Origin of the sequence: Pseudomonas sp. LW8 (assembly GCF_041956865.1) — a bacterium.
Taxonomy (GTDB): domain Bacteria; phylum Pseudomonadota; class Gammaproteobacteria; order Pseudomonadales; family Pseudomonadaceae; genus Aquipseudomonas; species Aquipseudomonas siliginis.
Genome location: NZ_CP168138.1, coordinates 2164393 through 2219563 on the forward strand (window position 1 = coordinate 2164393; position 55171 = coordinate 2219563).

At 60.1% G+C, this 55171-nt stretch carries 56 protein-coding genes (2 of these 56 running past the window's edge); 26 read left to right on the plus strand and 30 right to left on the minus strand.

Annotated elements, in window-relative coordinates:
* From AB9L16_RS09725 to AB9L16_RS09735, 3 genes are all read left to right on the plus strand, one after another.
* Positions 1-65: the 3' end of a Gfo/Idh/MocA family protein gene (locus tag AB9L16_RS09725; RefSeq protein ID WP_375123448.1), read on the plus strand. Its footprint begins 862 nt before the window's first position; 65 of the gene's 927 nt are visible here — the last part of the coding sequence; its start codon lies off the left edge, out of view; the stop codon is at positions 63-65.
* 129 nt (positions 66-194) lie between these two features.
* A complete protein-coding gene (gene ycaC / locus AB9L16_RS09730; protein WP_217863713.1) occupies positions 195-824 on the plus strand; it encodes an isochorismate family cysteine hydrolase YcaC in 630 nt (209 codons plus the stop codon).
* 154 nt (positions 825-978) lie between these two features.
* A complete protein-coding gene (locus AB9L16_RS09735; protein WP_016774226.1) occupies positions 979-1179 on the plus strand; it encodes a hypothetical protein in 201 nt (66 codons plus the stop codon).
* Between the two features lie 34 nt (positions 1180-1213).
* Here AB9L16_RS09735 and AB9L16_RS09740 read toward each other — a convergent pair whose 3' ends face one another.
* The 3 genes from AB9L16_RS09740 to AB9L16_RS09750 form a co-directional block, all read right to left on the minus strand.
* Positions 1214-1630 carry a hypothetical protein gene (locus AB9L16_RS09740; protein WP_375123449.1) on the minus strand — a complete coding sequence of 139 codons (417 nt, stop codon included), beginning with the start codon at positions 1628-1630 and terminating at the stop codon, positions 1214-1216.
* Between the two features lie 62 nt (positions 1631-1692).
* Positions 1693-2430, minus strand: coding sequence for an SDR family oxidoreductase (locus AB9L16_RS09745; RefSeq protein WP_122699046.1), 738 nt, complete (start codon positions 2428-2430; stop codon positions 1693-1695).
* Positions 2431-2556: 126 nt separating this feature from the next.
* A complete protein-coding gene (locus AB9L16_RS09750) occupies positions 2557-3438 on the minus strand; it encodes an AraC family transcriptional regulator (protein WP_083386949.1) in 882 nt (293 codons plus the stop codon).
* Between the two features lie 258 nt (positions 3439-3696).
* Here AB9L16_RS09750 and AB9L16_RS09755 point away from each other — a divergent pair, with 258 nt between their 5' ends.
* Both AB9L16_RS09755 and AB9L16_RS09760 read left to right on the plus strand, forming a co-directional pair.
* On the plus strand, positions 3697-4461 hold the full coding sequence (locus AB9L16_RS09755) for an SDR family NAD(P)-dependent oxidoreductase (RefSeq protein WP_150635675.1): 765 nt from the start codon (positions 3697-3699) through the stop codon (positions 4459-4461).
* Between the two features lie 173 nt (positions 4462-4634).
* A complete protein-coding gene (locus AB9L16_RS09760; RefSeq protein WP_217850036.1) occupies positions 4635-5552 on the plus strand; it encodes an AraC family transcriptional regulator in 918 nt (305 codons plus the stop codon).
* Here AB9L16_RS09760 and AB9L16_RS09765 read toward each other — a convergent pair whose 3' ends face one another.
* On the minus strand, positions 5553-6482 hold the full coding sequence (locus AB9L16_RS09765) for a LysR family transcriptional regulator (protein ID WP_056784720.1): 930 nt from the start codon (positions 6480-6482) through the stop codon (positions 5553-5555).
* Between the two features lie 94 nt (positions 6483-6576).
* A complete protein-coding gene (locus AB9L16_RS09770; protein ID WP_041480604.1) occupies positions 6577-7287 on the minus strand; it encodes an SDR family NAD(P)-dependent oxidoreductase in 711 nt (236 codons plus the stop codon).
* Between the two features lie 287 nt (positions 7288-7574).
* Here AB9L16_RS09770 and ycaC (AB9L16_RS09775) point away from each other — a divergent pair, with 287 nt between their 5' ends.
* The gene (ycaC, locus tag AB9L16_RS09775; protein WP_016774235.1) at positions 7575-8204 is read left to right on the plus strand and encodes an isochorismate family cysteine hydrolase YcaC; all 630 of its coding nucleotides are present in this window, start codon (positions 7575-7577) and stop codon (positions 8202-8204) included.
* 193 nt (positions 8205-8397) lie between these two features.
* Here the strand turns inward: ycaC (AB9L16_RS09775) and AB9L16_RS09780 are convergent, their stop codons facing one another.
* The 3 genes from AB9L16_RS09780 to AB9L16_RS09790 form a co-directional block, all read right to left on the minus strand.
* Entirely contained in the window at positions 8398-9096 is a 699-nt protein-coding gene (locus tag AB9L16_RS09780; protein WP_375123450.1) for a tRNA (adenine(22)-N(1))-methyltransferase TrmK, read from the minus strand.
* A gap of 129 nt (positions 9097-9225) precedes the next feature.
* The gene (locus AB9L16_RS09785; protein WP_375123451.1) at positions 9226-10275 is read right to left on the minus strand and encodes an NAD(P)-dependent alcohol dehydrogenase; all 1050 of its coding nucleotides are present in this window, start codon (positions 10273-10275) and stop codon (positions 9226-9228) included.
* Positions 10276-10421: 146 nt separating this feature from the next.
* Positions 10422-10649, minus strand: a complete 228-nt coding sequence (locus tag AB9L16_RS09790) for a hypothetical protein (RefSeq protein ID WP_056784730.1) — start codon at positions 10647-10649, stop codon at positions 10422-10424.
* A 164-nt stretch (positions 10650-10813) separates the two neighbouring features.
* Here AB9L16_RS09790 and AB9L16_RS09795 point away from each other — a divergent pair, with 164 nt between their 5' ends.
* A complete protein-coding gene (locus AB9L16_RS09795) occupies positions 10814-11023 on the plus strand; it encodes a DUF2945 domain-containing protein (protein ID WP_051600414.1) in 210 nt (69 codons plus the stop codon).
* Here the strand turns inward: AB9L16_RS09795 and AB9L16_RS09800 are convergent.
* The 5 genes from AB9L16_RS09800 to AB9L16_RS09820 all read right to left on the minus strand — a co-directional run bounded on the left by AB9L16_RS09800 (position 11020) and on the right by AB9L16_RS09820 (position 17495).
* The gene (locus AB9L16_RS09800) at positions 11020-12273 is read right to left on the minus strand and encodes an NAD(P)/FAD-dependent oxidoreductase (RefSeq protein ID WP_375123452.1); all 1254 of its coding nucleotides are present in this window, start codon (positions 12271-12273) and stop codon (positions 11020-11022) included. The genes AB9L16_RS09795 and AB9L16_RS09800 overlap by 4 nt on opposite strands.
* On the minus strand, positions 12263-13855 hold the full coding sequence (locus AB9L16_RS09805) for an aldehyde dehydrogenase (NADP(+)) (protein ID WP_375123453.1): 1593 nt from the start codon (positions 13853-13855) through the stop codon (positions 12263-12265). Before AB9L16_RS09805 ends, AB9L16_RS09800 begins: the two co-directional genes overlap by 11 nt.
* Before the next feature lie 63 nt (positions 13856-13918).
* Positions 13919-14866: a dihydrodipicolinate synthase family protein gene (locus AB9L16_RS09810; protein WP_056784739.1), complete on the minus strand. Its 948-nt coding sequence runs from the start codon at positions 14864-14866 to the stop codon at positions 13919-13921.
* Between the two features lie 54 nt (positions 14867-14920).
* Positions 14921-15847 (minus strand): 4-hydroxyproline epimerase, encoded by a 927-nt coding sequence (locus AB9L16_RS09815; RefSeq protein ID WP_375123454.1) that lies wholly within the window; start codon positions 15845-15847, stop codon positions 14921-14923.
* 22 nt (positions 15848-15869) lie between these two features.
* On the minus strand, positions 15870-17495 hold the full coding sequence (locus AB9L16_RS09820) for an APC family permease (protein ID WP_375123455.1): 1626 nt from the start codon (positions 17493-17495) through the stop codon (positions 15870-15872).
* Between the two features lie 221 nt (positions 17496-17716).
* On the opposite strand from AB9L16_RS09820, the gene AB9L16_RS09825 reads away from it, so the two are divergent.
* A complete protein-coding gene (locus AB9L16_RS09825; protein ID WP_252885778.1) occupies positions 17717-18487 on the plus strand; it encodes an AraC family transcriptional regulator in 771 nt (256 codons plus the stop codon).
* Here the strand turns inward: AB9L16_RS09825 and AB9L16_RS09830 are convergent.
* Together AB9L16_RS09830 and AB9L16_RS09835 are read right to left on the minus strand one after the other, a co-directional pair.
* Positions 18484-19077, minus strand: coding sequence for a LysE family translocator (locus AB9L16_RS09830; RefSeq protein ID WP_375123456.1), 594 nt, complete (start codon positions 19075-19077; stop codon positions 18484-18486). The two genes, AB9L16_RS09825 and AB9L16_RS09830, sit on opposite strands and share 4 nt — an antisense overlap.
* A gap of 54 nt (positions 19078-19131) precedes the next feature.
* Positions 19132-19968, minus strand: a complete 837-nt coding sequence (locus AB9L16_RS09835) for an AraC family transcriptional regulator (RefSeq protein WP_122506934.1) — start codon at positions 19966-19968, stop codon at positions 19132-19134.
* A gap of 1029 nt (positions 19969-20997) precedes the next feature.
* Here AB9L16_RS09835 and AB9L16_RS09840 point away from each other — a divergent pair.
* Positions 20998-21297 carry a hypothetical protein gene (locus AB9L16_RS09840; protein ID WP_375123457.1) on the plus strand — a complete coding sequence of 100 codons (300 nt, stop codon included), beginning with the start codon at positions 20998-21000 and terminating at the stop codon, positions 21295-21297.
* 79 nt (positions 21298-21376) lie between these two features.
* Here the strand turns inward: AB9L16_RS09840 and AB9L16_RS09845 are convergent, their stop codons facing one another.
* The 3 genes from AB9L16_RS09845 to AB9L16_RS09855 are packed head-to-tail and all read right to left on the minus strand — an operon-like array spanning position 21377 to position 24893.
* Positions 21377-22615 (minus strand): nucleoside permease, encoded by a 1239-nt coding sequence (locus tag AB9L16_RS09845; protein WP_122691999.1) that lies wholly within the window; start codon positions 22613-22615, stop codon positions 21377-21379.
* 42 nt (positions 22616-22657) lie between these two features.
* Positions 22658-23740: a sugar phosphate isomerase/epimerase gene (locus AB9L16_RS09850; protein WP_122692000.1), complete on the minus strand. Its 1083-nt coding sequence runs from the start codon at positions 23738-23740 to the stop codon at positions 22658-22660.
* Entirely contained in the window at positions 23730-24893 is a 1164-nt protein-coding gene (locus AB9L16_RS09855) for a Gfo/Idh/MocA family protein (RefSeq protein WP_375123458.1), read from the minus strand. The genes AB9L16_RS09850 and AB9L16_RS09855 overlap by 11 nt, the downstream gene beginning before the upstream one ends.
* Positions 24894-25096: 203 nt before the next feature.
* Between AB9L16_RS09855 and AB9L16_RS09860 the strand changes: the two genes are divergently transcribed.
* Positions 25097-26110 carry a LacI family DNA-binding transcriptional regulator gene (locus AB9L16_RS09860; protein ID WP_375123459.1) on the plus strand — a complete coding sequence of 338 codons (1014 nt, stop codon included), beginning with the start codon at positions 25097-25099 and terminating at the stop codon, positions 26108-26110.
* A 5-nt stretch (positions 26111-26115) separates the two neighbouring features.
* Here AB9L16_RS09860 and AB9L16_RS09865 read toward each other — a convergent pair whose 3' ends face one another.
* On the minus strand, positions 26116-28497 hold the full coding sequence (locus AB9L16_RS09865; protein ID WP_375123460.1) for a DUF3772 domain-containing protein: 2382 nt from the start codon (positions 28495-28497) through the stop codon (positions 26116-26118).
* Positions 28498-28662: 165 nt separating this feature from the next.
* Here AB9L16_RS09865 and AB9L16_RS09870 point away from each other — a divergent pair, with 165 nt between their 5' ends.
* From AB9L16_RS09870 to AB9L16_RS09890, 5 genes are all read left to right on the plus strand, one after another.
* Positions 28663-29172: a CinA family protein gene (locus AB9L16_RS09870; RefSeq protein WP_375123461.1), complete on the plus strand. Its 510-nt coding sequence runs from the start codon at positions 28663-28665 to the stop codon at positions 29170-29172.
* Positions 29169-29687, plus strand: coding sequence for a hypothetical protein (locus AB9L16_RS09875; protein ID WP_323621039.1), 519 nt, complete (start codon positions 29169-29171; stop codon positions 29685-29687). Before AB9L16_RS09870 ends, AB9L16_RS09875 begins: the two co-directional genes overlap by 4 nt.
* A gap of 7 nt (positions 29688-29694) precedes the next feature.
* Positions 29695-30150 carry a DUF421 domain-containing protein gene (locus AB9L16_RS09880; RefSeq protein ID WP_236169562.1) on the plus strand — a complete coding sequence of 152 codons (456 nt, stop codon included), beginning with the start codon at positions 29695-29697 and terminating at the stop codon, positions 30148-30150.
* A gap of 86 nt (positions 30151-30236) precedes the next feature.
* Positions 30237-30464, plus strand: coding sequence for a PLD nuclease N-terminal domain-containing protein (locus tag AB9L16_RS09885; protein WP_024012535.1), 228 nt, complete (start codon positions 30237-30239; stop codon positions 30462-30464).
* Positions 30465-30572: 108 nt separating this feature from the next.
* Positions 30573-30719 (plus strand): hypothetical protein, encoded by a 147-nt coding sequence (locus tag AB9L16_RS09890; RefSeq protein WP_177434183.1) that lies wholly within the window; start codon positions 30573-30575, stop codon positions 30717-30719.
* A 112-nt stretch (positions 30720-30831) separates the two neighbouring features.
* On the opposite strand, the gene AB9L16_RS09895 is transcribed toward AB9L16_RS09890, so the two are convergent.
* Positions 30832-32058: an MFS transporter gene (locus tag AB9L16_RS09895; protein ID WP_315435620.1), complete on the minus strand. Its 1227-nt coding sequence runs from the start codon at positions 32056-32058 to the stop codon at positions 30832-30834.
* A gap of 108 nt (positions 32059-32166) precedes the next feature.
* On the opposite strand from AB9L16_RS09895, the gene AB9L16_RS09900 reads away from it, so the two are divergent.
* Positions 32167-32622 (plus strand): winged helix-turn-helix transcriptional regulator, encoded by a 456-nt coding sequence (locus AB9L16_RS09900; protein ID WP_375123462.1) that lies wholly within the window; start codon positions 32167-32169, stop codon positions 32620-32622.
* 164 nt (positions 32623-32786) lie between these two features.
* On the plus strand, positions 32787-33212 hold the full coding sequence (locus tag AB9L16_RS09905) for a VOC family protein (protein WP_073475213.1): 426 nt from the start codon (positions 32787-32789) through the stop codon (positions 33210-33212).
* Here AB9L16_RS09905 and AB9L16_RS09910 read toward each other — a convergent pair whose 3' ends face one another.
* Complete coding sequence (locus AB9L16_RS09910; protein WP_375123463.1) at positions 33213-34127, minus strand: LysR family transcriptional regulator; 915 nt, start codon at positions 34125-34127, stop codon at positions 33213-33215. It abuts the gene before it with no gap.
* A gap of 202 nt (positions 34128-34329) precedes the next feature.
* Between AB9L16_RS09910 and AB9L16_RS09915 the strand changes: the two genes are divergently transcribed.
* Both AB9L16_RS09915 and AB9L16_RS09920 read left to right on the plus strand, forming a co-directional pair.
* Entirely contained in the window at positions 34330-35670 is a 1341-nt protein-coding gene (locus AB9L16_RS09915) for a nucleobase:cation symporter-2 family protein (RefSeq protein ID WP_375123464.1), read from the plus strand.
* 33 nt (positions 35671-35703) lie between these two features.
* Positions 35704-36213 carry a nucleoside deaminase gene (locus tag AB9L16_RS09920; protein ID WP_095179608.1) on the plus strand — a complete coding sequence of 170 codons (510 nt, stop codon included), beginning with the start codon at positions 35704-35706 and terminating at the stop codon, positions 36211-36213.
* Between the two features lie 169 nt (positions 36214-36382).
* Here AB9L16_RS09920 and AB9L16_RS09925 read toward each other — a convergent pair whose 3' ends face one another.
* The 6 genes from AB9L16_RS09925 to AB9L16_RS09950 form a co-directional block, all read right to left on the minus strand.
* Positions 36383-36631, minus strand: a complete 249-nt coding sequence (locus AB9L16_RS09925) for a DUF6555 family protein (RefSeq protein ID WP_041480580.1) — start codon at positions 36629-36631, stop codon at positions 36383-36385.
* An 84-nt stretch (positions 36632-36715) separates the two neighbouring features.
* Positions 36716-36922: a hypothetical protein gene (locus AB9L16_RS09930; RefSeq protein WP_370593551.1), complete on the minus strand. Its 207-nt coding sequence runs from the start codon at positions 36920-36922 to the stop codon at positions 36716-36718.
* Positions 36923-37100: 178 nt separating this feature from the next.
* Complete coding sequence (locus AB9L16_RS09935; RefSeq protein WP_252877893.1) at positions 37101-38033, minus strand: MBL fold metallo-hydrolase; 933 nt, start codon at positions 38031-38033, stop codon at positions 37101-37103.
* A gap of 40 nt (positions 38034-38073) precedes the next feature.
* Positions 38074-39276, minus strand: coding sequence for an NAD(P)/FAD-dependent oxidoreductase (locus AB9L16_RS09940; protein ID WP_095179611.1), 1203 nt, complete (start codon positions 39274-39276; stop codon positions 38074-38076).
* A 223-nt stretch (positions 39277-39499) separates the two neighbouring features.
* Positions 39500-39856 (minus strand): response regulator transcription factor, encoded by a 357-nt coding sequence (locus tag AB9L16_RS09945; RefSeq protein ID WP_056784799.1) that lies wholly within the window; start codon positions 39854-39856, stop codon positions 39500-39502.
* A gap of 96 nt (positions 39857-39952) precedes the next feature.
* Positions 39953-40957, minus strand: a complete 1005-nt coding sequence (locus tag AB9L16_RS09950) for a GlxA family transcriptional regulator (RefSeq protein WP_056784802.1) — start codon at positions 40955-40957, stop codon at positions 39953-39955.
* Between the two features lie 199 nt (positions 40958-41156).
* Between AB9L16_RS09950 and AB9L16_RS09955 the strand changes: the two genes are divergently transcribed.
* Together AB9L16_RS09955 and AB9L16_RS09960 are read left to right on the plus strand one after the other, a co-directional pair.
* Positions 41157-41828, plus strand: coding sequence for a response regulator transcription factor (locus AB9L16_RS09955; protein ID WP_056784803.1), 672 nt, complete (start codon positions 41157-41159; stop codon positions 41826-41828).
* Between the two features lie 56 nt (positions 41829-41884).
* Positions 41885-47347, plus strand: a complete 5463-nt coding sequence (locus tag AB9L16_RS09960) for an AAA family ATPase (RefSeq protein WP_375123465.1) — start codon at positions 41885-41887, stop codon at positions 47345-47347.
* Between the two features lie 57 nt (positions 47348-47404).
* Here AB9L16_RS09960 and AB9L16_RS09965 read toward each other — a convergent pair whose 3' ends face one another.
* A complete protein-coding gene (locus AB9L16_RS09965; protein ID WP_375123466.1) occupies positions 47405-48169 on the minus strand; it encodes an SDR family oxidoreductase in 765 nt (254 codons plus the stop codon).
* Positions 48170-48285: 116 nt separating this feature from the next.
* On the opposite strand from AB9L16_RS09965, the gene AB9L16_RS09970 reads away from it, so the two are divergent.
* Complete coding sequence (locus tag AB9L16_RS09970; RefSeq protein WP_375123467.1) at positions 48286-49230, plus strand: GlxA family transcriptional regulator; 945 nt, start codon at positions 48286-48288, stop codon at positions 49228-49230.
* A 12-nt stretch (positions 49231-49242) separates the two neighbouring features.
* On the opposite strand, the gene AB9L16_RS09975 is transcribed toward AB9L16_RS09970, so the two are convergent.
* Together AB9L16_RS09975 and AB9L16_RS09980 are read right to left on the minus strand one after the other, a co-directional pair.
* Positions 49243-50010, minus strand: coding sequence for a TSUP family transporter (locus tag AB9L16_RS09975; protein ID WP_256808817.1), 768 nt, complete (start codon positions 50008-50010; stop codon positions 49243-49245).
* 143 nt (positions 50011-50153) lie between these two features.
* A complete protein-coding gene (locus AB9L16_RS09980; RefSeq protein WP_095179614.1) occupies positions 50154-51128 on the minus strand; it encodes a hypothetical protein in 975 nt (324 codons plus the stop codon).
* A 143-nt stretch (positions 51129-51271) separates the two neighbouring features.
* Here AB9L16_RS09980 and AB9L16_RS09985 point away from each other — a divergent pair, with 143 nt between their 5' ends.
* The 4 genes from AB9L16_RS09985 to AB9L16_RS10000 all read left to right on the plus strand — a co-directional run.
* Positions 51272-52138, plus strand: a complete 867-nt coding sequence (locus AB9L16_RS09985) for a LysR family transcriptional regulator (protein ID WP_095179615.1) — start codon at positions 51272-51274, stop codon at positions 52136-52138.
* Positions 52139-52262: 124 nt separating this feature from the next.
* The gene (locus tag AB9L16_RS09990) at positions 52263-52823 is read left to right on the plus strand and encodes a nucleotidyltransferase family protein (protein WP_375123468.1); all 561 of its coding nucleotides are present in this window, start codon (positions 52263-52265) and stop codon (positions 52821-52823) included.
* 617 nt (positions 52824-53440) lie between these two features.
* Positions 53441-53800, plus strand: coding sequence for a DUF6124 family protein (locus AB9L16_RS09995; RefSeq protein ID WP_041480573.1), 360 nt, complete (start codon positions 53441-53443; stop codon positions 53798-53800).
* A 138-nt stretch (positions 53801-53938) separates the two neighbouring features.
* On the plus strand, positions 53939-55171 hold the 5' portion of the coding sequence (locus AB9L16_RS10000) for a phospholipase effector Tle1 domain-containing protein (protein WP_375123469.1). Its footprint extends 309 nt past the window's final position; 1233 of the gene's 1542 nt are visible here — the first part of the coding sequence; it begins with the start codon at positions 53939-53941; the stop codon falls past the right edge of the window.

Sequence of the window (55171 nt, forward strand, 5' to 3'; positions counted from 1 at the left end):
TGCGCCTGGTGGCGGACAGTTTCTTTGTCGGCAGCCGGGCGTTGGTTGAGCCGTTTTACGATTGAAGTGGATTGTCCGGTTTGAGTGGACGGTGAAACCCTTTTCAAGCGATTTATCCCTTTGCTGTGCGTCAGTAATCTGTACCCAACTTGAACGCAACAACAAAACTCCAAACTTGAAAAGGGACGCACACCATGACCACTCCAACCTACAACCGCCTGAACAAAGACGACGCTATCGTGCTGCTGGTTGACCACCAGACCGGTCTGATCTCGCTGGTGCAGGACTTCTCGCCGAACGAGTTCAAGAACAACGTGCTGGCGCTGGCGGATCTGGCCAAGTTCTTTGAACTGCCAACCATCCTCACCACCAGCTTCGAACAAGGCCCGAACGGCCCGCTGGTACCGGAGCTGAAAGAGATGTTCCCGGACGCGCCGTACATCGCTCGCCCGGGTCAGATCAACGCTTGGGACAATGAAGATTTCGTCAAGGCGATCAAGGCCACCGGGCGCAAGCAGATCATCATTGCCGGTGTCGTAACGGATGTCTGTGTAGCGTTCCCGACCCTGTCGGCGCTGGCGGAAGGTTTTGATGTGTTTGTGGTGACTGATGCGTCCGGCACCTTCAACACCACTGTTCAGCAAGCCGCGTGGAGCCGCATGACTCAGGCTGGCGCGCAGATGATGAACTGGTTCTCTGTAGCCTGTGAGCTGCACCGCGACTGGCGCAACGACATCGAAGGTCTGGGCAATCTGCTGTCGCAGCGGATTCCCAACTACCGCAACCTGATGAACAGCTACTCGGCGCTGACGCAGCAGAAATAAGCCTCCTACACAATGCAAAAGCCTGCTTTAAACAGCAGGTTTTTTGCGCTCAGGGCCGGCCGGCGAGTCACCGTTCGTCCATTGCCGGGCACTTGTCACGCGCCGGCATTTCACACGTTCAGGTACCTATCGCTGAATCACATCGGAGACCGACATGGACATTGATGAAAACGCACCGGGCAACCAGTCGCAACAAGCCGTGACGCGCACCACCGACAACGAGACGGGGCACGATCCCAAGCGGGAAAATCCCGAGGTGCCTTTGCCGCCGGACGATGAGGCACCGGTCGAGGAAGATATGTCAGATGTGGATGCGGCCAACTCGGTGTCAACCGAACATCCGCCGTCACGCTGATCGAGCGATTTAATCGATGCCTCCCACTCTGGAATTAGAGTGAGAGGCTCTCCCGCGCACCCTGATGCAGTTCAGTCACCGACATCGTGAAAACCAGTTTCAACCGCCCAGGATTGGAATATCCGTGCGCTAAATCCCCGGTGGGAGCGAGCCTGCTCGCGAAGACGGCGGCACATTCAACATCTTCCGACTGACCCAGCGCATTCGCGAGCAGGCTCGCTCCCACAATGTTCCGTGTTGACCATTGATTTGATTGCGCCACAAAACCCTGTGGGAGCGGGCTTGCCCGCGAAGGCGGCGGCACATCCAGCATCTTTGCCGACTGACCCAGCGCTTTCGCGAGCAGGCTCGCTCCCACAATGTTCCGTGTTGACCATTGATTTGGTTGCGCCACAAAACCCTGTGGGAGCGGGCTTGCTCGCGAAGGCGGCCGCACATTCAGCATTTTCATTGACTGGTCTACCGCTATCGCGAGCAGGCTCACTCCTACAGTTGATTGTGATTCATCTGGTCTCAGTAAGGGCTCGCGGTCGGGCGCACGATCAGTTCGCTGACGTCGACATCCGCCGGTTGTTCGACGGCATACGCAATCGCGCGGGCGATGGCTTCGGCGGGGATGGCGATCTTGCGGAATGACTTCATCTCGGCGCGGCCGCCTTCATCGGAAATGCTCTCGGCCAGTTCCGATTCGGTCACGCCCGGTGCGATGACGGTGACGCGGATATCGCCGCCCACTTCCTGGCGCAAGCCTTCGGAAATCGCCCGTACGGCGTATTTGGTCGCGCAGTACACCGCCGCAGTAGGGCTGACCGCGTAAGCGCCGATCGAGGCGATGTTGATGATCTGCCCGGCGCGCTGGCGCTGCATCAAGGGCAGGCTGGCGGCGATGCCGTGGAGTACGCCACGGATGTTGACGTCGATCATGCGGTTCCACTCATCGACCTTCAGCGCGTCCAGCCGCGACAACGGCATGACCCCGGCGTTGTTGACCAGCACATCGACGCGGCCGTAATGCTCGACGGCAAAATCGACGAAGCGCTGCACATCCTGCTGATCGGTGACGTCCAGTGCGCGGAACTGCGCGTGGCCACCGGCGCTATTGATCTCTTCGGCAATGACTGCCAGACGCTCGGTGCGCCGTGCACCCAACACCACTTTGGCGCCACGTTCGGCGAGCAGGCGTGCGGTGGCTTCGCCGATGCCGCTGCTGGCGCCGGTAATCACGATCACTTTGTCTTGAATGTTCAGCATGATGTCGTCCTCTTCTGTGTGCCCGTGAGTGGGCTTGGAAGAAGATTAAGTGCGGGGGCTCATGGGCTATTAATCGATTCCTCCACGGGATTTGCCCAATTCTGCTGCATCGCTTTTCGACAGATTTCAGGCCCCGCGTGGCGCATCGCGGTAGGCACTTGGGGTGACGCCGACTTCACGGCGGAACACCTGGGAAAAGTGGCTGGGGCTGGAGTAGCCAACCTCCAGGCCGATGTCGATCACGCTGTGGGCGGTTTCCAGCAACAGATGACGCGCGCGGCTCATGCGCAGGCGGATGAAGTATTGCGAGGGCGATAAACCGGTGGCGCGCTTGAAGGTGCGGCTGAAGTGGTAGTCGCTCAGCCCGGCGATGGCGGCCAGATGACTGAGGCTGAAATCCTCCGCCAGATTCGCATTCATGGCTTCGATCACCCGGCGCAGTTTGTAGGCGGGCAGGGCGTTGTCGCGGCGCGGGTTGCTGTCGGGGTCGAGGTAATGACGCAGCAGATGGATCGCCAACGCCTGAGCCAGGCTGTGCACCAGCAGTGCGCTGGGTTGGCGCTGTTCGGTCAGTTCGATGCGCAGTTGCTCAAGGATGAAGCTGACCTGCTCGTCACGCGCACCGGACACATCGACAAACGTCACTGCACCGGCCTGTTCGCCGAACGCTTCGCGCGCCGCTTGTTCGATCAGGCCCAGACCGAGGTAGAGGTGCATGACTTCGAATACCTCACAGCCTTCGGTCTGCCAGCGCATTTCATAAGGTTCGCGGGTGTTGGTCAGGAAGAAGTCGCCCGCCGTGACCTGGCTCGCCTGCCATTCTCCACCCAACGAACGTTCTTCGACCCGGGCAGTGCCGGCCAATACCAGCACCAGCAGCGGTTCGGCCACGCATGGCACGCGGATCGGCTCAAGCAGAGTCTGATGGCGGAACAATTGCACCACTGCATCCTTGATCTGCGGCCGCGGCGTGGTCGTTTCCGCAATACCGGGCAGATGCTCCGGCATGGCTTCGGCGGCGATGCGCGCTGGCTGGCTGATTGTCGGTGTAGCGGGGCTGGAAGAGGGCACAGGACGCTCCATGAAAAGCTTCGGCTGCGAATGATTTTGAAGGTTAGGGCGGGCGAACGAGAAACTCCAGCGCAAAACTCCGACAGTCCCGGCAATCGCCCGAAAGCCCGGCGGCGGCCAGTGCGCGACAGTGAAGCCGTGTTCACGACCGCGCCATCAGGCGCAACACCGATTCGCTATCGAGGAGTTAAAACCATGACTGATTTCAACCACAACCTGCCCCAAGAAGTCGCCGGTAAAGTTGCACTGGTCACTGGCGCGGCCAGTGGTATCGGCAAAGCGATTGCGCTGATGCTGCACGCTCGCGGCGCCAAGGTGATTGCCGAAGACCTCAACCCGGCTGTCGAAGAACTGGCTCGTCCCGATCTGGTGCCGCTGGTGGCGGACATCACCGAGGACGGCGCCGCCGAACGCGCAGTAGGCCTTGCCGTCGAGCAGTTCGGGCGCCTGGATATTCTGGTCAACAACGCCGGGATCATCATCAACAAAGCCGTGATCGACATGAGCCGCGACGACTGGGAAAAGATCCAGGCAGTGAATGCCACGGCAGCCTTCCTGCACTGTCGCGAAGCGGTGAAAGCGATGATCCCGAACAAGTCCGGTGCAATCGTCAATATCGCCTCCTATGCCTCGTACTTTGCCTTCCCGACCATCGCCGCCTACACCGCTTCCAAAGGTGCGCTGGCACAACTGACCCGCACGCTGGCCCTGGAAGTCATCGAGCACGGCATTCGCGTCAACGCGATCGGCGTCGGCGATGTGGTGACCAATATTCTCAACGATGTGGTCGAGGACGGCCCGGGCTTCCTCGCGCAGCACGGCGAAGCAGCGCCAATCGGTCGGGCGGCGCAGCCGGAAGAGATCGCCGAGATCGTGACCTTTCTGGCCTCCGACCGCGCCAGTTTCATGGTCGGCTCGGTAGTCATGGCCGATGGCGGCATGACGGTAACGGCAGGCTGATAGCAGTGCGGCAAACCATGGGCACGTCAGATGATGTGCCCATGGTTTACCCCGATCTGACCGACGCAGAATCAGGCAAATCTGCAGCATCTTTGATCTAGTCGCCGCTGGGTAAAACTGGCTAATCTTCCTTCGCAGTTGACCCACCTTCGTCTGCTTTCGAGGCCCTTTGCATGGATAACCACGACGCTTCCATCCTCCACGACACGGCGGTGTATCGCGCCGAGCTGGTGCGCTTGCTGACCCAGCGCTTTGATGCGCCGGGCACCTACGAAACCGCGATTGCGCCACTGCACGTGATCCGTCTCGATGGGCCGTCCGAGCTGATCCATGTCGTGCACCGCCCGGCGCTGTGCCTGATCGTGCAGGGGCGCAAGGAAGTCGGGCTGGGTGACGAACGCTTCCTCTACGACCCGCTGAATTACCTGGTGGTGTCAGTGACGTTGCCGGTGTCGGGACGGGTGATCGAAGCCTCGCCCGAGGCGCCGTATTTTTGCGTACGGCTGGATTTCGATCCGGCACAACTGACGCAACTGATTGCCGAGTCGCCGCTGACCGGCATGCCGCAGGAAACCGGACGCGGGATGTTTCTCGACAAGATCGACGTGACATTGCTCGACACCATGCTGCGTCTGGTGCGCCTGCTGGATAATCCGCGCGACATCGGCATGCTCGCGCCGATGGCGTTGCGCGAGCTGTATTACCGCCTGCTGCGCGGCCAGCACGGGCATCTGCTGTATGAAATCGCCGTCAACGATTCGCAGACCCATCGGGTCACGCGGGCCATCGACTGGCTGAACAAGAATTTCACTGAACCGCTGCGCATCGACGCGCTGGCGCAGGTGGCCAATCTGAGCAATTCGGCGCTGCATCACCGCTTCAAAGCCGTCACCGCCATGAGCCCGCTGCAATATCAAAAACAGCTGCGCCTGCAAGAGGCGCGGCGGCTGATCATCAATGAAGGGCTGGACGTCTCGAGCGCCTGCTACCGCGTCGGCTACGAAAGCGCCTCGCAGTTCAGTCGCGAGTACAACCGCCAGTTCGGCTGCCCGCCGTCCAAGGAGCTCAGCCGCCTGCGTCAGACCGGCTGATTACCTCGGGAGTCCCGCCCATTCCTCACGAAACCCCAACAGAAAATCCACAAACGCCCGCACCCGTTGCGGCACATAGCGGCCGTGCGGGTAGAGCAGGGTGTAGGGGCGCGAACGTCCGGCGTACGGCTGCAGCACTTCAATCAGGCGGCCATCGGCAAGTTCCTGCTCGACGATGAAACGGTAAGTCTGAAACAGCCCGGCGCCGTGCTTGGCCAGCGTCACACCGCCGAGCACATCGTCGGAACAGGAATAGCCACCGTCGGAAATCACTTCCAGGTCCCGGCCGTTTTCCTGAAACAGCCAGGAAATCCGCCGCCCGCTGCTGGGCAATTCGAACTGGATGCATTCATGCGCAATGAGATCGTCGAGGGTCTGCGGCGTGCCGGCTCTATGCAGATATTCGGGGGCGGCGACCACCACCAGGGCGGCGTCTTCCAGCAGGCGCGCGATCAGGGTCGAGTCCGGTTGCGCGCGCACGCGTATCGCCAGGTCGTAGCCTTCATCGACGAAGTCGATATTGCGATTGCCCAAGTGCACGTCGACCGTGACCTCGGGGTACAACGCGCGAAATTTCGGCAGCAGCGGCAGGATGCGGTGATGCCCGTAGGTGGTTGGCAGGCTGATGCGCAGTCGACCCGATGGCGAAGTCTGCGCGCCCATGACTTCCTGCTGCGCTTCGACCAGTTGCGTCAGGGCCTGGCTGCATTGTTCGAAGAAGCTTCGGCCGGCGTCGGTGAGGCGGATGCTGCGGGTGGTGCGGGCGAACAGTCGCGAACCCAGGCGTTGCTCCAGACGCAGAATCGACCGGCTCACCGCAGCGGGCGTGACCCCGGCCAGTTGCGCAGCGGCGGTGAAGCTGCCGGCTTCGGCGGCCAGGCAGAACAGTTCGATACTGCCTAACTGCAAATCTTCAAAATGGCGTTTCATTGTGGCTCGCACCGAGGATCGACGGACGTTCATCCTCTGTGTACCACAACCAACGACGCCGCCGGTATCCACCGGCGGCGTTGCAGGGTTTCGATCAATGGCCAGCGCTCTGGCCACCGTCGACATGCAGGATCTCGCCAGTGACGAAATTTGCCCCGTCGAGGTAGAGGATCGCTTGCACGATGTCGTCGATTTCCCCCATGTGGCCGACCGGGTGCAGGCTGCCCAGCGCCTGATGGGTTTCCTCGGCGTGCATCGGCGTTTTGATGATGCCCGGCGATACCGCGTTGACCCGAATGCCACGCTTGGCGTACTCGATCGCCAGGGATTTGGTCGCGGCGTTGATGCCGCCCTTGGTCAGCGACGCCAATACCGAAGGCACGCCGTCGATTGCATGATCGACCAGGCTGGTGGTCACGCTGACGACGTGGCCGTTGCCGTGTTTTTCCATCTCGGCGATGGCCAGTTGCGAGATGTAGAAGAAGCCGCTCATGTTGGTCGCCACGACCTGGGCATAGTCCGCCTGGCTGTAAGCGGTGAACGGCTTGGCCAGAAAGATCCCGGCATTGTTGACCAGCGTATCGACGCGACCGAAGCGGGCGACGGCGGCGCGAATCACGCGCTCGGCGGTTTGCGGATCGGCAATGTCGCCGGCGACGGTCAGCACATCCGGGTCACTCGACTCTTTGATCGAGCGCGAGGTTGCGACCACTTGATGGCCAAGGGCGCGAAAGCCTTCGACCAGACCTGCACCAATGCCTTGCGAGGCGCCGGTGATGACAACTACTTTTTTCGATGTGCTCATGATGATTTCCTCTGTCGCTGGCCCGTCAGGATGGCGGGTGGCTGTTGGAGAGGACTTTAGGAAGTTGCGAGGAGTTGATAAATGGGGGCTGAGGTACATCATTTGTACTTCGGTGTATCAAATCAGAACGGCCTGCACGCGTTTTTGTAGGAGGCAGCTTTCGATTGTCCCGTTTGAGTGGACGGTGAAACGCTTTTCAGCCGATTTATCCCTTTGCTGTGCGTCAGTAATCTGTACCCAACTTGAACGCAACAACAAAACTCCAAACTTGAAAAGGGACGCACACCATGACCACTCCAACCTACAACCGCCTGAACAAAGACGACGCTATCGTGCTGCTGGTTGACCACCAGACCGGTCTGATCTCGCTGGTGCAGGACTTCTCGCCGAACGAGTTCAAGAACAACGTGCTGGCGCTGGCGGATCTGGCCAAGTTCTTTGACCTGCCAACCATCCTCACCACCAGCTTCGAACAAGGCCCGAACGGCCCGCTGGTGCCGGAGCTGAAAGAGATGTTCCCGGACGCGCCATACATCGCTCGTCCAGGCCAGATCAACGCCTGGGACAACGAGGACTTCGTCAAGGCGATCAAGGCCACCGGGCGCAAGCAGATCATCATTGCCGGTGTGGTAACGGATGTGTGCGTAGCGTTCCCGACCCTGTCGGCACTGGCGGAAGGTTTTGATGTGTTCGTGGTCACCGATGCGTCCGGCACCTTCAACACCACTGTTCAGCAAGCCGCATGGAGCCGCATGACTCAGGCTGGCGCGCAGATGATGAACTGGTTCTCTGTAGCCTGTGAGCTGCACCGCGACTGGCGCAACGACATCGAAGGCTTGGGCAATCTGCTGTCGCAGCGCATCCCCAACTACCGCAACCTGATGAACAGCTACTCGGCGCTGACGCAGCAGAAGTAAGTTCACCACCCACGAAAAAGCCTGCTTTTAACAGCAGGCTTTTTGTTTTTCCGACGGCTGCGGCCAACTTGGTTGCTCTGTAGCTTGACCCACCGCTTTCGCGAGCAGGCTCGCTCCCACAGTGGACCGTGTTCCCTCAGGAGAAATGCAATTTCCTGTGGGAGCGAGCCTGCTCGCGAAGACGGCGGCACAGTCACCCGAGCAATTCACTGATCCACTGCATCTCTTGCTTCAGCGCAAGAATTTTGTCCTCCGGCAACGTCTGTTGCGCTCTCGTAAACTGCCCCAACGTCTTTTGCCGCTGCTTCAGCCTGCGTTGCCATTTGTGCAGAAATGCCGAGCCGCGCGCCTGCAGATGCAGCGGTCCGAAAAACAGTTCCCTGGCATCGTAAGTCACCGGATCAGAACCGCGCTCGGCAACGATAATTTCGTAGTCGAAGCGATTCTCGTGCAGCACCTCTTCACAGACGATGCGGTAGCCGTTATCCATCAACCACTGCCGCAGCGCTTGCTCGCCGCCGTTGGGTTGCAGGATCAAGCGTTCGTGGCCGCTGAGATGGGCTTTACCACTGTCGAAAATATCGCGAATGGTTTCGCCGCCCATGCCGCACAGGGTGATGGCGCTGATGGCGTCGTCAGGTTTGATTGCCGTCAGACCATCGGCCAGGCGCACGCTGATCTGGCCGAGCAGGTCGTTGTCATTGACAGTGCGTTGCGCCGCGTGGAACGGCGTCAACGCGACCTCGCCAGCGACCGCTGCTGTTATCAGGCCCCGGCGCAGCAAGGCCACCGGCAGGTAAGCATGATCGGAGCCGATATCGGCCAGTCTAGCGCCAAGCGGCACATGGGCGGCGACGCGCTCAAGACGCATGGACAATGTTTGTTGGTTCAACGCAAACCCCTGTTCACCCTGCGGTGGAAAAAAGGGGTGCGACTCTGGCGAGCAACGCTGGCGCTGTCAATTACGCGATGGAATTACTCGAACCATCGGCAGCACGGCGCTGCCGATGGGGGATTGCGCTTAGCCGGCGAGCGTTGCGTTGTCGATGACGAAGCGGTATTTCACGTCGCCCTTGAGCATGCGCTCGTAGGACTCGTTGATCTGATCGGCGCGGATCAACTCGATGTCGGAGACGATGCCGTGCTCGGCGCAGAAATCCAGCATTTCCTGGGTTTCAGGGATGCCGCCGATCATTGAGCCGGCAATGGTGCGCCGCTTGGTGATCAGGTTGAACACGTTCGGCGACGGATGCGGCGAGGCAGGCGCACCGACCAGGGTCAACGCGCCGTCGCGCTTGAGCAGGAGGAGGAAGGCGTCGAGATCGTGCGGGGCTGCGACGGTATTGAGGATGAAGTCGAAGCTCTTGGTGTGCGCCGCCATTTCCTCGGCATTGCGCGACACCACCACTTCGTCCGCGCCCAGTGCCTTGGCCGCTTCACGCTTGGATTCGGAGGTGGTGAACGCCACCACGTGGGCGCCCATGGCGTGGGCCAGTTTGATGCCCATGTGACCCAGGCCGCCGATGCCGACCACGCCGACTTTCTTGCCGGGGCCAGCGTGCCACTGACGCAGCGGCGAGTAGGTGGTAATGCCGGCGCAGAGCAGCGGCGCGACGGCGGCCAGTTGCGCCTCGGGATGACGGATGCGCAACACATAGCGTTCGTGCACGACGATGTTTTGCGAGTAACCACCGAGGGTCCAGCCCGGTGCGTCCGGGGTCGGGAAATTGTAGGTGCCGATCATGCCGTCGCAGTAATTTTCCAGGCCGGATTCGCAGTCATCGCAGTGCTGGCAGCTGTCGACGATGCAACCGACACCGACCAGATCGCCGACCTTGTAGTCCTTGACGTGATCGCCGACCGCCGAGACGCGGCCGACGATTTCGTGGCCGGGGACGCAAGGGAATTGCGTGCCGGCCCATTCGGCGCGCACCTGATGCAGGTCGGAATGGCAGACGCCGCAGAAGGCGATATCGATCTGTACGTCGTGCGCGGCTGGCGCACGGCGTTTGATCTGCATGGGCTCAAGGGGTTTGTCGCCAGCGTGGGCGCCGTAGGCTTGTACGAGCATGTGAGCATCCTCCATGGGGTTGTCGGACGCCTATTGTTGCGCGTGGGGGCGCGAACGAAATAGTGCATTTCTGTGAAATGCTTGCCTGATTCTGCCGTCCGCTGCAAAGACAAAAGGCAACCGTAGAGACGGCTGCCTTTCGAGGCTCAACGCGGATTGGGCTGATCGTCCATCTCGGCGTTATCGGTTTCCTGACGTACGCGCTCCGGATCCAGCCCGGTACTGTCATCGTCGAGCGGGATTTCGCCTTCGTTGTCGGGCAGTTCGTCGATGCCGCGTTCCTTCATCGGATCGACCTCGGTACGCCCCGGACTCAGCGGGTCGGGCGTGGTTGGGAGCGGATCGTCACCTTGCTTGCCTTGATCGTTATTCATCTCACACCTCGTCATGGCCGTTTTCTACGGCTTGTGCAGATTGGAGGTGCGGGCGATTTTCGCCGTTCGATTTTTTTGCCTGCCTTCGGTCGCCTCGCAAAAAAGCGGAATTTCTCCGACGCGCGCGGCTCCATAAACCAACAGCCAGAGGCGAGGACGCAATGATGAGCAGCTCATTCAAAGTCGGCGACGCGGTGCGCTGGAATTCCGAGGCGGGCGAGATTCACGGCAAAGTGGTCAAGGTGCACACCCGCGACACCGAGTTCATGGGCCGCCACCGGCCAGCCTCGAAAGACGCGCCGCAATACGAGGTCAAGAGCGACAAGACCGGCCACTTGGCCATGCATCACGGCGACGCGCTGAAGCACGCTTAGAAACGTGCCAGTCGGTAGGCATCGACATTTGGCAACGCGAGAGCGGCGCCTGAGACCATCTGCCCGATCAATTCCGCCGTCACCGCCGCCTGCGTCAGGCCCAGATGCTGATGACCGAAGGCAAGCAAGACCTTGCCGGCGCAAACCTGATCAATCACTGGCAGCGAATCCGGCAGCGACGGGCGAAAGCCCATCCACGGTGTGGCGCCATCAGCGTTCAGGTCCTTGCGAAACAGGCCTTGGCTCAGGCGCTGCAACTGCCAGGCGCGCGCCATGTTCGCTGGCCGCTCCAATCCGGCGAATTCGACCGTGCCGGCCAGGCGCAGCCCATCGCGCATCGGCGTCATGATGAATTTGCGTTCCAGCGAGGTGACGGGGAAGGGCAGGCGATCATGCTCGTTGGGCAGCATCAGGTGATAGCCACGTTCGGTGTCCAACGGTACTTGCTTGCCAGTCAGCGCGGCGGTGAGTTTCGCCGAATGCGCACCGCAGGCCAGTAACAAGCGGCTGGCCGTTACGCCGCCATTGCCGGTCATCAACAAGACACCGTTTTCCTGCACGTAGCCGCCCTGAACCTGCTGTTTGAGAAAACTCACGCCGCTGCTGCGAGCCGACTCGACCAGCGCACACACCACGCGATAAGGGTCAAGGAAATGCCCGGTTCGCGGGAAAAACAGTCCGCCCTGAATTTGCTCGCTGAGCTGCGGCGCCGTTTCGCGGATCGCCCCCGCTTGCCAATAGTCCAGCGGCACCTGCTGCTGATGCAGTCGCGCCTGCAAGGCTTCGATGGCCTGCCGGGATTCAGGTTTTTCGAAGACCAGTAACGAGCCGTCAACCTTGAGCAGATCGGTGCGCTGGATATCGCTGAGCAAGCGCTGCCACGCGTCTAGGCTGCTTTCGTTGAGCGCGCGCAAGCCGGCGACGGTTTTCTGAAAAGGCTCAGGCCGCAGATTCAGCAACAAGCGGGTGAACCACGGCAGGGCGCGCGGCAGGTATTTCCAGTCCAGACGCAGCGGCCCCATCGGGTCCATCAGCATGGCCGGCAAACGCTTGAGGATCGAAACATCAGCAATCGGAAACACCTGCTCGGTGGCCAGATGCCCGGCATTGCCGAATGAAGCGCCGTGCCCCGGTTCCTGCTGATCGATGACCACCACACGCAAACCCTGGCGGGCCAGGCGCAGTGCGCAAGCGACGCCGATGATCCCCGCGCCGACCACCGCGATGTCGTGCGAAGGGTTATTCGCCATGGTGTGTCGCTTCCCGTTGGCCATCGAGCAAGCGCCGAAGGTTTAGCGGATTGGTCTGTTGCAGCGCCGTCGGCAGCAGGCTGTCGGGGAAATCCTGATAGCACACCGGCCGCAGGAAACGCAGGATCGCCGCAGTGCCCACCGAGGTGCTGCGCGCATCCGAGGTTGCCGGGTAAGGCCCGCCATGCACCATTGCATCGCAGACTTCCACGCCGGTCGGCCAGCCATTGACCAGCAAGCGCCCGGCCTTGCGCTCGAGGGTTGGCAGCAACGCGCGCGCCAAAGCAAGGTCCGCGTCATCCATGTGCAATGTCGCGGTCAGTTGACCTTCGAGATGGGCGCAGACTTGACGGATTTCTTCGTCACTGCTGCATTGCACGATCAGCGATGTCGCGCCGAACACCTCAGCCTGCAAACGCTGATCGGCGAGGAAATCCGCCGCATCGGTGCTGAAGACATGCGTCTGACACTGATTCGGACCGCTGCCCGGTTTGCCAACCGCCACCGCGCGCGTGTGGGGATTGTCTTGCAGAGCAGTCACGCCTGCTTGATAGGCGCCGAAGATGCCGGGCGTGAGCATGGTTTGCGCCGCGCTGCGCGGGATCAGTTCCGCTATCGCGCCGAGAAACCCGTCGAGCGCCGGGCCTTTGCGGGCAATCAACAATCCCGGGTTGGTGCAGAACTGCCCGGCGCCCAGTGTCAGCGACGCGACAAATCCTTCGGCCAACGCCTGCGCCCGATTTTCCAGCGCGGCAGGAAACAGCACTACCGGGTTGATCGAGCTCATTTCCGCATACACCGGAATCGGCTCCGGCCGCACTTGCGCGGCTTTCATCAAGGCCAGTCCACCAGCCCGCGAGCCGGTGAAACCAGCGGCTTTGATGCGCCAATCACTGACCAATGCCATGCCGACTTCGTACCCCGAATCGAACAACAAGGAAAACACGCCTTCGGGCAGAGCGCAGGCCCTGACCGCTTGCGCCACTGCGCGGCCGACCAGTTCGCTGGTGCCGGGATGCGCGCTGTGCGCCTTGACGATCACCGGGCAACCAGCCGCCAATGCCGCAGCGGTGTCGCCACCGGCCACGGAAAATGCCAGGGGAAAGTTGCTCGCACCAAACACCGCGACCGGCCCCAGGGCAATCTGCCGCTGGCGCAGGTCGGAGCGCGGCAGTGGCTGGCGTTGCGGTTGCGCACTGTCGACGCGCACATCCAGCCATTCACCCGCGCGCACCGTACGGGCGAACAGGCGCAATTGCGAGCAGGTGCGGCCACGCTCGCCTTGAAGGCGTGCAGGCGGCAGACCAGTTTCGGCGTGGGCGCGTTCGATCAGTTCATCGCCAAGGTTTTCGATGTGCTCGGCAATGCTTTCGAGAAATGCCGCACGGCTGCTCAGGCTGGTTTCGCGATATTCGTCTTGTGCTGCCCAGGCCAGGGCGCAGGCCTGTTCCACCTGTTCGGCTGACGCCCCGGCATACTGCGGTTCAAGTGCCTGGCTGGTCGCCGGATCGATCCCGTGAATGGCCGGACGATGGCCCGTCACGGGTTGTTGGCCGATCAGCATGTTGCCCGTCAGAGTCATGGTGTCTTCCTGTGAAATGAGCGAGGCCTGCCGCGAATCGTGATGACTCGCAGCAGGTGGTGGTCAGGCGAAATTCTGTTCGGCAGACCAGTTTTCATACCAGTGACGGAACAGCGAATACTGCTTCTCGGCATAGCGCCGTTGCGAGTCGCTCAGCGCATCGGTTTCGTTGAAGTGCAGGGTGTATTCCTTGTCGCCGTTGAGCACCATCAAGTGCTTGTAATACAGCACCAGATCACAGCCTTCGTCGAACGATGACAGCACTGCCAATGCCGATTCCAGCTCCCGCGCCTGACGTCGGGCCTTGGCATCGCCTTGCGCGGCCTGCTTGCTCAGCGCGACCAGTTGCAGCACTTCGCGAGGAAGGGCGTTGCCGATACCGGTGATGGCGCCGGTAGCGTTGCAGTTGACGAAACCGTGCACCACTTGCGTGTCGACACCGACCATCAGGGTCACGTCATCGTCCTTGGAGGTGATGTTCTCAGCCGCGTAGCGCAGGTCTGCGCCCCCACCAAATTCCTTGAAGCCGATCAGGTTCGGGTATTCGCGACGCAGTTCGAAAAACAGATCGGCGCGGGTGGCGAAGCCGTAGTAAGGGCTGTTGTAAATCACCGCCGGCAAGTTCGGTGCGGCTTGCAGGATGGCAGCGAAGTGGGCCTTTTGCGCCGTCGCCGAAGCACCACGGGACAGCACGCGCGGAATGACCATCAAGCCTTGCGCGCCGACTTTCGCCGCATGCGCTGCGTGGGAAACCGCTTCACGGGTATTCACCGCACCAGTGCCGACGATGGTCGGCACCCCGGCGGCGACCAGGCGCGCCACACCTTCCTGACGCTCGGCTTCAGTCAGCAGCGGCCAGTCGCCCATCGAGCCGCAATAGACCACGGCGCTCATGCCGATATCAATCAGCTCGCGCCCCTTGCTCACCAGCGCATCGAAGTCCGGTTTGCGCTGGGCGGTGCACGGGGTCATCAGGGCCGGCATGCAACCGGTGAAGATGTTGTCGCTCATGGTTCAACTCCTTGGCATTTCGTTTGATTCGAAGTGAAAAATCGGCGTGGCGGCTCAGATGCCCCACGCGAACGGGTCGCTGTCGTCGATCAGCAAGGTGCTGTCGGCGGTCATGTAGGCGCGGCCGGTGATGAACGGGCGAATGCGTTCACCTTCCCATTCGAAGCGGCCTTCGAACTGGCTGCCGGTGATGCTCGCCTGGATCCACGGTGCGCCCGGTTGCAGCTTGTCGTCGGCTGCCAGGCAGGCAAGTTTGGCGCTGGTGCCGGTGCCGCACGGTGAGCGGTCATAGGCTTTGCCGGGGCACATGACGAAGTTGCGGCTGTCGGCCTGATCGTCATCGGCGAACAATTCGATGTGGTCGATGACCGCACTGTCTTCGCCGAAGATGCCCTGATCTTCCAGCGCCTTGAGCATCGCCCAGGTGTACGCCGTCAGGTGTTCGACGTTGTCCATGGTCAGGGTCTGGCCATGCTCGGAAACCAGAAAAAACCAGTTGCCGCCATAGGCGATATCGCCGACCACGCGGCCAAAACCGGGTACGTCCACCGACACCTGTTTGCGATAACGGTAAGCGGGCACGTTGCCCAGAGTGACCGAGCCATCGTCGTGCAGCGTCGCGCTGACTTGCCCCACCGGTGTGTCGATCTTGTGCACGCCCGGCTGGATTTTCCCCAGATGCTGTAACGAATTGATCAGGCCGATGGTGCCGTGGCCGCACATGCCCAGGTAGCCGGCGTTGTTGAAGAAGATCACCCCGCAGGTGGCATCAGGCGAGACCGGCGGGCAATACAGCGCGCCGACCAGCACATCGTTGCCGCGTGGCTCGAGCAGACAGGCGCGCCGCCACTGGTCATGCTGGTTGCGCAAGGCATCGCGTTTCTCGGCCATGCTGTTGCCGGACAACTCGGGGAAGCCGCTCATCACCAGCCGTGTCGGTTCGCCGCCGGTGTGGGAATCAATGACGTGTACTCGTTTCATGGAGAGATCCCGTTGGATGATTTCAGTAGGCGCCGGCAGGGCGGGCGGTGACGGTGGACGAGGGCGCAGGGCTTTCGCTTTCTTCGTCCTCGTCGTCCAGGCGCAGCAGATGCGCAGGCACGCCGGTTGCTGCACCCCAGTAGTAAATGCCGGTGGCGCAAGCGGCGACGACGATCGTGTCGAACGGATGGGCGAGGATGCCCAGGCCACCGAAGGTGCCGAGTTTCGACAGCACGATGGTCACCGCGTAGAAGGCGATCAGCCACGCCGATGAGCGCACCTGACGCGCCAGACTCAGGTGCGCAGTGGGCACAAAGCGACCGCAGAACAGGTAGATGACAAACATCAGGATTTGCAGGCCGAGCAGCCACGACACGGTGTTCCAGCCCGACCAGTAGACGATCAGCGCGGCGATGATGAACGACACCGGCCCAAGCAGGCCCATGCTCCTGACCCGAAACGGGCGCGGCATGTCCGGCGCATTGCGCCGCAGCGCCGCAACCGATACGGGCGCCACCGCATAGCTCAACACCAGCGCGGCGGACACCACGTTGATCAGCGCTTCCCACGACGGGAATGGCAGGGTCCAGAACACCGACAGGGCGAAAGTCAGCCACAGCGCCGGACGCGGGATGCCGGACTTTTCATCGATGTGGGTGAAGACCTTGAAGAAGGTGCCGGTCTGCGCCCAGCCGTAGATCACTCGCGGCGTGGCGTTCATGTAGATGTTGCCGCAGCCGCTCGGCGAAATGACCGCATCGGCAATCACCAGATACGCCAGCCAGCCGACACCGAGCGCCAGGGCGATGTCGCGATAGGGCAGGGCGAATTCCTTGCTGATACCGGCCCAGCCGTTGGCGAGCATTTCCGTCGGGATGCTGCCGAGAAAAGCCATTTGCAGCAGCACGTAAATCAAGGTCGACAGCAGTACCGAAAGAATCAGCGCGATGGGAATGGTGCGCTGTGGATTCTTCACTTCGCTGGCGACGGAAATGATCGGCGTCAGGCCCAGATAGGCAAAGATGATCCCGCCGGCGGAGACCGCCATCTCCACGCCGGACAGGCCGAATGGAGCGAATCCCTGAACCTGGAAGTTCTCCGGTTTGAAGAAGGTGAACAGCACGCCGATGACCAGCAGCGGCACGATGAATTTGAACACGCTGACCAGATTGTTGGCCTTGGCGAAGGTCTTCACGCTGCGGTAGTTGAGCAGGAAAAACACGCAGAGCAGGCCGAACTGGACCAGCCAGCCGAGGATCGTCGGATCGCCACTGCCAGCCTTGGTCAGGCCGGGAAACCACGCCGCCGCGTATTGGCGCGAGGCGACCACTTCGATCGCCACCAGACTGGAAAACGCAATCAGCGTAATGAAGCCCATCAGGTAGCCGAGCAGCGGGCCGTGGGAATAAACCGGGTAGCGCACCACGCCGCCGGCACGGGGCAATGCCGCGCCCAGTTCGCAGTAGACGATGCCCAGCAGCAACACGGCAAAACCGCCCAGCAACCAGGAGAAAATCCCCGCCGGACCGGCAATCGCCGAGACATGGCTGGCGGCGAACAACCAGCCGGAGCCGAAGATCGCGCCGAGTCCGATAAAGGTGAGGTCGATCAATGAAAGCTGTTTTTTGAACTTGCCTTGGCCTGACATGGCATCGCCTTCTTGTGAGTTATTGGATAGGCAGTTGTGTCACGGGGACGAGCAGACTTTGCACCGCCCGGCAGTGGCGGCGATTGATGTTTTATGCCGGGATCGATGACGAATTCAGCACAATGGCACCGATGAATGCGCGGCCTCGACAGGGTCGCGACGTTGCTGCAATCTGCTGGCGAGTGACATTTGCGGTGGTTCAATTCGAGGGGAAGTCTTTGATGCAGTCAGCGTTTTCGATCCTGTGCCAAGGCACTGACGGCTTGCGTGCGCAGACCCTCGAAGAGATGGTCGCGGGTGCCGCGCAGCTGTTGCCGATACTCGATGTGATCCCCAATGCGGCGATCTTCATCAAGGATCTGCAAGCGCGTTATGTGCTGGCCAACCGTACGCTGGTGCAGCGTTGTGGCTTGAAGGACCTGCGCCCGTTGCTCGGCAAAACCAGTGCGCAGGTGTTCCCGGCGCAGTTGGGGCCGGGTTATACCGAGCAGGATCGCAAGGTGCTGGAGGAAGGTTTCGTGTTGGAGGATCAGCTCGAACTGCATCTGTATGGCAGTCGCGAACCGGGCTGGTGCCTGACCCACAAGAGGCCGATCTACAACCGTGACGGGACGATCATCGGTCTGGTGGGGATCTCGGTGGATCTGCAGTCAGCCAGTGAAACCCACCCGGCGTTCGAGCGCCTGGCGGCTGTCGATGAATACATTCGCGGCAACTTCAACCGGCGGGTGACGCTGAGTGAACTGACGCGGATCGCCGGGATTTCCGTGGCGCAACTGGAGCGCTATTGCAAACGCGTTTTCCACCTGACACCACGGCAGATGATTCAGAAAGTCCGCCTGGAACATGCGCATCGATTGCTGCACAGCGACTTGCCGATCACCGAGGTGGCGCTGCAATGCGGTTACACCGATCACAGCGCTTTCACCCGTCAGTTCAAAGCCTCGACCGGGTTTACACCACGCGAATACCGGCAAGCCACCGGGCATTAGACCAACACGGCCAGCCAGGCCGAGAGCAGCAGAAGAAGGGCCAGTGCCGCGTTCATGCGCTTGAACGCCTGCGGTGAGCTGAGCAACCGCGTGCTGCCAACGCCGAGCAATGCCCAGAGCGTCATGCACGGCAACGACACCAGCAGAAACGCCAGCGACAACACCAACAGGCGCAGCGTCTTGTCGCCGCCGCCAACGAATACGCTGACCACCGCCACAGCCATCATCCACACCTTCGGGTTGACCAATTGCAGCAGCGCCGCGCCGAATACGCTCAAGCTTTGTTCCTGCGATTTCGAGTCCAGGGATGGCGGCGGGCTGCGAAAGATCTGCCACGCCAGCCAGCTCAACCAGAGCACGCCAGCCCAAGCCATGGCTTGCTGCACGCGCGGAAAGCGCAACAGGGTTTCGCCAGCGCCGAGCCCGACCACCAGCACAATCAGCGCCGCCGCCGCACAGGCGCCGAAAATGATCGGCAGCGTGGCAATCAGTCCGCGCCGCGAACTGTGGCTCAGCACCAGAATATTGGTCGGCCCCGGAGTGATCGAGGCGACGAAAGCAAACAGCAGAAAGGGCAGTAAAGAAGCCATGGTGCAAATTCCTGAAAGTCGAAACAGGACACCATGATCGTCAGCGGGCGGGCCTCAGTCTGGAAGATTTGAGCAGCGTCTGCGGTAGTCCGCCGGGGTCAATTGATAGGCGCGGCGGAACCAGCGCCCCAGATGACTCTGATCGGCAAAACCAAGCGCGCTGGCCACCTGCGCTGGCGTCTCGCCGCGCGCGAGCAATTGCCGTGCCTTGGCCAGGCGCAGTTGGATCAGGTAGGCGTGGGGTGCCAGACCGAAAGCGGCCTTGAACGCGCGGGTCAGGCGAAAACGATCGACACCACAGGCTTGCGCTAGGTCGTCGAGGCCGATGTCTTCGTAGGTGTGGGCATGCAGATAGTCGCGCGCAACCTGCGCAACCAGTGGCAGGCGCGGATCGAAGTCCTGACGCTTGCGCCAGTCGAGATGACGGGTGAGGGACGCCAGCAGGCCATCCAGCGCAGTCTGCCGGACGATGCGCAGATCGCCGTCATGTAACGCGTGGAAGGCTTGCACGATCGCTGTCGACAGGCGCGGATCGTGGCTCAGTGTGTCGGCAAAGCCTGGCTGGCTGTCGGCCGGTGCCTCTTCGAACAGCGCGTGCAGCTCGCGCTCCAGCCAGTGCGGATCCAGATACAGCATCGAGTAGGTGAAGCCATCCTCGGTCGGCGCATGGCCATCGTGGATTTCACCCGGCTCAAGCAGAAACACATGCCCCGGCGTACTGCGATGACGCACACGACGGCAATTGAACTGCTGCACGCCTTGCTCGGTCACTCCGACGAGAAAACTGTCATGCCAGTGCGGATCGTAGGCATGCCCACGGAAATGCGCCCGAATCGACTCGATCCCGGTATCGACATCCTGGGAGAGAGTGATCCAGTTGCGTTTGTCCATGGGAGGATTCCATAGGTCGGTTGAGCAGGGGCGTTTCTAAAATACCGCGTGGCGGAGGAGAGTGTTTAGAAGATTTGTGCAGGTGCGCAGGGGGATCGTGTCAGGCAATGTGCCTTGGATGGGGCGGGATCAGAAAACGCAGACGAAAAAAAACCGCCTTCGCGGGGCGGTTTTTCAATCCTCGGTTTGGAGCCGAGGCCATGTGCTTCACTAGCCACACCAACATGTCCGCGCATGGTATTGAGTTTCTCCCGTCAGTGCAACGAGGGTTTAGCGTGGTGTGCGAGGTTTTTTCGGAACGTCCAACGCATGTAACTGAATTCAGGTCTGTCAATAAACATTGTCAGAAATACGATTTTACAAAGGTTCAGGCGTAGCCGCAGGATAACCTTGGCTACTCGGGTTTTCTCTTCTGATTTCTGGGTTAAGATGCCCGCGCTCATCTTGTTGGTAGAGCAGTGAGGTTTGGCTGGGGGCGCAAAAGGTTTTACGCCCTCTGACGCGGATTCGCACCCGCGCCGGAATGTTGTCTCGGAGGGATTTCAACCGGCCGCCTCACTAGCCACACCAACATGTAGGCTGAAGGCACGCATGGTCCGGTAAGTTTGCTGGAGGTTTGGCCGCCAGCACTGGAGGCCAAAACGTATGAAGCTTTTGCTGCGTACGCTGAGCCTTGTATGGAGATTGTTGAAAGCCTTGCGCTTTTACGAGTTCCTGCGAGATCACTTTGACGACCTGAAATAAGGTCGTCTAAGTGGGGAAAGACCCGTTTCGGTTTCGACTGGTACGGGTCTTTTTTTGTGCGCAAAAACTGTCAGAAACGAGATTGTCGGTTTTATGCTTTCGACTTTGTAGGGCGTTTCGCTTAACGACGTAAGCAACAGCATGAAGATCGATCCAATAGCGGCTCATGCTCGATCAGCCATTGATTGCGTCAATAACAACCATTAAGTCAATGAAGTTCTCATATCCACGGTGCGGCGTAAGATCGGCTCCATACCCAACCGCTGCAACTCGGAGCACATCATCATGAAACGCCAGACTATCCTCGGTATCGCTTTCTCGGTTTTTGCACTGAATGCCTTCGCCGCCACCGAAACCGACCCGCTGTTCAGGGATGCGGTCGCGGCCGCCACTCAAACAGACCGCTTGTTCAGCGATGCAGTAGCCGCAACCGAAACTGACCCGCTGTTCAGCGATGCAGTAGCCGCAACCGAAACCGATCCACTGTTCAGCGATGCAGTAGCCTCTGATGGCTCCGATCATCTGCAAGGCAATCGGGTCGCTGAAGGTGGCGCTGACCGTCTGCTCGAACGTCGCACCGCTTGAGCGCAACGATGAGCATCGATAACGAATGCCGCCTCAACCACAGGCGGCATTCGTTCTATTCACGCTTTACAAGTCTGCTCTAAACCGCACTCGGCAGCACAGCCTTGTCGCGATCGCGGCTCTTGAATGTCGCCCAGAAACACAGCAATACCGCCACGGAAAAACCGGCGGGGAACAGCCAGATGCTTCTCCAGTCATGCCCCGCGCTTGATGTGAAGTGGTCGGTAATCCGTCCCGCGATCCAGAAACCAATCAACATGCCCAATCCGTACGTAGCCAAGGTGATCAAACCTTGCGCCGAGCTGCGGAAGCGTTCCGGTGCCTTGGCATCGGTGTAGATCTGCCCGGACACGAAGAAGAAGTCATAGCACACGCCGTGCAGGGCAATGCCGATCAGCAGCATGAATGCCTGATCGTCGTTATTGCCAAAAGCAAACAGCACGTAACGCAACGCCCAGGCAGCCATGCCAACGAGCAGGGCGATCTTGATGCCGAAACGATGAATGAACAGCGGCAGCAGCAACATGAACAGCACTTCCGACACCTGACCGATGGCCATCTTCGCTGTCGGGTTGGTCACGCCTATCTCGGCCAGAAACGGATTGGCATTCTGGTAATAGAAGGCCAGCGGAATGCAGATCAGGATCGAGGCGAGGAAGAACACCAGATAGCTACGATCCTTGAGCAAACCCAAGGCATCGACGCCGAGCATCTGCTTGAGGCTTGATGAGCCCGCTGCGCTTTTCAGCGGCGCAGTGTTCGGCAGACTGAAGCTGTAAAGCCCCAGCAACAGCGACGCGACGGCGGACATCAGGAACGTATTGCGCAAGCTTCCAGCCGCGATGCTTTGCTGAGAGTCCCAGGCAAATACGAAGCTGATCACCACGCCAGCGACAATCCAGCCCACCGTGCCCCACACGCGAATGCGCGAGAACTCTAGCGCCGGGTCTTTGATCTGGCGGAACGCCACGGCGTTCACCAGTGCCAATGTCGGCATGTAGACCATCATGTAGGCGAGCACATAGGGATAAAACGCGCTGAAGTCTGCCGCGCGATAGAGCTGATAAAGCAACACTGCGCCAAGCAGATGCAGCACTGCCAGAATGCGTTCGGCATTGAAGAACCGGTCGGCAATCAAGCCAATGACAAACGGCGCCAGAATCGCGCCCCAGGATTGCGTGGCAAAGGCCATGCCGACCTGACCACCGCTGGCGGCCAGCGTTGTCGCCAGAAAAGTGCCGAGGGTGACGAACCAGCCGCCCCAGATAAAGAACTGCAAAAACATCATCACGCTGAGTCGCGCATTCATTACGTTCATTTCAGATCACCGTATTGTTTTTATGTCGGTAACGCGGATGAATCAATCGTCAGTCAGACCGAGCAGGCGTCGGTTGGAAGCAGCGTCAGCGCTGACTCCGGCGAAATCGTCGAAGGCCTTGGCGGTCTTGCTGATCATGTGTCGCTCGATGAACGCCGCGCCTTCCGCCGCGCCCTGTGCGGAGTCTTTCAGGCAGCACTCCCACTCCAGCACGGCCCAGCCGTTGAAGTCGTATTGGCACAATTTGCTGAAGATCGATTTGAAATCAATCTGGCCGTCGCCCAGCGAGCGAAAGCGCCCGGGACGCTCGACCCAGCCCTGATAGCCGCCATAGACGCCGGAGCGCGCATCGGGGCGGAACTCGGCATCCTTGACGTGGAACATGCGGATGCGTTGGTGGTAACGGTCGATGAAGCCGAGGTAATCCATTTGCTGCAGCAGCAGGTGGCTCGGGTCATACAGAATTGCGGCGCGGGGGTGATGATTCACCGCTTCGAGAAACTGTTCGAACGACGCGCCGTCATGCAAGTCTTCGCCGGGATGGATTTCGTAGCACAGATCAACGCCAGCCTCTTCGAAGCAGTCGAGGATCGGCAGCCAGCGCTTGCCCAGTTCGGCGAAACCTTGCTCGACCAAGCCGGCCGGACGCTGTGGCCACGGATACACGTAAGGCCAGAGGAGGGCGCCGGAGAAGGTCGCATGGGCCGTAAGTCCCAAACGCTTGCTGGCACGAGCGGCCAGTTTCAACTGATCAACAGCCCACTCGGTGCGCTCCTGCGGCTTGCCGCGCAGCGCGGGCGGGGCGAAGTCGTCGAACAGGCTGTCGAACGCCGGATGCACCGCGACCAATTGCCCTTGCAGGTGCGTCGACAACTCGCTGATCACCACACCGGCGCGGGCGCAGACGGCGATGAGTTCGTCGCAGTAATCCTGGCTTTCAGCGGCGCGCTGCAAATCGATGAACCGTGTGCCGAGGGTCGGTACCTGGATGGCTTTGTAGCCTTGCGAGGCCGCCCATTCGGCGATGTTGGCGAGGGAGTCGAAAGGCGCTTCGTCGGCGATGAATTGCGCGAGGAAAATCCCCGGACCTTTCAGGCCAGTCAAATTTTGCTGATCACTGTTCATTGTGCTGGGCTCCTGTCAGAGGGCCGGGTATCTCGCTCCACTTTTCATTGCCAAGGTGATTGGCGATCGCGGTTTCAATGAAGGCCATGCCGCGCAGGCCGGTATCGATGCCCGGTACGCCCGGTGCCAGATGGCCCTCGGCGCCATGCACAATCGCTTCGGCGAGATCGCCGTACAGGTTGGCCATGGCTTCCAGATAACCTTCCGGATGCCCCGCAGGCAGGCGCATGCGTTGGGTTGCGGCGGCACACAGCCACGGCTGACCGACTCCGGAGCGCAGAACGCGCATCGGCTCGTTCAACGGTCGATGAATCAGGCTGGCCGGTTCCTCTTGGCGCCACTCCAGCCCACCCTTGTCACCGTAGACGCGGATCTTCAGCGGGTTTTCTTCACCGGCGCAGACCTGACTGGCGAGCAATACGCCACTGGCGCCGTCGCGCATTTTGAACAGCATCGCCACATCGTCATCCAGTTGCCGACCCTCGACATGGGCGCCGAGCATCGCGCTGATGAATTGAATCGACTGGCCGGTGACGAACTCGGCGAGGGAAAACGCATGGGTGCCGATGTCGCCGATGCAGCCGCCGATCCCGGATTGCGTCGGGTCGTCGCGCCAGCCGGCCTGCTTGTTGCCTTGCCCGGCGACATCGGTGCTGAGCCAGCCTTGCGGGTACTCGACGAGGACTTTGCGCACGCGACCGAGCACGCCGCTGGCGACCATTTCGCGGGCCTGCCAGACCATCGCGTAGCCGAGGTAGGTGTGCGCCAGCCCGTAAATTCGCTGGCTGTTGATGACCACCGAGTGCAGCGCCTGCACCTCGGCGAGGTTCAGCGCCGCGGGTTTCTCGCTGAACACATGAAAACCGGCGCTCAATGCCTCACGGGCAATTGGTGCGTGCAGATGATTGGGAGTGACGATGACCAGCAGTTGCATGCGCTGCTCGGCGGGCAGTGCGGCCTCGCGGGCGAGCAGGGTTTGCCAGTCGTCGTAACAACGCTCGGCCGCGACACCCAAGGCCGCAGCTGTGCGCTGATTATTCTCCGAGTCGCGGCTGAATGCGCCGCAGACCAGTTCGAAGCGTCCGTCGAGGCCGGCGGCTTGCCGGTGGGCACGGGCAATGAATGAACCTTCACCGCCTCCAACAAAACCCATTCTTATTTTTGCGGCAGCGTACATGGCAGTCGTCTCGGTAGCTGGATGCAATGTTGATGAGCGATGTAACCGGTTACATCGTGGGCGAAATCTAGGCTTGAATTAGCCGAGTGTCAAATGCCAGCGGATGATCGACAGCGTTTCGATCGCTCGTCGCCTGCGGTAAGCTCCGCGCCTGATCGGCATGAATCAACGAGGTGTTTTTGTCCAATATTCGCGAAGTGGCTCGGCTGGCCGGGGTTTCCGTGGCGACGGTTTCGAGGACTTTGAAATCGCCCGAGCGCGTGCTCGCGCCAACCCGTGAGCGCGTCATGGCTGCGGTGGAGCAGGCCGGCTATCGGCCGAACCTGATGGCCGTGCAGTTTCGTTCGCGGCGCACTGGCAATCTGGTGATTCTGGTGCCGACCATCGCCAATACCTTCTTCGCCCGCGTCATCAGCGGCGCGCAGCAAGCGGCGCAGGCGGCCGGTTATCGCCTGCTGCTGTGCGACACCCAGGGCCGGGAAGAACTGGAGCGACAATTCGCCGAGCTGGTGTACGCCTATCAGGCCGACGGGGTGATCCAGTTGCGCGCCTACGATCCTTTCGAAAACGCCCCGGCCGACGCCGATGTGCCGCCGGTCGTTAACGCCTGCGAAGTGCTCAAGGCCGGGCGTTATCCAACCATCAGCCTGGACAACGTCGCCGCCGCCAAAGCCATGACCGACCACCTGATCGCCTTGGGACATCGACGCATCGGCCTGATCAAAGGCTCAAAAAACAGCCCGCTGACCCTGGATCGACTGGCAGGTTACGAAGCGGCATTGCGCGAGGCCGGGATTGCCTTCGATGAAGCACTGATCTGCCATGGCAATTTCAGCCTCGAGGCCGGTTATGCAGGCGCGCAAAAGATGCTCGGCTTGGCCGAGCGGCCGAGCGCGCTGTTCTGCGAAAACGATGAAATGGCCATTGGTGCGCTCAAGCGCATCCGGCAGGCCGGGCTGCGTGTGCCCGAGGATATTTCCCTGGTGGGTTTCGATGACATTCCCATGGCTGCGTACTGCGATCCGCCGCTGACCACCATCTCGCAACCGGCCGAGGCCTTCGGGGCCAAGGCGGTCGAGATGTTGATTGCGTTGATCGAAAAACAGCCGCTGACAGAGCGGCATGTCGTCTTGCCGTTCGAGCTGACGCCACGCAGCAGCACGGCCCGCATCGACAACTCGGGCAAGCGCTAACCGAATCACGCCGCTGGCGGTTTCGCCAGCGCAATCCCCGCTACGCCCAACCGCTTCAACACTTCGAACAACAAATCGCTCTTGGTCAGCCCGACAATCCTCGGGCTGCCGACATAGCCGGTGACCGTGAGGGTTATGCCGTCCGGCGACAATTTGCTGAAACGCACGAACGGCGCCGGTTTATCGAGGATGGTTTCGTTCTCGTGATACGCATCCAGCAGCAGTTGTTTGACCTCTTCAGGATCAATATCCAGCGGGAAAACCAGCTCCAGCGACGCCACGCCCTGAGCGCTGCCGCCGAGGGTGACGTTGCGCAGGTTCTGCGAGATCAGTTGCGAGTTGGGTACGATCACGATCGAGCGGTCGCTGAGCTGGATTTCCGTGGCACGCACGTTGATCCGGCGGATGTCGCCCTCGACGCCGCTGATGCTGATCAGGTCGCCGACTTTCACCGGGCGCTCGGTGAGCAGGATCAGGCCGGAGACGAAGTTCTTGACGATCTCCTGCAAGCCAAAGCCGATACCTACGGATAGCGCACTGACGATCCACGCCAGATTGGTCCACTGCACGCCCAGCGACGACAGCGTCAGCAGAATCACAAAGGCGTAGCCGATGTTGGAAAACAGCGTGCTCAGTGACGCGCACATGCCCGGGTCCATGTCGGTCTTGGGCAGGAATTCGTTGTCGAGCCAGCGGCTCAATGTACGGATCAGCCAGATGCCGATCAGCAGCGCCAACAGCGCATTGAGCAGGTGCCCGGGGACGATATTCAGCTTGCGCAAACCGGCGCCGCCAAGAATCGACATGATGTTGGTGACCAGTTGGCCGAGCGTGGTGCCGATGCCGCCGACAAACAACGAAATCAGCGCCATCAGCATCAGGCCGGCGCGGCTGACGCCGGACAACAGGATCGACGTTTGCTCAAGGCGTCGATCGCTCACCCCGAGCAATTGCTTGAGCGCCTGGCCGCTCGCGTGTTTCGGTGAAAACAGGTGTTCACAGGCGTCCTTGACCAACTGAATGAGCAAATAGAAACCCGACAGCACGACGTAGCTCCACACCAGTTCATAACTGATGAACCGCGCCAGCGAAACATAGCCGGCAAGCAGTGAAATGGCCGTGACAAACATCGAGATGCTGGCGACGCTGTAGATCAGCCCGGCGAACACGCTGTTCGTCGCCGAAGCGTCGTTGGCGGCGACCAAGGCCTTGCGCACTTTGCCCACGCGCACCAGCATCGTGCCGATGATCGCCAGCACCACCATGGAAATCACGCCGCGCCCGGCCATCACGATGTGGCTGCTCATGCCTGTGGCATTGGCGACTTGCACCAGCGTCACCAACACCAGCAACGCGCAGGCGAGGATTCGCGGATAAGGCTTGAGGGCCAGCGCCACTGGATCAGCAATTGCCGGCAGGCGCCACGACGGGTGCTCGGTGGACAGCAATGCACGGCTGAGCCCGGTGATCAGCACGCAGGCATAGACGACTTTTTCGAACTCTTCGGAGAAGGTTTCCAGCACCGGCGGCAGGGCGTCGTGGCGGGTGCAGGCGTAGAACAGCAGCTTCAGGGCGATGGCGGTGGTGATGAAGGTCGCTATGGCTGAGGCGAAGGCCAAGGCACTGCGGCGCAGTCGGCCCTCCGCCACGCGATGAATGCAGAACCAGGTCAGCCCGCGCTCAGCCAGACGTCGGCCGAAGGTCCAGATCAGCAGCGCCAGCAGCACCAGTACGCAGGTGTAAAACCGCTCGCCCGGCGCCCAGACCGTGGCCCATACGTCAGCCACCTGCTCGACGAACAGTCGCAGGCGCTGGCGGTCGTCCTCGCTTGGATTGATCAGTGGCGCCCAGAACTGCGGACTCAACACACTGCGCGTGCTCAGGGTCAGTTCGCTTTCCAGTAGCGTGCGGCGGATGCCGGCGATTTGCGTGATCAGGTCGGCGGCATTCTGTTTCAGTGCGGCGAGGCTTTTCAGGGTGCCGTCGACCTTGCTTTTCTGTTCCGCCAGCGCAGCCCGTTGCGCGACGATATCGGCTTGCTCGGCAGCCACCTCAGCGTCTGGAGCGGTGCCGAGCACGCCCAGTTGCACCGCCAGTTGCGCCTGTTGCGGCAACAGCGCTGCCGACAACCGATCGACATCGAGAATGAACGCCTGCACCCGATCCTGCGGGCCTTCGAGCTGGTTGTAATTGTTCGCTGCCGAGATCTGCTGCTTGAGCCCGTCGAGGCGTTGTTGCAGGGCTTGCAGATCGCTTTGCGAAATCACAGGTAGCGGCGCTGCGCCTGAGTTCGCCGGCGCGGCAAGGTCCGCTGCCCACGGCGCAGCGCTGCCCGGCATCAGCAGCAGCAACAGAACCAAAAACAACGACTTGAATGAACAGCGCATGGGGGCGGCGGGCTCGAGTGGATCACACAGTCTATGAGGGTAGGTGATCGTGCCGAACAGGGCGGAAAACTTTCACTGGAAGAGGCGGGTATACGCTCATCCAGTCCAGCGGAATGATCCGCACAGCGAGCGGTCAACCGGCAATAACAGCTTCGAGAGCGTGCCATGTCCATCGCCAAGGAAACGATTGAATACCTGCGCCAACATTCGCTGATCATCACCACCGCCGAATCCTGCACGGCCGGGGAAATCGTCATGTTGCTGTCGGAAGTGCCCGGCAGCGGCGAGCTGATCGAATGCGGCTACGTGGTCTATTCGCCGCAAGCCAAGCAGCGCTTGCTCCACGTCAGCCCGGCGACCATGGAAACCTTCAATCTGACCAGCGTGGAAGTGGCCAGTGAAATGGCCATCGGTGCGTTGCGCGACAGCACGGCCAACGTCGCCGTCGCCACCACCGGCATTCTCGGACCCGACGATATGGATGGCATCAAGGCCGGTACGGTGTGTTTTGCCTGGGCGTTTCAGTTCGATGACCGACATTTTCTGTTCAGCACCCGGCAATGGTTTGCCGGGTCGCGCAGTGAAGTGCAGACCCTGGCCTGTGAATTCGCCTTGCAGCAGTTGCCGGCCTATCACCGTCGCGCCTTGCGCGGCGAGGGAGGGTGGCGCCGATGAAGCCTGACGCTGAGCATCCCGATCTGCGCAGTCGGCAGTTCCCGGTGCAGGAGGACATGGCCTATCAACTGAAGGTCTGGCGCTTCGAGCGCATCGGTTGGTATCTGCTGGTGCTGTGCATGCTGCTGGGTCTGTTGGGGCTGTTTTCCCGGGGCGTGCTCAGTTCGCAGGACGCCCGCAGCGACGATGGCAAAGTCCAGGTCGAGTACGAGATGTTCCACCGCAACGGCTCGACCAACCCGCTGAAACTCAGCGTGCACGCGACGCCTGAAGCTATCGTCGAATTGGACATCGGCGGCGAGATGCTCGATGGCTTCAGCATCGAAACCATGCAACCGGCGCCAGTGCGTATGCGCAGTTCAGCGCAGGGCATGCGTTTGTGGTTGCAGGCGGATGCGCAGGGCCAGGCAACGCTTTATCTGACCCTGCGCGGTGACGGACTGGGCCTGTTTCGCAGCCATATCCGCGCGCCGGGCTCGAGCGAAGTGAAGCTCATTCAATTCATTTATCCATAGGTGACCCATGGACTCGGTGTTGCGTGCACTCGCGATGTATCTGGCACTGATGGTGCTGTTCAAAATTGCCGGTCGGCGTTCGTTGGCCGAGCTGACGACGTTTGATTTCGTCTTGCTGATGATCATCGGTGAAGCCACCCAGCAAGCGCTGCTTGGTGATGATTTTTCCCTGACCAATGCGTTTCTGGTGATCATCACCCTGATCGCCATCGACGTTGGGTTCTCTTTGCTCAAGCAGCGGTCCAGCTGGATCTCGCGGCTGATCGATGGTGAACCAACGATCATTGTCGAGAACGGCAAGCTGTTGCAGCGGCGTCTGCGCCATGCGCGGCTGGTCGAGGCGGATGTCATGGAGGCGGCGCGCTCCAGTCAGGGCATTGAAACCATCGACCAGATCAAGTTCGCGATCATCGAGCGCAACGGCAAGATTTCCGTGATCCGCCAGGATGCGGAAGGCGGCTGAGCCTTTGGCGCCGCGCACGCGCAATTTTTTTGAACGCTGAAAAAGCCCCGCAGCCCAATGCTTACAAGTCATCGGAGGATTGCGAAATGAACGAGGCAGCGAGTTACTTCTCCATCGCCGTGGCGGTGATCATTCTGCTGGTCGACCTGTGGGCGATTGTCAGCGTGTTTCGCAGCAACAAGAGCGTCGGCGTCAAAGCCGCCTGGGCGATCGGCTTGATCGTGTTCCCGGTGCTCGGCCTGATCGTGTGGGGCATCGCCGGCCCGCGCGGCGTCAAGGAAGGGCCTTCGTCGCCGGAGCACAGTAAGGGCTGAGAGCCCGATGCAGTCCTGCAATGAATTTGCGCACATCCCGGAAGAAGGTAAACGATGCTAGGTCAAGCTTGAACCGGGTAGCAATACCACTGCTGAAAGGAGATTGTCATGAAGAAAATCTGCGTATGTCTGGGGTTCTGCTCAATGTTTCTGTTGAGCGGCTGCTTCGATTCCAACGATGCACCCAACAAGGACGGTGACAAAAGCAAACCGTCGGTGCAGATGCAGACCGAGAAGCCCGAGGACGGCAAGTAGCTGCTGGCGAGTAATCCCTGTGGGAGCGAGCCTGCTCGCGAAGGCGTCAGGTCAGACAACTCTGTGCTGACTGATGCTCCGTCTTCGCGAGCAGGCTCGCTCCCACATTGGTTCAGTCGTGTGAATAAACGTACTCCAGCCACACCCAATACATCAGCGCCACAGCACTGATCCCTCCTCCGAGAAAACACACCGCCACCCAGCCAGAGTGCGCATAGGTATACGTCGCCGCGATGGCGCCCAAACCACTGCCCACCGAGTAAAAACACATATACGCACCGACCAGTCGGCTCTGCGCATCGGGCCGTGCGGCGAAGATCAGGCTTTGGTTGGTGACGTGCACCGCTTGCACGGCGAAGTCGAGGAGGATCACTCCGACGGCCATCGCCAGCAGCGAACTGTCGACAAATGCGATGGGTAGCCAGGACAGCGTCAACAGCGCTAGGGTGATGCCGGTGGTGCGATTGCCCAAGCCGCGATCGGCCAGGCGCCCAGCCCGTGCGGCGGCGAGCGCGCCCGCCACTCCGGCCAGTCCGAACAGGCCGATCTGCGTGTGGGACAACGACAGGGGCGGGGCGCTGAGCGGCAGCACCATCGACGTCCACAACACACTGAACGCGGCGAAGATCAGCAGGGCGAAGATACCTCTGATGCGCAATACCCGCTCAGTCAAAAAAAGTTGGAACATCGAGCGCAGCAATTGCCGATAGCTGCCCTGTGCGGGCGGTTTTGCCGAGGCGGGCAGGGTGCGCCATAACAGCAGAGCCATGCCGATCATCATGACTGCCGAGACAAAATACACGCCGCGCCAACCGGCCAGATCAGCCACTACGCCGGAAACGAAACGCGCCAGCAAAATGCCCAGCACCACGCCACTGGTGACGGTGCCTACGGCGGCGCCGCGCTGTTCCGGACGAGCAAGGCTGGCGGTGCAGGCGACCACCACTTGCACCACCACCGCCAGCAATCCCACCAGCATCATGGCGCCGAGCAACACTCCCCAGCTCTCGGACAGGCCCACGGCACACAGCGCCGTTGCAGACAAAAGCAGTTGGCTGACGATGAGTTTCTTTCGATCGAGCAGATCACCCAGCGGCACAATGAACAGCAGCCCGACCGCATACCCGGCTTGCGTGGCCGTGACCACAACGCCGATTGCACCGGGTGAAACCCCGAGGCTGGCGGCCATCGATTCCAACAATGGCTGTGCGAAATAAACATTGGCCACTGCTATCGCGCAGGTGATTGCAAAGAGAAAAGTCTGCAAACGACTCAGCCCGGTCGTTGCGCTGTCAGTTGCGGCTTGCGCATTGATCAGGTTTTGCGTCTGACACGGCATCCTTGCTTCCTCGTAGTGTGGTTTTGAATTGAAACCGATGCGTTGATCTTTATTCATTCGGGTTGTTAAATGCAACCACATTCAATAGCCGAGTCCATCAGGAATCACATGGCCCGACAACAAACATTGGCGCAGAGCGAATGCCCGGTGGCCCGAACCCTCGAAGCCATTGGCGATCGCTGGGCCTTGATGATCATTCGCGATGCGTTCGATGACGTGCGCCGGTTCAGCGAATTCCAGAAACGTCTGGGCCTGGCCAAGAACATCCTCACGGTCAAACTGAAAATGCTCGTCGAGCTCGGCGTGCTGCAGATTCAGCCCGCGTCCGATGGCAGCGCCTACAAGGAATACGTGCTCACCGACATGGGCCGCGCGGCGTTCCCCATCGTCGTCAGCCTGCGGCAGTGGGGCGAGCGCTTTCTGTTTGCGGAAGGCGAGGAGCATTCGATTCTGCTCGACAACGAACGGGCCGAGCCCGTTGAGACTATCGTCGTGCGCTCCACGGCGGGCGCGGTGCTGGCCCCGGCGGACTGTCACCGAAAAGTGGTGGCGCGCCGGCAATGAAGCCGGGCAGATAGTCGTGGCGTGTATTCACAGCCGCGCTATCTCCATGGCATGAAAAGTCAAGTCGGCATCCGCCGGTTTTTTGATCTAGGCTGTTTTCGATCCTCGATCAGCAGCGGTGCGCCGTTGCCATATTTCCAGCAACGCGATTACCGGAGTGCCTGATGAGCCTTTCACCTTTCCACCTCGCCATCCCGGTCTACGATCTTGCCGCTTGCCGGCGTTTTTACGGTGAAGTGTTCGGCCTGGAGGAGGGGCGGTCCAGCGCGCAATGGGTCGACTTCAACTTCTACGGCCACCAATTGGTGATCCACGAACAGCCGAAAACGGCTGCCCAGCAAAGCGTTAATAGCAACCCGGTAGACGGTCACGACGTACCGGTCCCGCACTTCGGCATCATTTTGCAGTGGGAACAATGGGAGGCACTGGCTGAGCGACTGAAGTCATTCGGCACGCAATTCGTGATCGAGCCCTACATTCGATTCAAGGGTCAGGTCGGCGAGCAGGCGACCATGTTTCTGCTCGATCCCTGCGGCAATGCGCTGGAATTCAAGGCGTTCAAAGACATGAGTCAGGTGTTTGCCAAATGATCACAGCGTAGTGGTCTGGCCGTTGCGATCGCGTTCATAAACCTTGTTGGCCTGCAGCTTTTCCTTCAGCCAACGCTCGGCCGTGCCCAGCGGCCGTTGGCGTGCCCATAACAGGTCGACGCCGATTTGCCAGTCGGTATGCGGGTACGCCGACAGCTGCAACTCGACCAGTTCGCCATTGCCCAGTTCACGCTGGATCAGTTGGCGCGGCAAGGTCGCCCAGCCGAGGCCGGCGCGGACCATTTCCAGCAGGGCCAGATAGCTTTCCGCTTGCCACAGTTGCGTCGAACGCAGGTATTCACTGCTCGGCAGTTTGCTGGCGTGCGCACTGAACGCCAGGCGCCGGTGCACATGCAAATCGTCGAAGGTGACGTTGTCCAGTTGCGCCAGCGGATGATCGGGATGGCAGACGTGCAGCATGATCAGTTTGCCCAGTTGCTGGAACGCCAGTTCCCGAGGATAGCCCGGCTGCGAAAACGCCACCCCCAGCACCGCCTCGCCACTGCTGACCAGTTCGCTGACATCGCCGTAGACCGGGTGACGAATGATCAGATCGACAAACGGGAAGGCCTGCTCGAACGCTTGCAGCACTGGCATGATCGGGCCGTACGGCGTTTCAATCGCCAGGGTCAGGCTCGGTTCGACGCTATCCGAGAGGCAATCAGCGTGGGCCTCGAAGGTCATGCAGCGCTCCAGTACCGCTTCTGCCTGCACCAGTAATTTATGCCCGCTGGCGGTGAGGGCAGGGCTGCGATTGCTGCGGTCGAACAGCTCGACGCCAAGGTCGGTTTCCAGATTGGCGATCGCTGCGCTGATGGTCGACTGCGTCTTGCCCATCTTGCGCCCGGCGGCGGAGAACGAGCCGCTTTTCACCACTTGGACGAACATCAGCAACTGATCGAGTGAGAAGCGCACGCGGTGTACTCCGAGGTTGAGCGAGACGGCGATTGTGCCGCGTCTTTGCCATCGAAAAAAGCGATGGTTGCCAATTTGTTTCATCGTTAAAAACATTCAAGGATGACCTCGCGTCTTTGAACGCCGGGGCCGATTCTTTCTGTGCATCTGTCCCTGAGCGCCCGCGATTACAACCAACGCTGCCCCTTCAGGAGCTTGTGCCATGACTACACAACGCGTTCACCCGGTCGACGAGGTGTTGCCCCTGCGGCAGCTGGTCACCTTCGGTCTGCAGCATGTTCTGGTGATGTATGCGGGAGCGGTGGCGGTGCCGCTGATTCTCGGCAGTGCGATGGGGCTGACGTCGGCTCAGGTGGTTTTACTGATCAACGCCAACCTGCTGACGTCCGGTGTGGCGACGTTGATTCAGACCCTCGGCTTCTGGAAGTTCGGCGCGCGGTTACCGTTGATTCAGGGCTGCTCGTTCATTGCGCTGGCGCCGATGATCATGATCGGCAAGGAGTTCGGCCTCAGCCAGATCTTTGGGGCGGTGATCGCCGCCGGCTTCCTGACCATCGCACTGGCGCCTGTGTTCAGCCGCTTGCTGCGATTCTTTCCGCCCGTGGTGATTGGCAGCCTGATCACCATCATCGGTATTTCACTGATGCCGGCGGCGGCAATCTGGCTGGGTGGCGGTAATCCCGATTCGCCTGACTTCGGTCGCCCGGCCAATCTGCTGCTGGGCCTGGCCACGGTCAGTGTGACGCTGGTGATTTATGCGAAATTCAGCGGTTTCATCGGCAATCTCAGTGTGCTCATCGGCTTGTTTGTCGGCAGCCTGATCGCTGCCGCCTGCGGCATGACGCACTTCAATCGGGTCAGCGAGGCGGCGTGGTTCGAGTTGAGCGCGCCAATGGCCTTTGGTCCGCCGGAATTTTCTCTGGTACCGATTCTGATCATGACCCTGGCGATGCTGGTGATCATGGCCGAGACCACTGGCAACTGCCTGGCCATCGGCAAACTGGTCGGCGAACCGACTACGCAGCAGACCCTCGGCAACGCCTTCCGCGCCGACGGCTTGTCGACCATGCTCGGTGGTGTGTTCAACAGCTTTCCCTATAACGCTTTCACGCAAAACACCGGCCTGATTGCGCTTTCGAGCATCAAGAGCCGCTTCGTCGTTGCCGCCGCTGGCGCAATCATGGTTTTGATGGGCTTGTTCCCCAAGCTCGGCGCGTTGATTGCGGCGGTGCCCACTCCAGTCCTGGGCGGCTGCGCGATCGTCATGTTCGGCATGACCACGGTGGCGGGCATTCAGGAATTGTCACGGGTGCAGTTCGAAGGCACACGCAACGCCATCATTGTTGCGGTGTCGGTCAGCGTCGGCGTCTTGCCAATGTCGTTTCCGGCCCTGTTCGAACATGTCGGCCCGACGCTGAAACTGGTGCTCGACAGCGGCATTTTTCTCGGTGCGATCACCGCCATTCTGCTCAACCTCTTGCTCAACAAACAAAAACCATCGACCGACGCCGTCGGCGCTTCCACGGCCGAACTGGCCGACTGACTTTTGTCTTTTCTCACTGCCCAGGAGTTACCCATGAATCAATTCACTCAGCTTGTCCCGGCCGGCGTCAGCGATCTGGACCTGGCATTGCTGCGCCAGACCATCGCCCTGTCGCAGGCGTCGAAACAACGTGGCCGGCACCCGTTTGCGGCGCTGGTGGCGGACCGCGACGGCAACGTCATTGCCGAAGCGGGCAACAATTCGATGCCGCCGGAAGGTGATCCCACCCAGCACGCCGAACTGGTCGCGGTGGCTGCGGCGGCGAAGCGTTTGTCACCCACGGAGCTGGAGGCGTGCACGCTGTACACCAGCGCCGAACCTTGCTGCATGTGCGCGGGCGCGGTGTATTGGACCGGTGTCGGGCGAGTGGTGTACGCGTTATCGGAACATGCTTTGCTCGGGCTGACCGGCGATCATCCCGAGAACCCGACGTTCTCGTTGCCGTGTCGCGAAGTGTTTGCCAGAGGGCAGCGCACGGTGAGCGTTTTCGGGCCGATGCTGGAGGAAGAGGCGGCTGAGCCGCATAAAGGGTTCTGGTCTTAGTTGATATGGATCGTTCCCACGCGGAGCGTGAGGAACGATCAGTTTCGCGCGGTCAGGTACTGGTCACTTCACCGGGACGATAACCGCACATTCCCCAGCGGAATGCCCCCCATGGTCTGTTGTGGGGCGCCTGGCTGACTTGCAAGCTCAGCCAGGCGACCCGATTTGCCTAAGCCTCCGTCCAGTCCAGCGCTGCCGTCTCGCGCCACTTCACCTCCGTAATCCCATAGCGCTCGGCCTGGGGTTTGGAAACCACTTTCAACGGTGGTTTACCCGGTTTCGGAATCGGCGCAATACCGGCGTCACAGCTCGCCCAATGCCAAGCGTCGGCGTTGCGCATACTCTTGGCGCGGATGACGAATGATTTTGGCTGGTCGTGATGTTTGTATTCGATGACGAAAATATCGGTGCTACGCATGAGTTCCTCCTTACGCTCATACGTAAATGATTTTGTCCGACAAGAAAAATTCAAAGGATTTTCTGGCCAGATGATCATCGTCACTCAGCGCTCTGAAACGCGGTTCTTCATGAAGCCGCGCAGGTTCATCAGGAACAGGCAAAGCTGCAGAACGATCAGCGCGTAAGCCCCGGCATGGACGCCCCAGATCACCCACAGCAAATTGCTCAGACTGAAACAAACGAAGCCGCTCATGCGCCGTTGCGGTCGTTGCGAACCGATCAGCCAGGCGGCCAGAACGGTGACCAGCATCGCCGGCCATTGCACCCAATCCAGATATGCCAACACTCCATCCTCTGCTCAGATTTGCTTGATGCAGAAAGGGTACACAGCAACCGAAGTATGGTCACCGCCCGCACGGTTCTGCGTAGCAATGGCGGTGAAAAAGGTTTCGCCCGGCAGAAGCCGGGCGAAGATTTCAGGCGCGCAATCAGTAATCCCAAATCGCAGGTATCCAACGGAAAGCAGCACCATTGATCGCGACCCTACCCACCGAAGGGAAGGCCAGATGCGTGGCGACAAACAGCTCGCCGCTGGCGGCGGCTTCCTTGAGCATGCGCACGCGCACTTCCACCGATTTGGTCGGATCGTGTTCGAAACCGTTGTGCCAGTCAGGGTGATCGAACGCCACCGGGAACAACGCGTCACCGGCAAAGGTCAGGCGCTCGCCACCGGAGTTGACGTAGACCACGCAGTGCCCTGGCGTATGACCACCGGTGAGTTTTGCAACTACGCCCGGTGCAACCTGACATTCGTCTTCGAATATGTGCAACTTGCTTTCATAGTGGTTGATGAACGCGTTGGCGGTGCTGCGCAGGACGTCTGGTACTGGTGCGGGCATGTCGGTGCTGGTGAAGTCTGGCGTGGACCAGAAATTCACTTCCGCAGCGGTGACGTGGATGCGCACGTCGTGGCGCAGACGGCTCTTCACCGAGTCGACCAGTAGGCCGCCGATATGGTCCATGTGCATGTGCGTGATGACGATATCAGTGATGTCGGCGAGGTCCACCCCGGCAGCGGCCAGGCGCTTGGGGAACTGCCCGGCGCGCGGGAAACCGGGGAATTGGCCACCGAGGCCGGCGTCGACGAGGATGACTTGTTCGCCGCTACGCACCACCAGCACGTTGAGCGCCCAGTCGAAGGCGTCAGGGCCCAGATACATTTCCTTGAACCAGGCGGCACGGTCGGCGGGGGCGGCATTGGTTGACATGGTCTGGGTCGGCAACGGCAACACGCCGTCGCTGATCACCATCACGTCAATGTCGCCCAGGCGCAGGGCGTAGCGCGACGGCACCAGTTCTTCGCTTTGCGTTTGCAGGGCCACCGCGCGGTTGGCGGTGAAGGAATCCAGATGCAGGGTCATGGTGTTCTCCTTGTTCTCAGGGCTAAAGCGGAGGGTGAAATCAGGCTACAGGGATCAGCGGATCGGCGGCCGCGAGGGCGGCGCGACGTTCGGCGGCGGGCGGGTAGATCCACACCGTGTTGATCTGCGTCTTCAGCTCTTTGGCTTCGGCCTTCACCAGTTTCAGCTGACGATCCCAGCCTTCGGTGTACACCGCGCCCCAGGCGCCCAGATCCAGGCAAGTCACGTACTTGGGCTGGCGATACATTGTCGGAGCGACGCCGAGGATATCGGCGGCGGCGTTGTTGCCGGCGTAGCGACCCAGGCTGATCGCATGCTGGCAAGACATCGCGGCATAGTTGCCGAGGTCGTCAGTGGCGGCGCGAGCGACATCACCGGCGGCAAAGACGTGATCGATGCCGTGCACCTTGAGGTTGCCATCGACATGCAAGCGGCCCTGGCCATCGCGTTCGGCGTCGAGTTGTTCGGTGAGCGGGCTGGCGCGGAAACCTACGGTCCAGATCACGGTGTGGCTTTCGATGTGGCGGCCATCGGCGAGGGTGACGCCATTGGCATCCACAGCGGCAACGCTGGCATCGACGATCCATTCGATACCCAGGTCATTGGACGCCTCGATGATCGACGGGCGAATGCCATCGCCCATGGTCGCAGCGATGTCCTTGCTGCGATCGACAATGATCACGCGCAGGTCTTGATCCTCACCGAGAATCGCGCGCAGGCGCGCCGGCATTTCCGTCGCAGTTTCAATCCCGGTGAAACCGCCACCGGCGACCACCACGGTGTTGCGCGCAACGCTGGGCGGTTGGTTGCCGAGGGCGATGAGATGGCGTTCCAGACGCGCCGAGGATTCGATCTGATCGACATCGAACGCATGCTCCTTGAGGCCAACCACCGGAGGCCGAGCGAGCTGGCTGCCGCTGGCGAGAACCAGCCGATCGTAGGCCAGTTCACCCGGACGCCCGGCCTCGTCGCGGTAACCGATTCGGCGCGCCCGGGCGTCGATGCTTTCAGCGGTGCCTTTGACGAAGCGCACACCCACCGCATCGAACAGCGCGTCGAGCGGCGCGTACATGCTGTGCACGTCCGGCTCGTAGAAGCGCGGGCGAATACGCAATTCCGCTTGCGGGGCGAGCAGCGTGATCTCGACATCCTGACGGGCATGCATATCCAGCAAACGCGCAGCGCTCAGCGCACTCCACAGCCCGCCGAACCCTGCACCGATCACCAATAATTGCTGTTTCATAATGTGCTCCCTGACGCTGATGGATGGATGACACCCGAGTCCGATGCGGACTCTGGCGTGACGATCACTGGCCGCCGTAACTGCTTGCCGTACTGCCTGGCGCTCAATCGCCCGCTGTGTAGAGCCATGCTAGGGCGGGGAGGCTACGAGCGCAGTTGTCCATCGGTGTGCGTGGGGTACGCATGGGTGGAAGGGGGGTATACGAAGGTATGGGGAAAAAGGATCAACCCAGCGCTTTTTCCAGGCAGGCGAGCAAACGTTCAGCCTGAAATGGCTTGGCCAGACACGCGATGACCCCGGGTACGCTGTTGGGCATTTTGCCCGCATGCGCCGACACAAAAATCACCGGCATCCGCCAGCCTTGCGCCCGCAGTGCATCCAGCATCTGCAAACCACCCATGCCCGGCATCTGAATATCGGAAATCAAACAATCAGTCTGCGCCGGCCCGTCCGAGTCAAGGTAGTCCGCTGGCGCCGCATAGCAGAACACCTGATACCCCGACGCTCGCAGCAGGCTGCTCAGCGATGTGCGCATTGCCTCGTCGTCGTCCACTACCGCAATGACATGCGTCTTGTACATAAAGCTCCCGGGCCGGGCGGCCGAGCTGGTGACTCCTGTCGTTCTTGCACCATACGCTGATGGCCAGCGGGCAAAACTATACGTAGGTATAGCGGTTCAGCCATCGCGGCTGAAGCGACTGCGGTAGTCGCGCGGGGAGATCGACAGGTGGCGCTGGAAGCAGGCGCGCAGGCGTTCTTCATCGTTGAAGCCGCAGAGGCGGGCGATTCGTTCGATTTTGTGCGGGGAGTTTTCCAGCAGGCGTTTGGCCGCTTCGAGCCGGAACAGCTCGAGCGCTTTCGACGGTGTGCGCCCGGTGCGCGCTTTATAGACCCGCGTGAAGTTGCGCAGGCTCATTGCGGCTTGCTCGGCGAGGCGCTCCACCGTCAGATTCGGGTCGCCGAGGCGCTCCATGAGCCAAAGGTGCAGATCATCGAACATCGCAGCGTCCTGCGCCTGCGATTGCAGCAGCGTGCTGTATTGCGCCTGGCCGCCGGGGCGTTTGATGTACACCACCAATTCCCGCGCGACTTGCAACGTCACTTCACGGCCGTAATCGGCCTCTACCAGCGCCAGCGCCAGATCGATCCCGGCGGTGACTCCGGCCGAGGTCCAGACCTTGCCTTGCTGAATGAAGATCGCGTCGGCATCTACCTCGACCGCTGGAAAGCGATCGCGCAAAGCGTCGCACATCGCCCAGTGAGTGGCAGCGCGGCGGGCGTCGAGCAATCCGGCCTGAGCCAGCAGAAACGCACCACTGCACACCGAGACCACGCGGCGGGCGAGGTGAGCATGGTCCTGCAGCCAGTCGCTCAGTTCGCGGTGCTCCTCAAGGGTCTGGCAGATGTCAGGGGCGCCGGGCACGACCAGCGTGTCCAGCGCGGTGGTGTCGAGCGTGGTTAACGCTTGGGTGTCGATGGCCAGCCCTTCGACGGTCGGGATCAAGCCGCCGCTGAGGCTGGCGGTGTGCAGTTGATAACCGGGCTGCCCGCGCTCGACCAAGGCTTTGCTCGCCGCCCAGAACACGGTCTGCGCACCGCTGAGATCGAGCAGGCTCAGCCGTGGGTAGGCGATAAACACCACGTCGCGCGGGGCCGTTGTAAAAGCGGGATGAGTGGACATCGCGGGCCTGCCTGTTTGCAGCGCTAGAGGCGGGACTGCCTCAGCCTGGCCGATTTTCAGGGGTTTCTGGCCGGCCGGCAATGGTGCTGACTGTTAGCCTGATTGCTGACCGTCCGGCCGGTGTCTGGCTGCGGTGGCCATCCTGAACTAGATTTATTGACCAGCCCAATGCGTGCTGCGATCTCGCCGAGGAGACACAATGACCTTGTGGTCGCATTCCAGCCCTGCGCAAAGTCCCGATGTGCTCGGCGAACCAGTGGTGTACGTGGTCGATGACGATGCCTCGATGCGCCAGGCGCTCGACAGCTTGCTGCGCTCGATCGGCTTGCAGGTGCGAACCTTCGACAGCGCCGGAGATTTTCTCGCGCAAGCGCAACGTGAGGTACCCGGTTGCCTGGTGCTCGACGTGCGCCTGCGCGGCGAAAGTGGCCTGACGTTTCAGGAACAGATGGAAAAAAATGGCTTGCGCATCCCTGTGGTGTTCATGACCGGCCACGGCGACATCGCCATGAGCGTCAAGGCGATGAAGGCAGGCGCGGTGGATTTTCTGGCCAAGCCGTTCCGTGATCAGGACATGCTCGACGCCGTGGCCAGTGCGTTGGCTCGCGACCGTGCGCGGCTAGCAGCCGAACACTCCGGCGCCGTTTTGTGTCGGGCTTACCAAACCCTGACCGCACGTGAGCGCGAAGTGCTCGGCTTCGTCATTGCCGGGCTGATGAACAAACAGATTGCCGGACAGCTCAACCTCAGCGAGGTCACGGTCAAGGTCCACCGTGGCCAGGTCATGCGCAAAATGGCCGCACGTTCAGTGGCCGATCTGGTGCGTATCGCAGAAGCGCTGGGCATCGAGCCTGTCCAGCGCAACCCCTGAGCGCTGGCGACGTGCAACTCACCGTGCGGCAAAAAACCTGAGCAGTGTTGACGCAGATGGCCAGCAGAAAACAGATTTTGTGGGACGACGGCGAGCGGGTGCTGTCCCGTGAGCGCGGTTCGAATGATGGCAGCCTACTGGCGGTGCGTCCGGCGATGGGCCAGCCATTGCCGAGCACCCTGGAGCGTCTGGCGCATGAATACAGCCTCAGGGACGACCTCAATCCTGCCTGGGCGTTGCAGCCGACAGCTTTCGAGCGTACGGGCACCCGAGTTCGTCTGCTGTTCGACGATCCGGGTGGCGAGCCGTTGTCGCGATTGCTGGTCGCTCCGCTGGATATCGAAACCTGTCTGGAATTGGCCACGAACATCGCCAAGGCACTGGGCCATATGCATCAGTGTGGTCTGGTGCACAAAGACCTGAAACCGCAGCATGTCTTTGTCCATTGCCATGACGGGCAGGCGCGGCTGACCGGCTTCGGCCTGGCCACGCGCTTGCCACGGGAACGGCAAGCGCCCACGCCACCGGAATCTATCGCCGGCACGCTGGCTTACATGGCGCCGGAGCAAACCGGGCGGATGAATCGTTCGATCGATTCGCGTAGTGATCTGTATGCCTTTGGCGTGACGCTGTACCAGATGCTCACCGGCTCGCTGCCGTTCAGTGCCAGTGAACCGATGGAGTGGGTGCATTGCCATATCGCGCGGCTGCCAATGCCCGTGTGTGAACGGGTGGCGACGGTGCCGCCGATGTTCTCGCGAGTGGTCATGAAACTGCTGGCGAAAACTGCCGAGGAGCGCTATCAGAGCGCAGTCGGTGTCGAGCATGACTTGCGCCGTTGCCTCGATGACTGGCGCCGTATGCGGCAGATCGAGACGTTCACGTTGGACGAGCAGGGCGCCTGCGAGCGCTTGCTGATTCCGGAAAAACTCTACGGCCGCGAACACGAAGTGCAAACGTTGATCGATGCCTTCGCCAATGTGGTGCAGACAGGCGCGCCGACACTGGTGCTGGTATCCGGCTATTCCGGCATCGGCAAATCGTCGGTGGTCAGTGAACTGCACAAGGTGCTGGTGCCGTCGCGTGGCTTGTTCGCCGCCGGCAAGTTCGACCAGTACCAGCGCGACGTGCCTTATTCGACTCTGGTTCAGGCCTTTCAGGGGCTGGTGCGGACGCTGTTGGGCAAGCGCACCGACGTACTGGCGGGCTGGCGCGAAGCACTGTTGCGGGCACTGGAAGCGAATGCGCGGTTGATCACCGATCTGATCCCCGAACTCAAGCTGATCATCGGCGAGCCGCCGCCCGTGCCTGAGTTGGAGCCGCAACAGGCGCAGCAGCGGTTCCTTCAGGTCTTGCAGCGTTTTATTGGCGTGTTCGCTCAGTCCGAGCATCCGTTGGCGCTGTTCCTTGACGACCTGCAATGGCTCGACGCGGCCACCCTTGATCTGCTCGAAGATTTGCTCAGTCGCGCAGAGACCCCTCATCTGCTGCTGGTCGGTGCTTATCGCGACAACGAGGTAGATGGCGATCACCCACTCAGCCGCACACTCAAGACCCTGCATCACGCCGGCGTACACATTGACGAAATTCGTCTGGCGCCACTGGCTGGCGCGCACATCGAACAACTGATCAGCGAGTCACTGCGCTGCCCGCCGGCGAGCATTGTCGCGCTGGCGCGGCTGGTGCTGGACAAGACCGCTGGCAATCCGTTCTTCGTCATCCAGTTTCTGCACGCCCTGGCCGAGGAGAAGCTGCTGACATACGAGCCTGCGTGCCAGCGCTGGCGGTGGGATGTGCACCTGATCAACGGCAAGGGCTACACCGACAATGTCGTCGATTTGATGGTCGGCAAACTGGCGCGGCTGCCCCAGGAAACCCGCCAGGCGCTGCAACAACTGGCCTGCCTGGGCAACGTCGCGCGTCTCGACACGCTGGCCACAGTCCTTGATGTGCCGGTGCCTCACGTTCACTCCGCATTGTGGCCGGCGGTGCGGCTTGAGTTGGTCGAGCGTCAGGACGGTGCCTACAGGTTTGTGCATGATCGCATCCATGAGGCGGCGTATTCGCTGATCGCTGAAACCGAACGGGCGCAAATGCACTTGCGCATCGGCCGGCTGCTGGCACTGCAAACCCAGGGTGAGCGGCGCGAGGAGGCGATCTTCGAGATTGTCGGCCAGCTCAATCGCGGTGCGCATCTGATCAGCCTGCGTGCCGAGCGCGAGCAACTGGCCGAGTTCAACCTGCTCGCCGGCCAGCGAGCGAAGGCCTCGACCGCTTATACCTCAGCACTGACCTATCTGGGCGCCGGCGCAGAACTGTTGGGCGAGCAGGGTTATGACAGTCGGCATGAACTGGGTTTCGCTCTGGAGCTGAACCGTGCCGAGTGCGAATTTCTCACCGGCCAACTGCAGCTTGCCGACTCGCGCCTGGCGACATTGGCCGAGCGCGCCGTGACCACCGTCGAGCGCGCGGCGGTGGCGTGCCTGCAGATGGATGTCTACTTGCTGCTTGATCGCAGTGACCGGGCGGTGACGGTGTGTCTGGCCTTTCTGCGTCAGGTCGGCATCGATTGGCCAGCGCGTCCGGACGATATTCAGGTGCGCGACGAATATCAGCAGGTCTGGACCAGCCTGCGCGGGCGCAGTATCGAGCAGATGATCGACTTGCCGCTGATGGAGGATCCTGCCGCGCGGGCCACCCTCGATGCGCTGGGCAAACTCTTCGCGCCGGCGGTGCAGTCGGATCTGAACCTCGCCAGCCTGACCATTTGCAAAGCGATCAGCCTGAGCCTGCAATATGGCAACTGCGACGCCTCCTGCCTGCTCTATGCCAACTTCGGGCGCGTGTCGGGGCCGCGTTTTGGCGACTATGCCGCTGGTTATCGATTTGGCCGTCTGGGCTGCGATCTGGTTGATCGGCGCGGGCTCACGCGTTATGAGGCGAGCACCTGGTTGTGCTTCTCGATCTTCGTGGTGCGCTGGATGCGGCCAGTGCGCGAGTGCCGCGAACTGTTGCGCCGTGCGCTCAACGCGGCCCATCGCAGCGGCGATCTGCCGTATGCCGCGTTCGCCGGAAACAGCCTGATTTCCGATCTGTTGTTTATCGGCGAGCCGCTGGCCGAGGTGCAGGCGCAAGCGGAATCAGGGCTGGTCTATGCACAAAAGGTCGGTTTCGGTCTGGTGGCGGATTTCATGCGCTGCCAGTTGACGCTGATCCGCATGCTGCGCGGGCAGACGCCGACGTTCGGCTGTTTCGACGATGACGGGTTCGATGAAACAGCTGTCGAGGCGCATCTGGCCGGTTCGGCGGATCTGGCGCTGGCGCGCGGCAAGTACTGGGTACGCAAGTTGCAGGCGCGCTATCTGGCCGGGGATTACGCGGCGGCCGCTGAGTGCGCGGCCCAGGCGCAGGGACTTTTGTGGGTGGTTTCGGCGTTTTTCGAGGAGGCCGAATACCATTTCTACGCGGCGTTGACCTTGGCGGCCCACGGCGAAACTGACGCCGGTGCTTTGCAGCGTCTGGGTCAACATCATGAACAGTTGCAGACGTGGGCGCGCTTGTGTGCAGAGACCTTCGCCAGTCAGGTGGCGCTGGTCGGCGCGGAAATGGCGCGCGTCACCGGACAGTTGCTCGAAGCCGAATTGCAGTACGAGCAAGCCATTCAATTGGCTCAGGACAATGGTTTGCTCCATATCGAAGCGCTGGCCAACGAACTGGCCGCACGGTTCTACGGCGCTCGCGGGCTGGTCAGGATATCCCGGGTTTACCTGCGCGACGCACGCTACGCCTATCTGCGTTGGGGGGCTGCTGGCAAGGTGCGGGAGCTGGAGCGACGTCATCGTTTTCTGCGTGCCGAAGAGGCGCAACCGAATCCGGTCACCACGCTCATTACGCCAGTTGAACATCTCGACCTGGCAACGGTGCTCAAGGTCTCTCAAGCAGTCTCCGGCGAGATCGTCCTGGACCGTTTGATCGAAACGGTGATGCGCACCGCGATCGAACAGGCCGGGGCCGAGCATGGCCTGCTCATTTTGTTGAACGCCGACATTGCCTATGTCGCTGCGCGAACCCGTATCGGCGACGGTGCCACGCAGCTGTGCAACGCGCCGCTGCACACGGTGGCGCTGGCAGAGTCAGTGCTCTACCAGACGCTGCGCACCGGCGAAAACCTGTGCCTGGACGACGCGGTTGCCGATCCGCTGTTCGCCGCTGATCCATACGTTCAGCAACGAGGCGCGCGCTCGATCCTGTGCCTGGCATTGATGAATCAGGCGCGGGTCGCCGGGGCGCTGTATCTGGAAAACAACCTGTCCGCCGGGGTGTTCAGCCCGACGCGTCTCGCCGTGTTGCGCCTGGTGGCGTCGCAGGCAGCGATCTCGCTGGACAACGCGCGCCTGTACCGCGACCTCGCCGAGCGAGAAGCGAAGATCCGTCGGCTGGTCGACGCCAACATCATCGGCATCATCGTCTGGGGCGTGGAAGGGGAAATCATCGAGGCCAATGACGCGTTCCTGCGCATGGTCGGTTACACCCGTGATGAGTTGCTTTCGGGCAGTGTCCATTGGCGTGACATGACCCCGCCGGCGATGCGCGCTAACAGCGATATTGCACTGGCAACGGCGATCCACACTGGCCGGGCCCAGCCATTCGAAAAGGAGTACATCCGCAAGGACGGCAGTCGGCTGCCGGTGATTGTCGGTCTGGCTGCCTTCGAAGCGAGTCAGCAACAGGGCCTGGCCTTTGTGCTGGATATCAGCGAACGCAAGCTGGCTGAAGAGCAAGTGCGCGAAGGCGAGCGTCGTTATCGTCAGGTGCAAACGGAACTGGCCCACGCCAATCGTGTGGCAACCATGGGTCAGTTGGCCGCATCGATTGCCCACGAAGTCAATCAGCCGATCGCCGCCACGGTGACCCATGCTAATGCCGCGTTGCGCTGGCTCGGTGCAAAGCCACCAAATATCAACGAGGTCGAGCAGGGCCTGCGGCATATCATTCTCGACGGCAACCGCGCCGCCGACGTACTCGGGCGCATCCGCGCGCTGATTCACAAAACGCCACCGCAGCGTCAGCCTGTCAGCCTCAATCTGCTGATTGAAGAAATGGTCGGTTTCAGCCGGGGCGAAGCGCTCAAGCACGGCGCCGAAGTCAGCGTTGAGCTGGCGGCAGATTTGCCTTTCGTAGTGGCGGACCGGGTCGAACTGCAACAGGTGTTGCTCAACCTGATCATCAACAGCCTCGAAGCCATGACGATCATGGCAGAGGGGCAGCGACGTCTGCTGATTCGCAGTGAGGCGCTGGGCGATAACGTGCACATCAGCGTCAGCGATTCGGGGCCGGGCTTTGCCTGCGAGCGGGCGGAGCAAGTGTTCACGGCGTTCTTCACAACCAAATCCACCGGGCTGGGCATGGGCCTGTCGATTTGCCGCACGATCATTGAAGGACATGGCGGCAAATTGTGGGCCGAGCGCAATGAGCCGAGGGGGGCGCGGGTGGTGTTTGGCTTGCCGCGTTGTGAATGAACATGATCAACAGCCAGGCTACCCGGGCATTGAGCCCGGATGTTTCTGTCGGTGAGTTCAGGCCACCGGAATAGGATTTTCCAGCAGCGACAGGTTGAACTGCTCGATCAACCCGTGCTCGTTCGCGCCCTGGTTGGCCCGCAGCGGCAACACTCGGTCGACCAGCACTTCGGTGGTGGCGGTTTCCAGCTTGATCAGGGTTTCCTCGATGAACTCGCCCAGCGGCATGGCGCGCTCGTCGCCGCTCTTGTGAATCAGGTCGGTATCGACCCAAGGTGGCGCGATTTCCAGGACCTTGACGTTGGTGTCGCGCAGCATGAAACGTTGCGACAGCGAGTAGGAATGGATCGCCGCTTTGGTCGCCGAATACAGCGCCGTGGTCGCCAGCGGCAGGTAGGCCAGCACCGAGCTGTTGTTGATGATGTAGGCCTCGGGCTGGCGCTTGAGGTGTTCGACGAACGCGGCGCTGACGCGCACCGGGCCGAGCAGGTTGGTCTGCAACAGACCTACTGCCTGCTCATCGTCGTAGTCGCCGGAACCCGCGTTGTCGAAGGGCATGATCCCGGCGTTGTTGATGATTACGTTCAACGACGGATGGCGGCGGATGACTTCGGCGGCGACGTCCTTGATCTGCTGCGCATCGTTGATGTCCAGCTGCACGGTGTCGATGCCCGGATTCGCCTGGGCAATCTCTGCCAGCAGGGTCTGGCGACGACCAGCGATGATGACCTTGTTGCCGCGCTGATGCAGGGCCTCGGCCAGTGCGCGGCCGATGCCGGAAGTGCCGCCGGTGATGAAGATCGTGTTGGCTTCAAGTTTCATGAGCTGCGTCCCGCGAGTGGATTGATTGGAATGCAAGCCATGATGGAGAAAACCTGCTCCGACCTGAATGACGTATGTGGTAGTGTTTCAGGACATTCAACAAACGGAGCGCGACCATGCATCGAGTCGGCTATCTGCTCACGGAAGGTTTTCAGGTCATGGCGCTGGCGACCCAGTCGGTGTTCGAGTTCGCCAACATCGTCACGGGCAAAGCCGTGTACAAGGTGCAGAACTTTTCCCAGGCCGGCGGCATCGTCAGCTCCTCGCTGGGCTTGCACGTCGATACGTTGCCGCTGACGCAAGCGGGGCTGGCCGACAGTTGGCTGGTGGCGGGAACGCTGACACCGCTGACGCCGCCCGATGCTGACGTGCTGCACAGCGTGCGCGGGCTCGCCGACGGCGCACGCCGCGTGGCCGGCATCTGCACCGGCTCGTTCGTACTGGCGCAGGCCGGTGTACTGGATAATCGCCGCGTGACCACGCACTGGGCGTTCGCCCCGGCGCTGCGCAGGATGCATCCCTCGGTGAATGTCGAGGACGACCGGATCTTTATTATCGACGGCCCGGTGTGGACGTCGGCGGGCATGACCGCTGGTGTCGACATGGCGTTGGGCATGGTTGAAAAAGATCTGGGCAGCGACATTGCGCGCTCGGTGGCCCATCGGCTGGTGATGCATCAGCGCCGCTCGGGCGGGCAGTCGCAGCACTCGGAATTGCTGTCGCTGTCACCCAAATCCGATCGAATTCAGAGTGCGCTGGATTACGCGCGCAAGCACCTCAATCGCCCGCTGAGTGTCGAAGAACTGGCCGAAGTGGTGCACCTGAGTCCGCGGCAATTCACCCGGGTGTTTACCGCCGAAACCGGCCAGTCTCCGGCCAGGGCGATAGAGAGCCTGCGCCTGGAAGCGGCGCGTTTGCTGATCGAGCAGAGCAGTCACAGTCTGGATGTAGTCGCCAGGGAAACCGGGTTTCGTGACCGTCGGCATATGCGCGAGGTGTTCATGCGCGGCTTTGGCGTGCCGCCGCAGGCGGTACGGCGGGATTCGCGGCGGAGGGTATGACGTGACTAGGGTCTACGAAAAAATGTTGATCCCCATTCTGCCGATCAGGAATACGAGCAGAATCAGGAAGAAAACTCTGATGAAACTGCTTCCATACCGTAATGCCAAAAAGACACCGGTCAGTGCACCGGCCATATTGCATAAAGCAACTATGCCGCCAATCGCCCACAAGACATTACCGGAGGGGATAAAAAATATGAGCGCAGCGCTGAACGTCCCCAGGTTGACCAGTTTTGCAGAGGCTGATGCATTGAGGAAATCAAAGCCAAAGACCTTGACGAAGATAAACAGCAGCAGGCTGCCACTGCCCGGGCCGAAGACACCATCGTAGAAACCGATCAGGCTGCCAAAGAAAACTCCAAGGCAAATGTCTTTCGTTCCGAAGTGGCGGTCTTTGCCTGCCAAACCAAGTTTTTTTTCCATAAACGTGTAGATAGCCATGACTATCAATATGAAAAAGACAACGATCTCCATCAATCTTTTAGGAACAAGGGATACCGAGAGAGCTCCGAGAAAAGAAAATAAAAAAGCGGCGAGCATGGTCGGAAGCATTAAATTCCAGCGAATTTTTATGCGCTTCAGGTAACCCGATATTGATGAAATATTGCCTGCCAGAACGGCCAGTTTGTTGGTGCCGAAAATGGTGGCAAGGCTGTACTGGGGTAGAGCATGTAGAAGTGCCGGCACCTGTACCAGGCCCCCGCCACCGACCGCAGCGTCTATCAGGCCACCACAAAACGCGAAGAAACCCAATGCAAGAACAGCGTGTTCAACATCCATGCGATAGATCCCTGCGGAACGTCATTTGGCCGGAAGGTTCATGAGTCGCTCGTGGTTTGGTTTAAATATCGTCAAAACATGCCGATCATTCTCCAAGCTCACATTATGAGAGTTCATCGGCATGCTTCGTTAATCCATAGAGATCAACAGGTCATAATCCGATGCATGGCGGAGAATGCATTGCCGACTCTTTCATTGTAATTGAGCATGATGCCCTTCAGTCGCGCAGGCTTGAATTCCAGACCTACCGTCTGACCGTAAGCTTGCGCGGCCGCCAAGGCATGCAATCCGTGTTTGTTCTCAACTTCTCCGGAGTGCCCCATTACGTAGCCTTTGGCGTTACGCAGGTTTTGCGTGTTTGTCCTCAAGAACGGATTGGCCGCGAGGAGCTTTGCTTCAATATATTGAGCGATGAAATTGTATTCACGACCGTTCCACAGTTCAGATGAGATTGAAACCATCATCGCATCCATAATTGAAGATTTGTGTTCCTGCGAGTTTAGTGCCGTTTTATGCTTGGCGACCCCGGTGTTGTATAGGAAGTCCGCGAAGTCATTGCATTCAGCAATTTTGAATTGTTCTTCAACCCAGGCTGACGCACCAAAAGCTGCAGTCATGTAGTTGTACATTCCGTCATGGCCCTGATGTCCAAGACCGAAATCATCTTTCGCCACTTCATGCATATGCGCCATGACATTGTGGTAACCCTCACGTCTGTCGGCAGATACCGATATCGCATCCGCCGACAGGCGCATGATGATTTTTGCCGAGACAAGGCTGGTGGTTTTATGGGTTTCATTCCACCCATTGAAAAAGCTCAATACCGACGAGTCTATTACTGGCTTTTCGAGGAACGCCCTGAATGCGCTTTCAGCCGCCAGTTGCGCGTCTTGCGTGATGGAATGATTGAGTACCTCAAGCATGGCGTCCTGTATCTCAGCAACGTTGCCGACGCAGGCCAGCAACGGTTGACGCCGTTGGTTTTCTTCTAAGGTACGTCCGGGAATTTTCAAGTTGCGTATGTGCTTGGGCAGGGCCTGGATAAATGTCTCGCCAAATTCTTGCATGGATTTATGTTCAAGCGGTTCCAAACGACTCTGTGGCGATGCTGAGCTCATGATGTGTCCTTCTCCCTAAAGACCTATGAAATGTTTGGTTTTAACGCACTTTCTTGCCTTGCAGCGGCGAAATTAGCCCGATTTGTTGGCCTGCGACAAGTGACTTATACTGACCAAATCATTCATTTTTAATGAGCGTTTACATGGAGTTTTCGCAACTGGTCATGTTCAAGGCAGTAGCCGATCTGGGCAGTATCGTCCGTGCCTCGGAGCGATTGCACTGCGTGCCGTCCAACATCACCAACCGCATCAAGCTTCTGGAACGTGAGCTTGGAGTTGACCTGTTTATAAGGAAAGGCAGAGGATTGATCATCAGCCCTTCAGGTCGGCTTTTTCTCGGCTATACCAACAAAATCCTGTCTTTGTGCGAAGAATCGCAACGAGCGCTTGATCCGTCGTCAGCTCCTTCGGGAGAACTCAGGATTGGTGCCATAGAATCATCCGCTACCGGCCGGTTACCCAAAGTGCTATCCAGGTTTCATCAACTTTATCCGGCTGTACAAATGCAATTCAGCACTGGCGATTGGTCACAATTATCCGCAGAAGTGGTCAACTACACGTTGGACGGGGCAATAATTGCCGTCAGGCCAGAACATCCGGACATCGAGAGTCTGGAGATCTATGAAGAGGATCTAGTGGTGATTGCCTCGCCGTCCGCGGGGGTGATAAACCAGCCAGAGGACCTGCGCGGTGTGGATTTATTCATGTGGCCTGAAGGATGTCCCTACAGAAAGGCTTTGGTAACCTGGCTGGAGCGGTACAAAGTTTTCAATCCGATAACAAGCATAGCCAGTTATGGCACCATCCTTGGCTGCGTAAGTTCAGGCGCCGGGATATCGTTGGTGCCCAGAGGCATGTTTGAACAGTTCCGCCAGCTCGGCGGTATTCAAGGATTCTTCTTCAATGACTTAAAGCCTGTGCAGAATTATTTTATCTGGAACAGGCACGTTGAATCTCATCGCGCAAAAGACAAGTTTGCCGATTTGCTCAAGGAAGAGTTCAAGGTTTGAGAAGTGGGCGGCAGTTGGCCCTATCCTGCAAAGTTCGCCTGCACTCGTCATTCAGCACAAGGGACCGAGCGCTTACAGAGACCACTGATAGGCTCTCGCAACCATGGTCATTGGATTGAAATAAATGAATCTGGAAGCGCAACTGCGGGATCTGATTGCTGAAGATCTCGTCCGCATGCACATCTTGCGCATAGTCAGGGATCTCAACTTGCCGGACTGCTGGGTTGCCGCAGGTTTTGTGCGCAGCCTGGTTTGGGATCATCTGCATCAGCGCCAACCTTCGCCGTTGCCCGAGGACATTGATGTCATATGGTTTGACAGAACACGTCCCGGTGATCAAACGGATTTGGCCGTGGAGGTCGAGCTTGCAGCACTGTGCAGTGACTTGAAGTGGTCGGTGAAAAACCAGGCACGCATGCACCAGCGGAACGCCGATGCGCCTTATGGGGCGGCTGCGGATGCAATGACGTTCTGGCCGGAAACTGCTACGGCAGTAGGTGTCAGGCTTGATCGGCATGGTGCGATAGAGGTTTCGGCGCCGTTGGGGCTGGAGGATTTGTTTGCGCTGAAAGTGCGGCCAACCGCCCGATTTGAAAGTGATAAATACGTGGTGTTTCTGGAGCGCCTGCAGTCGAAGATATGGCTCGAGATCTGGCCGAAATTGACGCTCGTAACGCAGGGTTGATGCCGCCCCGATTGATCGTTTAAACCGATAAGGAAATCTTTATGCATCCCGACCTTTCGTAGAGCGCTCGGGTTTTTGATTGAGGCTTTGAAGTACCAGGGACAACTAGCGGCACACGACCGAGGAGCAAAATGGAGATTGACCCGCTGCTTAAGAAGCGACAGTTGAATGTGCAGGAGCAGAATGCTGTGACTGCCCATCGCCTGATCCCCTTGTAGGAGTGAGCCTGTTCGCGATGACGCCAGCCCATTCACCGCCACATAAACAGAAAACCCTTAGCCCGTTTAAACAGTAAATCAAGCATTAAGCAAACGGCTACAACGCCTTGCGCCATTCCCTACGACTACGCCAGAATCCGCCGGCTTGTGCGTCTAGGTCGCGGGTTCTATCGTCTGTCGGTCGCTGAAAAACAGTGATCGGGTTTGGTAGCCCGCCATAACTAGTCGCATCGCGCACCGTTCGCAGACCGGCTTCAGGTCGCTGCTCAATGGTGGCCATGCGCAGGACACCTTCGGGTGTGCCGGTTCCTAGTTACCGGTCTACCAACCCGCGTATGGCCGCCACCTTCGTTTGGTAGCGAATGTGAAGGCTCCTTTTAGCTAACTAGGAGTTTCACCATGTTCAAAGTCACACCCAATCCCCCAACCAGCGACCCCGCATCACCCTACGAATCCGGTGCATCGAAAAAACTACACGAAGCCGCCGAACGCGCCCTCGATCACTACCTCGGCCCGGCAGACATCCTGGCCAGCACCAACACCCCGGAACAGATGTTCCTCGCCAACCCGAAATACGACACCGAATCCCTGCTGGCCAACGCCAGCGAATCCCTCGGCTCGGCCACCACCATGCTCTACGACTTCGCCGCGCTGCTCGACAACCCGCGCCGCAAAACCCTTCTAGGCATCGCCCAGGTCGTCATGCTCGGCGAAATCGCGGTCAATCAGGCTTTGGACAAAGTCGAAATAGCCAAATAACCCGCAATGCGACGAGCGCAAAACCTCGTCGCAACACCCGGGCGCACCACGGCTGGCACACGGCCACGGCTTGCACCACCCGGGCTCGACTGTCACCCTTCGGGCCGTTCTTCAAGGATCAGAACAAGGAATCAAGGATTGAGTGGTTACGTTCCAAACCCGCCGAAAAACTACCGCTACGAACAAGCCAAACCCGTCGACCTGCACGCCCAGCACTGGGCCGAATATGAGAAGCACGGGAAAGAGCCCGCGCGCGAGCCTGAGAAGATAGGCATTGCGTTGAGGATCGGGGTTTTCTTTGATGGCACTGGCAACAATGCGAACAACTCTGCTGCGGGGTTGTTGTGTGGTGCTCAGCATCCGATTGCGCCTGAGGATATTCCTCCCAGTTGTCAGCCCTATATGGGAGATCCGGACAGCAGTTATGGCTCTGGCGCGACGAATATCAAAAAACTTGCCGATCTGTATTACGAGGCTCCGATTGCTGATGGAGAAGGGCCTATAAAACAGGTGTCACGCCCGTTATATATCGAAGGCATCGGTACTCAATCCAACGAGAAAGACAGTATCGTCGGTCAAAGCACGGGACGTGGAGAGACGGGAGTAGCCGGTAGGGTGCAGACTTCGTTTACGTTCATCAAACAGGTTGTTGAAGACGCCCTGCAAGAAAATCCGAACAGTGAAATTGCCTCGCTAACTTTTGACACTTTTGGATTCAGTCGAGGTGCAGCGGCGGCACGTCATTTCTGCAATGAAATTGTACGAGGCAAGCAGGGGCCGTTAAGGGATCTGCTTAGCACTTACGCCCATGATTTCAGCCGCACCTTTCTAGATCAATATGGCAGCAGTATCCGAATGGGCTTCATCGGTCTATTCGACACCGTGCCGTCTATTGCCGGTTTCACTAATTTCGGTAGAGTGCAAAGCCCCATTGCTCCGGGCATTAAACTGTATCTCGACCCTCGCTTCTTCAAGGATGTTGTCCACTTGGTGGCGCGCGATGAATGTCGTGCCAATTTCGCCCTCAGCAATGTCAATCCCGATTATCCAGAATATGTTTTTCCGGGCGTGCATTCGGATATCGGTGGTAGCTATCTCGACGAAGTCGAGGAATGCGTATTGGTCAGTCCCATGCAGAGACTTGATGTATGGAGCAACACTGACGTTCAATCAACTTCGATCTATCAGGACGCCGCGATGGTGAAAAAACAATGGGTCGCCAAAGGATGGCCTGCCGATCTGTTGGAAATCGTAACGCCCCCCGCGCTTGCTTTGCCGCCCGATCCGCAAGATCGTTTCGGGCCTAAACACAAACGTGTATACGCTGGGCTTCAGCTCAAACGCCCGGTCAGTGGCAAACTCTCAAGGGTT

What these genes read in the sequence shown, in the direction of transcription:
- AB9L16_RS09795 (WP_051600414.1), top strand. Translation starts at nt 10,814, where the DNA reads ATGAGCAGCTCATTCAAAGTCGGCGACGCGGTGCGCTGGAATTCCGAG.
- AB9L16_RS09840 (WP_375123457.1), top strand. Translation starts at nt 20,998, where the DNA reads ATGAAACGCCAGACTATCCTCGGTATCGCTTTCTCGGTTTTTGCACTG.
- AB9L16_RS09815 (WP_375123454.1), bottom strand. Translation starts at nt 15,847, where the DNA reads ATGAAACGAGTACACGTCATTGATTCCCACACCGGCGGCGAACCGACA.
- AB9L16_RS09980 (WP_095179614.1), bottom strand. Translation starts at nt 51,128, where the DNA reads ATGAGCTCAGCATCGCCACAGAGTCGTTTGGAACCGCTTGAACATAAA.
- AB9L16_RS09950 (WP_056784802.1), bottom strand. Translation starts at nt 40,957, where the DNA reads ATGTCCACTCATCCCGCTTTTACAACGGCCCCGCGCGACGTGGTGTTT.
- ycaC (WP_217863713.1), top strand. Translation starts at nt 195, where the DNA reads ATGACCACTCCAACCTACAACCGCCTGAACAAAGACGACGCTATCGTG.
- AB9L16_RS09915 (WP_375123464.1), top strand. Translation starts at nt 34,330, where the DNA reads ATGACTACACAACGCGTTCACCCGGTCGACGAGGTGTTGCCCCTGCGG.
- AB9L16_RS09885 (WP_024012535.1), top strand. Translation starts at nt 30,237, where the DNA reads ATGAACGAGGCAGCGAGTTACTTCTCCATCGCCGTGGCGGTGATCATT.
- AB9L16_RS09990 (WP_375123468.1), top strand. Translation starts at nt 52,263, where the DNA reads ATGAATCTGGAAGCGCAACTGCGGGATCTGATTGCTGAAGATCTCGTC.
- AB9L16_RS09760 (WP_217850036.1), top strand. Translation starts at nt 4,635, where the DNA reads ATGGATAACCACGACGCTTCCATCCTCCACGACACGGCGGTGTATCGC.
- ycaC (WP_016774235.1), top strand. Translation starts at nt 7,575, where the DNA reads ATGACCACTCCAACCTACAACCGCCTGAACAAAGACGACGCTATCGTG.
- AB9L16_RS09810 (WP_056784739.1), bottom strand. Translation starts at nt 14,866, where the DNA reads ATGAGCGACAACATCTTCACCGGTTGCATGCCGGCCCTGATGACCCCG.
- AB9L16_RS09805 (WP_375123453.1), bottom strand. Translation starts at nt 13,855, where the DNA reads ATGACTCTGACGGGCAACATGCTGATCGGCCAACAACCCGTGACGGGC.
- AB9L16_RS09835 (WP_122506934.1), bottom strand. Translation starts at nt 19,968, where the DNA reads ATGGACAAACGCAACTGGATCACTCTCTCCCAGGATGTCGATACCGGG.
- AB9L16_RS09785 (WP_375123451.1), bottom strand. Translation starts at nt 10,275, where the DNA reads ATGCTCGTACAAGCCTACGGCGCCCACGCTGGCGACAAACCCCTTGAG.
- AB9L16_RS09745 (WP_122699046.1), bottom strand. Translation starts at nt 2,430, where the DNA reads ATGCTGAACATTCAAGACAAAGTGATCGTGATTACCGGCGCCAGCAGC.
- AB9L16_RS09790 (WP_056784730.1), bottom strand. Translation starts at nt 10,649, where the DNA reads ATGAATAACGATCAAGGCAAGCAAGGTGACGATCCGCTCCCAACCACG.
- AB9L16_RS09955 (WP_056784803.1), top strand. Translation starts at nt 41,157, where the DNA reads ATGACCTTGTGGTCGCATTCCAGCCCTGCGCAAAGTCCCGATGTGCTC.
- AB9L16_RS09925 (WP_041480580.1), bottom strand. Translation starts at nt 36,631, where the DNA reads ATGCGTAGCACCGATATTTTCGTCATCGAATACAAACATCACGACCAG.
- AB9L16_RS09845 (WP_122691999.1), bottom strand. Translation starts at nt 22,615, where the DNA reads ATGAACGTAATGAATGCGCGACTCAGCGTGATGATGTTTTTGCAGTTC.
- AB9L16_RS09890 (WP_177434183.1), top strand. Translation starts at nt 30,573, where the DNA reads ATGAAGAAAATCTGCGTATGTCTGGGGTTCTGCTCAATGTTTCTGTTG.
- AB9L16_RS09995 (WP_041480573.1), top strand. Translation starts at nt 53,441, where the DNA reads ATGTTCAAAGTCACACCCAATCCCCCAACCAGCGACCCCGCATCACCC.
- AB9L16_RS09940 (WP_095179611.1), bottom strand. Translation starts at nt 39,276, where the DNA reads ATGAAACAGCAATTATTGGTGATCGGTGCAGGGTTCGGCGGGCTGTGG.
- AB9L16_RS09735 (WP_016774226.1), top strand. Translation starts at nt 979, where the DNA reads ATGGACATTGATGAAAACGCACCGGGCAACCAGTCGCAACAAGCCGTG.
- AB9L16_RS09870 (WP_375123461.1), top strand. Translation starts at nt 28,663, where the DNA reads ATGTCCATCGCCAAGGAAACGATTGAATACCTGCGCCAACATTCGCTG.
- AB9L16_RS09905 (WP_073475213.1), top strand. Translation starts at nt 32,787, where the DNA reads ATGAGCCTTTCACCTTTCCACCTCGCCATCCCGGTCTACGATCTTGCC.
- AB9L16_RS09965 (WP_375123466.1), bottom strand. Translation starts at nt 48,169, where the DNA reads ATGAAACTTGAAGCCAACACGATCTTCATCACCGGCGGCACTTCCGGC.
- AB9L16_RS09770 (WP_041480604.1), bottom strand. Translation starts at nt 7,287, where the DNA reads ATGAGCACATCGAAAAAAGTAGTTGTCATCACCGGCGCCTCGCAAGGC.
- AB9L16_RS09920 (WP_095179608.1), top strand. Translation starts at nt 35,704, where the DNA reads ATGAATCAATTCACTCAGCTTGTCCCGGCCGGCGTCAGCGATCTGGAC.
- AB9L16_RS09830 (WP_375123456.1), bottom strand. Translation starts at nt 19,077, where the DNA reads ATGGCTTCTTTACTGCCCTTTCTGCTGTTTGCTTTCGTCGCCTCGATC.
- AB9L16_RS09825 (WP_252885778.1), top strand. Translation starts at nt 17,717, where the DNA reads ATGCAGTCAGCGTTTTCGATCCTGTGCCAAGGCACTGACGGCTTGCGT.
- AB9L16_RS09740 (WP_375123449.1), bottom strand. Translation starts at nt 1,630, where the DNA reads ATGAAAATGCTGAATGTGCGGCCGCCTTCGCGAGCAAGCCCGCTCCCA.
- AB9L16_RS09975 (WP_256808817.1), bottom strand. Translation starts at nt 50,010, where the DNA reads ATGGATGTTGAACACGCTGTTCTTGCATTGGGTTTCTTCGCGTTTTGT.
- AB9L16_RS09800 (WP_375123452.1), bottom strand. Translation starts at nt 12,273, where the DNA reads ATGGCGAATAACCCTTCGCACGACATCGCGGTGGTCGGCGCGGGGATC.
- AB9L16_RS09850 (WP_122692000.1), bottom strand. Translation starts at nt 23,740, where the DNA reads ATGAACAGTGATCAGCAAAATTTGACTGGCCTGAAAGGTCCGGGGATT.
- AB9L16_RS09960 (WP_375123465.1), top strand. Translation starts at nt 41,885, where the DNA reads ATGGCCAGCAGAAAACAGATTTTGTGGGACGACGGCGAGCGGGTGCTG.
- AB9L16_RS09935 (WP_252877893.1), bottom strand. Translation starts at nt 38,033, where the DNA reads ATGACCCTGCATCTGGATTCCTTCACCGCCAACCGCGCGGTGGCCCTG.
- AB9L16_RS09875 (WP_323621039.1), top strand. Translation starts at nt 29,169, where the DNA reads ATGAAGCCTGACGCTGAGCATCCCGATCTGCGCAGTCGGCAGTTCCCG.
- AB9L16_RS09765 (WP_056784720.1), bottom strand. Translation starts at nt 6,482, where the DNA reads ATGAAACGCCATTTTGAAGATTTGCAGTTAGGCAGTATCGAACTGTTC.
- AB9L16_RS09865 (WP_375123460.1), bottom strand. Translation starts at nt 28,497, where the DNA reads ATGCGCTGTTCATTCAAGTCGTTGTTTTTGGTTCTGTTGCTGCTGCTG.
- AB9L16_RS09945 (WP_056784799.1), bottom strand. Translation starts at nt 39,856, where the DNA reads ATGTACAAGACGCATGTCATTGCGGTAGTGGACGACGACGAGGCAATG.
- AB9L16_RS09900 (WP_375123462.1), top strand. Translation starts at nt 32,167, where the DNA reads ATGGCCCGACAACAAACATTGGCGCAGAGCGAATGCCCGGTGGCCCGA.
- AB9L16_RS09895 (WP_315435620.1), bottom strand. Translation starts at nt 32,058, where the DNA reads ATGCCGTGTCAGACGCAAAACCTGATCAATGCGCAAGCCGCAACTGAC.
- AB9L16_RS09855 (WP_375123458.1), bottom strand. Translation starts at nt 24,893, where the DNA reads ATGGGTTTTGTTGGAGGCGGTGAAGGTTCATTCATTGCCCGTGCCCAC.
- AB9L16_RS09750 (WP_083386949.1), bottom strand. Translation starts at nt 3,438, where the DNA reads ATGCCGGAGCATCTGCCCGGTATTGCGGAAACGACCACGCCGCGGCCG.
- AB9L16_RS09755 (WP_150635675.1), top strand. Translation starts at nt 3,697, where the DNA reads ATGACTGATTTCAACCACAACCTGCCCCAAGAAGTCGCCGGTAAAGTT.
- AB9L16_RS09930 (WP_370593551.1), bottom strand. Translation starts at nt 36,922, where the DNA reads ATGCTGGTCACCGTTCTGGCCGCCTGGCTGATCGGTTCGCAACGACCG.
- AB9L16_RS09880 (WP_236169562.1), top strand. Translation starts at nt 29,695, where the DNA reads ATGGACTCGGTGTTGCGTGCACTCGCGATGTATCTGGCACTGATGGTG.
- AB9L16_RS09820 (WP_375123455.1), bottom strand. Translation starts at nt 17,495, where the DNA reads ATGTCAGGCCAAGGCAAGTTCAAAAAACAGCTTTCATTGATCGACCTC.
- AB9L16_RS09970 (WP_375123467.1), top strand. Translation starts at nt 48,286, where the DNA reads ATGCATCGAGTCGGCTATCTGCTCACGGAAGGTTTTCAGGTCATGGCG.
- AB9L16_RS09985 (WP_095179615.1), top strand. Translation starts at nt 51,272, where the DNA reads ATGGAGTTTTCGCAACTGGTCATGTTCAAGGCAGTAGCCGATCTGGGC.